Here is a 57,671-nt window from a genome sequence, read left to right on the forward strand (position 1 = left end):
GAAAAGAGCATAGGAAAAAGCATACTAGTCCGTTTGACATTTTAGGCATAGCTTATAAATAAGGCTTTAAAGACAGGGTTTTAAGAATGATTGAATTTGTATAGTGAAAGTTAAGGTTATGGTTGGATAAATATTGAAAAAGAGATCGGTCATAACTCTCTTTTCGCAACACTCATTGTTAGCTTGACGGTTATGCACCGTTTCCCTACGCCCCTTGCCATAATAGGAATTTCTCGAAATCACACTTATGAAAGCGACCATGATAATAGAAAGAAGACTTTGGTGCCTTTATATCGTTTATAAATGCGTCAACATGAAGGTTTCAGCTACATTCTCTCTCTTTTTGAAGTGTCCGTTTAGTACAACACTGGCTGGATGGACAGGGAAACGGCGAGACTCCCGCGGGAGAAGGAGCTAGGCGAGATCCCACAGGGCGCAGCCCGAGGAAGCTTGCCAGTTCCCCCGCAGGAAAGCGAGTCGTTTCCAAGACCATCCCATTACTTTTATGGTAATGAGTCCACTATCTCGAAGCTGAGTCTTCAGCAAAAGGGAGCTTTACTGTAAAATGAACAGTGAGATTTAAAAGAGCAAATAATTAAAAGATTTTCCTTTATATTTAAAGGTTTTCCTGCTCTTTGATTCCTATTCCAAACATTTTCGTCATAGCGAGATGTTTCTCCAATAGGCCCACATTAAATCACAATGCTATTTTATAAAAGTATCGATTAGAAGAAAAACTCAAAAAAAGAACCAAGCCTGAACCAGGCTTGATTTCCTTTTATGTTTCAACTATCAATAAAAATTTTCTAATGATTTAGCATTCATGGACTCAGGCTCATAAGGAGGAGAAACCACCATTACCCCCTTGATCACTTCATCCCCTTCAGAATCCTCGGCATGTATGGATATCGTTACTTTATGTTGGGCTATATCTTTTTCCACTACCTCTAAACGAAACGAGATATCGGCATAATGGTAGACCGGCCTTGGAAAATCAAGCTCCTGGCGAAGAATATGGCTGCCTGGCCCTGGCAGATGCATGGATATCATAGAGGAAACCATCCCCTGCAGCATGACGGTTGGAACTATTGGCCGCTTGAAAGGTGTTTGGGATGCATAATCATGTTGGATATAAAGAGGATTAGCATCATCTGACAAACCTAAATACATGAGAAGGTCACGATCTTCAATTGTCTTCTCAGCTGTATAATGATCGCCAGACTTCAGTTCATGGATTTTTTTCCCAAGCTTTCGTTTTTTCCCTATCATTTCATCGCCCCCTCTGATGTAAACGCTTTCTCGTATGGTGATAAAAGGGATTCGGGGTAGATCCCCGAATCCCCGTCACCCTTATCTTTTATTGTAATATATTCAGTACATTTTTAACAGATTCAGCTGACTTATCTAATTGAGCTTTTTCTTCTTCTGTCAAATCAAGTTCGATTACTTCTTCAATCCCATTTCCGCCCAGTATAGTCGGGACACCAAGGTAAATACCTTCGTAGCCATACTCACCTTCTAAGTAAGCAATGGAAGGAATAACGCGGCGCTGATCTTTCAGAATAGCCTCAGCCATTTGTACTAACGATGCTGCTGGCGCATAATAAGCACTTCCATTGCCAAGGAGGTTGACGATTTCACCACCGCCTTTTCGAGTACGTTCTACGATTGCATCCAGGCGATCTTTTGAGATTAACTTTTCAAGTGGGATACCGCCTGCAAAAGAGTAGCGGATTAAAGGAACCATATCATCACCGTGACCGCCTAGCACAAAACCAGTTATGTCTTTGACAGACAAATTCAGTTCTTGTGCTACGAAAGTACGGAAGCGTGCGGTATCAAGCACTCCAGATTGACCGATGACACGGTTTTTCGGGAATCCAGCTTCTTGGAATACTGAATAAGTCATCGCATCAACCGGGTTCGTCAGAACAACGATGAGGCAATCTGGTGAGAACTTGACGATTTCTTTTGTAACACTCTTCATGATTTTAGAGTTGGTACTTACCAGGTCGTCACGGCTCATACCAGGCTTACGCGCAATCCCGGCAGTGATAATGACTAAATCAGATTCTTTGGTATCTTCATAGTTGGCTGTGCCGATAATATTGGAGTCAAACCCTTGAACTGGACTAGCTTCAAGCATGTCCAACGCTTTTCCTTTCGTCGGGTCTTCCATGTCAGGAATATCCACTAATACGACATCTCCCAGTTCCTTCTGAGCTAACATCAGTGCTGTAGTAGCCCCTGTAAAACCACCGCCGATAACTGAGATCTTTTTACGCTTGATTCCCATAAAAATCCCCTTCCCTATCGCTTGATTAGTCCATATTTTTGATTAGTGCATCGCCGAATTCAGACGTCTTAACTTCTGTAGCACCTTCCATCATGCGTGCAAAATCATACGTTACTGTTTTATTACCGATGGTTTTATCCATGGATTTGGTAATCAAGTTAGCTGCTTCTCTCCATTCCAGATGTTCAAGCATCAGGACACCAGAAAGGATGACAGATGATGGGTTGACTTTATCTTGTCCAGCATACTTCGGCGCAGTACCATGTGTCGCTTCAAAGATTGCATGTCCAGTTTCCTGGTTGATGTTCGCCCCTGGAGCAATACCGATACCACCGACTTGTGCCGCTAGTGCATCGGAAATATAGTCCCCGTTCAAGTTCATAGTAGCTACAACATCAAACTCTTTTGGACGAGTCAGGATTTGCTGAAGGAATATGTCGGCAATCGCATCTTTGACGATAATCTTGCCTGCTTGCTCTGCTTCATCTTGTGCTTTGTTTGCAGCATCTTTACCATCTTTTTCTACAATTTCATCATATTGGCGCCATGTGAATACTTTATCGCCGAATTCTTGTTCCGCAACTTCATATCCCCATGATTTGAATGCACCTTCTGTGAACTTCATGATATTTCCTTTGTGTACCAAAGTCACATTCTTACGCCCTTCGTTCAGTGCATACTCAATAGCGGCACGGACGATACGCTTTGTACCTTCTTCTGAAACAGGCTTGACGCCGATACCAGATGTTTCAGGGAAACGGATATTATGTACACCCATTTCATTTTGAAGGAAGTCGATGACTTTCTTCACTTCCGGTGTACCTTTTTGCCATTCGATACCTGCATAAATATCTTCTGTGTTCTCACGGAAAATGACCATGTCTGTATCTTCCGGATGCTTAACAGGAGATGGGACACCTGTAAACCAACGTACTGGTCGAAGACACGTGAACAAGTCAAGTTCTTGACGTAGCGCAACGTTCAATGAGCGGATACCGCCCCCGATTGGTGTTGTCAAAGGACCTTTGATTGCAATTTTATAGTCACGGATTGTATCTAGAGTCTCAGAAGGAAGCCATTCGCCAGTCTTGTCAAAAGCCTTTTGACCAGCTAAAACTTCTTTCCATTCAATACTTTTTTCTCCATTATACGCTTTATCAACTGCTGCCTCGATTACACGACTTGCAGCTGCCCAGATATCAGGGCCAATTCCGTCACCTTCAATGAATGGGATTACCGGACGGTCTGGTACGTTTAGTACTCCGTTTTCTACTGTAATTTTTTCAGCTTGTGTCAATCTCATTACCTCCTAATGTGTTGTTGGTATGTGGATTACATAATTATCATACGATAAATAATGATTAATAAAAAGGACTAGCCATATGAATCCACTGGTAAAGGGAGTCTTCTCTTTATGACTCCCTTCCTGCTAAAAAATTATAACTTTCTAATTATCGCTGGTCCAGTGATTTATACGTTTGACCCTTCGGACCTACATATTCCGCACGTGGACGGATCAGGCGATTGTTGTCATATTGCTCAAGAATATGAGCCAGCCAGCCGGAAACACGACTCACTGCGAAGATAGGTGTGAATAGATCATGATCCACTCCCAGGCTGTGATAAACAGAAGCAGAATAGAAATCCACGTTGGCAGGCAGGCCTTTTTCTTCTTTGATGTAATCTTCGATTTTAATAGACATCTCATAATATTTGGAGTGCCCTGTCAATTTAGTCAATTCTTTGGACATCTCTTTCAAAAATTTTGCGCGCGGATCGCCTTTTTGATAAACACGGTGACCCATACCCATGATTTTTTCTTTGTTGGCTAGTTTTTCTTTAATATATGGAACAGCGTTGTCCACTTCACCGATTTCAGTAAGCATCTTCATTACACGTTCGTTTGCTCCGCCATGAAGAGGTCCTTTCAATGCCCCGATTGCAGCCGTAACTCCAGAGTACACATCAGATAATGTGGCCACACAGACACGTGCTGTAAAAGTAGAGGCGTTCAATTCGTGATCAGCATGAAGGACAAGCGCCTTATTAAATGCTTCTACCTCGATATCCTCCGGTTCTTTCCCGTTAAGCATGTAAAGGAAATTCGCTGCGAAGCTCAACTCTTTCTTCGGGCTGATAGGATCTTGTCCTTTACGAAGACGTGCAAATGCAGTAACGATTGTAGGAATTTTAGCCTGCAAACGTACAGCCTTACGTTTATTCGCCCCTTCTTCCATTTCATCAGCCTCTGAATCATAAAGGCCAAGCATGGATACTGCCGTACGAAGAGCTGCCATTGGATGGACAGTAGATAGATCATACGATTTCAGATGTTCGATAACTTCTTTAGGAAGCTCCATGTTGGAAGCAAGATCATCTTTGAATGATTTAAGTTCTTGTTCATTAGGTAACTTTTGATTCCATAATAAATAAATAACTTCCTCAAAACTCGAATTTTCTGCTAAATCATCAATATCATAGCCGACATATGTCAGTTGATCATCGATGATGGAACTGATTGATGATTGTGTTGCAATAATACCTTCTAGACCTTTAGTTGCTGTCATACCCATTCTCTCCTTTATTTTTGATGACGCTTTCTAAATATACATTTATTCGAGAAAACGCTTTACCAACAAGCTATTAATGTGAATAGGAAATCATCCCCACTGCCAATTATAAAACATTCTAAAAAATATGTGAATTGAAACCGGTTAAATTGAATAGATTTTATCATTTTTATGAGGTATTCAAGCGGAATTTTGACGAAATCCAGCGCTAAAACGGCGATGTTTATCTATGTATTATTTTGAATTTTCATACAAATACAAAGTAATAATCGACCTAATACATGACGATATATGTACTCCTAAAAAACCACAGATGGACTGATCATAAAATTCACCTATAATTTCACCGGATAAAAAGACTCTTATTATATCCTATCACAATTAAGAATAAGTATGGTAATAGACCCGGAAGAAAGCTTTATTTAAGGCTTATTATTAAAAGGAAGGATCGCAAATATGGACATGTCATTTCTGAATAGATTATTCCGCTTCTTCATCGTGTTGTCGATTATATTGTTCTCTCTCACGCTTACCTATTATGTATTTCAATATGCTTATCCATTTTTGATTGCTTTTGGTATCGCATTCCTTATGAACCCGATTGTCAATTTTCTTCATCAGCGACTCCATTTCCCAAGGGGACTGTCGGTATTTAGTGTAATCCTTATAATCGCTGGTATATTCATTGGAATACTGATTTTACTTGTGGTAGAAATTGCAAACGGAACTGCCTATCTGGCTGCAGAGGTACCGGAACATTACAAATCCCTTGTTAATTATATTCAACTTTTCATTTCATCTACTATTATTCCACTTTATCAACGGCTGCTCTCTTTAATCAGCACACTTGATCCCTCACAGCAGGACACCATTATCAGTAGTATTCAAGAACTTGGAGAAAAAATTGCATACCAGGGGGCTTTCCTACTACAAGACTTCCTTCAACGCATTCCATTGGTGCTCAAACAATTGCCCAACTATGTTTCTGTTTTGATTTTTTCACTGTTAGGTACATTTTTTATCAGTAAAGACTGGCACAAATTCTCGGACAAACTATCCAAAAGTTTGCCAACCAAAGTGGTATCTTCTTTCTCTGAAGTTCTGCAGGGATTAAAGCTGGCTTTATTTGGGTTCTTCAAAGCACAAGTGATTTTGATTTCTATTACTGGAATGACAGTATTAATCGGTTTACTTTTTTTAAAGGTTGAACATGCTCTCACCATTGCACTGCTGACTAGCGTCGTCGATTTAATGCCTTACCTTGGGACTGGACTTATTTTTGTTCCATGGATCATTTATATGTTTGTAGCCGGCAACCACTTTTTAACAATCAGCCTTTCTCTACTTTACATGCTGGTAATCATTCAACGTCAAATGATAGAACCGAAAATCCTTTCCACAAATATCGGTTTGGATCCGCTGATGACACTGATCGCATTGTTTGCCGGCTTTCAATTGTTCGGATTTTCAGGGCTGATTATCGGCCCTGTAACGCTTGTCATTCTCCATACGCTTTATCAGGCAGGTGTTTTCCAGGAAATTTGGCGATACATTAATGAACCTAAAGAAAGTCCCTGATTAATCTTAAAGCGAATACGCTGAGCTTGTTGCACTCGTTACTAGTGCTTAGCATATCAATCACTTAGGATATATCGTAATGGTCCCGCGATCCATCATCCGTTTGATTAATTTACGGATCAAACGTTTAATCGGTGCACGCGTTGGTGGTAATAATAAAAGGAAGCCGATAGCATCTGTGATAAACCCTGGTGTAAGCAGTACAGCCCCGCCTACCAGTATGCATGCCCCGTCCAGTAGTGTATCTTGAGGCACTTGGCCATTCGCCATAGATTGCCGGAAATTATTGATTGTTTCCAATCCTTGTTGTTTTGCAAGCCATGCCCCTATGACCCCAGTCAGTATGATTAATAGAACCACCCATAATGGCCCGATGATATTGCCGACCCACACGAGCAACCCGATTTCTAATGCCGGAACTACTAATATGAATAATAATAACCAACGAAACATTGGCATAATCCTTTCTTGTTCAGTCTTCTTCTCTATTATACGACAAGCCTGCTTCAAACTAAAAAGAAAAGGATGATACTGCTCACTTTCAGCAGTATCACCCTTTATGATATTTATAGGACACCAGCGTGTCCACTGTAAATATCACCACGTGAACTATCGATAGTCAGGTCGTCTCCGTCTATAATCAGAGCAAATGCCTCTTCAACACCAACAATCACTGGTATACCGAGACTCAAACCAACTACAGCAGCATGAGACGTCAATCCGCCTTCCTGCGTAATCAGCCCACCAGCTTTTTCTATTGCAGGCATCATATCTTTATCTGTGCCATAAGTGACTAAAATATCGCCTTCTTCTACTTTGTCCAATGCTTCCTGAGTGCTTTTAGCTACAACTGCTCTCCCGTAAGCAGAACTTTGACCAATACCCTGGCCCTTCGCTAGCACGTCACCAATTACATGAACTTTCATCAAGTTAGTTGTGCCACTTTCTCCTACTGGAACGCCAGCGGTAATGATGATACGGTCTCCACGCTTGACAACGCCAGAAGCAAGGCCGCGATCAATCGCTTCTCCCAACATATCATCTGTAGTAGCAGCTCTTTTACCTAGTACTCCATGTACACCCCATACCAGTGAAAGCAGGCGTAGCACGCGTTCATTGGAGGTAATTGCTACAATGGGAGCCTGCGGACGATATTTAGATATCATTCGGGCCGTATGTCCACTTTCCGTTGGTGCTACAACCGCATTAACAGATAAGTTAATTGCTGTATGGGTGACGGATTGGCTGATAGCATCTGTAATCGTCAAATCACTTGTTTTCGAACGTTCCTGGAGAATTGCTTTATAGTCAAGTCCTGTTTCTGTTTTCTTAGCAATATTATTCATCGTTTGCACAGCTTCAACCGGGTAATTACCTGCTGCAGTTTCACCAGATAACATAATAGCGTCAGTCCCATCAAATATAGCGTTAGCTACATCAGATGCTTCTGCTCTTGTCGGACGAGGGTTACGTTCCATTGAATCCAGCATTTGCGTCGCAGTAATGACCGGTTTGCCGACTTGATTGCATTTTCGAATCAATTTCTTTTGCACCAATGGGACATCTTCCGCTGGTATTTCTACACCAAGATCCCCACGGGCTACCATCAGTCCATCACTGGCAGCAAGAATTTCATCAATATTGTCTACCCCTTCTTGATTCTCAATTTTAGGGATGATTTGAATATGAGTAGCACCGTGTTTTTCAAGAAGCTCTCTGATTTCCAATACATCGGAAGCCCTGCGAACAAAAGATGCAGCAATGAAATCAACATCCTGTTCAATACCAAATTCGATATCTTTCGCGTCTTTTTCAGTAATACCTGGCAAGTTGACACTGACATTAGGTACGTTGACACCTTTTTTCGTTTTCAACAAGCCGGAATTCAAGACAGTTGTTTTGATTTCATTATTTTCTTTATTCACTTCTTCCACCTGGAGTTCAATTAAACCATCATCCAACAGGATCTTAGAACCTTGATGAACATCATCAATCAGGCCTGGATAGGTTACAGAAATGCGTTCGTTGGTACCTTCAATTTCATCCATACTGACGAAAAGGGTGTCCCCTTGTTCCAATTTCACGCCGCCACCTTGCATGACACCAGTACGAATTTCAGGACCTTTCGTATCCAAGAGGATCGCAATGTTTTTATTGGTCTTCTCTGCTGCCTCACGAATATTCTTAATCCGCTGGCCATGCTCTTCGAAATCCCCATGTGAAAAGTTAAGGCGAGCTACATTCAATCCAGCCTCAATCAGCTTGGTCAACGTTTCTACCTGTTCGGATGCCGGACCAATCGTTGATACGATTTTTGTCTTTCTAATCATGTTTTTCCTCCTCATAAAAAGCTTCTTTACATTGGTATTTGCGAACCATACTTTTCTTTATATAGATAGTTCTTGAGAAAGCTGATACATTTCCATGTCGATGGAGTGTTTTTGATTCAACGCTTCAATAATGTCATGGTCGACCAATCGATTATTTTGAATACCTACTATCCGGCCTGCTTTCCCAGAGAGCAGGATATCTACAGCTTTTGCACCTAACCTGCTTGCTAAAACACGGTCAGCAGCTGTAGGAGAACCTCCTCGCTGCGTATGCCCTAAGACAGTGACCCTTGTCTCCAGGTCTGTTGCTTCTTTGATACGTTGACCGAATTCAAAACCACTGCCGACTCCTTCAGCTACAAGTATGATACTGTGTTTCTTGCCACGTTCATGGCCTCGCTTCAAACGCTGGACTACATCGTCAAAATTCTCCTGACGTTCAGGAACAAGAATCGTCTCAGCACCATCAGCTAAGCCGGCCCACAATGCTAAATCGCCCGCGTCTCTTCCCATTACCTCAATCACGTATGTACGCTCGTGTGAGGTAGCCGTATCGCGAATTTTGTCAATAGCTTCAATAATCGTGTTTAGAGCCGTATCAAAACCGATGGTGAAATCCGTACCTGGAATATCATTATCAATCGTACCTGGCACCCCGATACATGGATACCCTTTTTCAGTGAGCTTCTTAGCCCCTCTGAAGGAACCATCTCCACCAATGACCACCAAACCATCAATTCCATGTTTCTTTAATTGGTCAATACCTTTCTGCTGTCCTTCTTCTGTTTTGAATTCTTCACAACGCGCAGAGTATAACTTGGTACCACCACGCTGGATGATATCACCGACCGATCCCAGTTCCATTTTTTCTATATTGCCATCAATCAGTCCTTGATAGCCATATTTGATACCATAAACCTCTAAGTCATTAAAAATTGCTTTTCTTACTACCGCTCGAATAGCTGCATTCATTCCTGGTGCATCTCCACCACTGGTCAAAACTCCGATTTTTTTCATATCCAATCACCTCTTTTATAGGTTCCATTGCTTCTTTTTTCCCTATCTCAAGATAAATCTAAACTTACCTAATAGCAACATCGTTTCTGTGACAATTTCATGTTTATGCAGCTTTCACAATTAAGCTTGACTGTTTGCGAAAAAGATTATACGTGATGCACAAGCGGTTGGCAAACAAGATGACGCTTAGAGAATTATGCCTGGTAAATGAAAGCGCTATCCACCCCTGAAGATACGAAAAGCCGCACATTTATACTAAAGTGCGACTTTTCCCCTATAAGGCAATCTAGTTCAATTATAATGGAAGATCTGTATAATCTCCAATTTTCTTGTATTTTTTCCATCGAGCTTCTAATAATTCTTCTTTACTCAACTTCTTTAAACTGTCTATAGACTTTTGGAGCTCCTTATCAATATTAGCTGCCTGAGCTTCGATATCCCGGTGAGCTCCTCCTCGAATTTCTGTAATGACTGTGTCGATAATCCCTAATTTTTTCAAATCATAGGAAGTGATTTTCATCGTCTCTGCTGCATGCTGTGCCAAGTTCGAATCTTTCCATAATAAGGCAGCCGCCCCTTCCGGAGAGATTACCGAATACGTGGAGTTTTCCAACATATGGATATGGTCACCTACACCAAGCGCCAGCGCACCACCGCTTCCACCTTCCCCGATAACAATACAAATGATTGGAACTTCAAGGCCGGCCATTTCCATTAAATTACGTGCGATTGCCTCGCTTTGCCCTCGTTCCTCTGCAGCTTTACCGGGATAAGCACCTTTCGTATCAATAAAGCAGATAATCGGGCGTTTAAATTTATTCGCTTGCTTCATCAGACGCAAGGCTTTGCGGTAACCTTCCGGATGGGGCATGCCGAAATTACGTCGGAGGTTTTCTTTTGTATCCTTCCCACGCTGATGTCCTACTACTGTTACGGGCATATCTTTATATTTAGCGATCCCTGCCACAATCGCTTCATCATCTCCATATAACCGGTCGCCATGCAATTCGATGAAATCCGTGAAAATAGCATGGATATAATCCAGGGTTGTCGGTCGTTCAGGGTGCCTTGCTAATTGGACGCGATTCCAAGGCGTCAATCGATCGTATACGTCCTCTTCAAGATTTTCCAGACGCTGTTCTAAGGTTTCGATCTCCTGACTAAGATCCATTTCACTTTCTTCAGTGAGCCTTTTCAATTCTTCAATTTTTCCTCTGAGTTCGACCACCGGTTTTTCAAAATCCAATACTTGTTTCACGAAATTTCACCTCCTGGCTGATGGATACTTAAAATTGTTTCCAACTTGTTTTTAAGTTCATGACGATGGATCACACCATCCAATTGACCGTGCTTCAATAAAAATTCTGCAGTTTGAAAATCATCGGGCAGTTTTTCACGTATGGTTTGCTCAATGATCCTTCTTCCTGCAAATCCGATCAAAGCCCCAGGTTCTGCGAAATTAAAGTCCCCAAGGGAAGCAAAACTGGCAGACACCCCTCCTGTGGTCGGGTGGGTCATAACTGAAATCATCAGACCGCCTTCAGCATGGAGCCTTTGAATAGCGACAGATGTCTTTGTCATTTGCATTAAACTCAGTACGCCCTCTTGCATTCTGGCCCCGCCTGATGCGGTGAAAATTATAAAGGGGATTTTTTCCTGACGTGCCTGTTCAATTGCATTGGCAATTTTTTCACCAACTACCGAACCCATGCTGCCCATACGAAACCTGGCATCCATAACTGCGATAGCCGTTTCACAATTTCCAAGCTTCCCTTTACCGGTTACCACCGCCTCATTCAAGCCGGACTTTTGGCGATCCTTTTCAAGCTTGGCTTCGTAGTCAGGAAAACCTAAAGGGTTGGTGGACACCATATACTTGTCCCATTCTTCGAAGGAATCCTTCTCAAAAAGACTTTCGATTCTTTCAAAGGCATTTTGCTGGTGATGATGATCGCAATGAGGGCAGACATTCAAATTTCTTTCTAATTCTTTTCGGTAATATATTTTGTTGCATTTTGGACATTTTTGCATCAACCCTTCAGGTACTTCCTGCTTGCCTTCCTGGCTTGGGATAGGTGCATACTTGCGTTTTTTGTTAAATATATCTTTCAGCATCAAGGCTATTCCTCCTTTGGGACAAAACTTCTTTCATATAATGTAGCGGAAAACGCTCAAAAAGATTGTCGTTCCCTGTCAATTTTCATTCGACAAATTAAGCTCTTTTTCATACCAGCTCCTCAAATCGGGGAGATCTTTCTTCTCCATACCCTCAATCACTTTATGATAGAAGGATGTCTGGAAATCGAACTCATGTACCGTATTGGCAAACCCATCAATCAACTGCCACATCCGATTCAATAATTCATTCCCTGATAACTGAAACAAATATTGAAAAAAAGCATGGTGCAGCATCCTCTTATTTTGCTGGTGATCATCTAAAATCTTATCCAGATCTTCTATATGAGCTTGTTCCAAGTCTGCCATCACCTGGTGGGTGACTTCAATTTCAAGCATCATCTTAGCCGTGGCTAATTCTGCTTTAGTCCTGGCCTCATGTAGTATAAAGGTCGATAGCAGTTCTACCATATGATACGGCCGGTAGGTACGCATAAAGGTACCTTCGCCCCTTCGGGTTTCAATCAACCCTAACAGTTCCAGAGCGCGAAAGGCTTCCCTGATAGAAGATCGGCCGACATTCAGAAGCTCACTTAATTCGCGTTCAGAGGGGAGTTTGTCTCCAGGTCCTAGCTGATGTTGTTCAATATACATTTTTATTTGGTGTAATACTTCTTCATATACCTTTACTGTTTGAGACCCGGACAATGTGATGCCACTCCTTTACTCCAACACCTAACTGTTATTATTCCCAAAATAGAGGAATAGGTTCATTTATGTAAGTGGGAGAAAGGCAGCATCCTCTCTCCCTTACCCTTAATTTTCTTCATCAATCATGGTAAGTTTTCTCGTTTTTTCAGCTACTTCTTCAGGATCTACGTGAAGACGTGCTACTCCGGATTCCATGGCAGCTTTCGCAACACTTGCCGCCACTTTCGGTGCCACACGTGCATCGAAAGGAGCTGGGATGACATAGTCTTCGTTCAATTCTTCAGCTGTTACAAGAGATGCAATCGCTTCAGCCGCCGCTATCTTCATTTTTTCATTAATCCGTGTCGCTCGTACATCAAGCGCACCACGAAAGATTCCTGGAAATGCAAGGACATTATTCACTTGGTTAGGAAAGTCGGATCTGCCTGTTCCAATCACACGTGCCCCGGCAGATTTTGCATCTTCCGGCATAATTTCCGGATCAGGATTGGCCATCGCAAAAATAATCGGGTCCTCATTCATGGACTCAACCATTTCTTTCGATAACAATCCACCGACAGACACACCGATGAATACGTCAGCGTCCGTCATTATTTCCTCCAGGGAGCCCTCTTGCTTATCCTTATTCGTGATTTTTGCAATTTCATCTTTTACATCGTTCATTCCATAATTACGTCCTTCAAAGATGGCCCCTTTAGAATCACACATAATTATGTCACGTACACCAAAATGATAAAGCAGCTTGATAATGGCGATACCCGCAGCTCCAGCCCCATTAGCTACTACTTTTATATCGGAAAACGACTTTCCGACGATTTTTAAAGCATTCATCAACCCCGCCACGGTTACAATGGCTGTCCCATGCTGATCATCGTGGAAGATTGGAATATTCGTTTCTTTTTTCAATTGTTCTTCAATAATGAAACAGTTTGGAGCTGCGATGTCTTCCAGATTGACGCCCCCGAATGTCGGTTCCATCAGTTTGACAGTATTTACGATTTCATCCACTTTATGTGTATCTAGACAGATTGGGAAAGCATCTACTCCGGCAAAACTTTTAAATAATGCAGCTTTCCCTTCCATGACGGGCAACGAAGCCTCGGGGCCGATGTTTCCTAACCCCAGTACAGCTGAACCATCACTTACAACAGCTACCATATTCCCTTTCATTGTATAATCATAAACTGATTCTTTATGGTCATAGATCTCTTTACATGGCTCTGCTACTCCCGGGGAATAAGCAAGGCTAAGATCTTTAGCGTTTTTAATAGGTACTTTTGAATGGGTTGCTAATTTTCCTTTATTGACACGATGGATGTGTAATGCCTCATCTCTTAAATTTGACACCTGAAACCGCTCCTTTATAAACAATAAATATGGATAATTCATAGATAAATTCGAGTGGTCTGACCACCATGGTTAGACTCCTTAATTATAACAGATGATATATAGGTGTAAAGCAACACCCTTTACATCGACTATTATTAACTTTAAAACCCAGCTTCCTTCCCCTGTGAAAGCTGATCTTACTTCTGTATTACGACCCTGCTGCAGCGAGAATTCAGGTAAAAACGAGCTCAGCATACCATAGCCTGGACGCTGAGCTTCATCAAGTTATTTAGTTGAAGCTGGAACAACAGATTCTTTACCAAAATAATCATGTAATGCCTGCAAACATTCCCTGGAAAGGTTTAGATAATAGTCACTGGATAGCCGATAGGTTTTTCCCTTATTTGCATTATGAACAATTACAGGCGTATTACCTGGGAAATGATCGGCAACTTGTCGAATCGCCTGTAAAGCGTCAAATTCTTCTTGGTCTGACAACCGGATGAACAGCTTTCTAGCCGTATCATCCCCATCTTCAATCATATTTTCAGAAAATGGCTCAATAACAGAAAGCAGCCACTGCAACTGGTTTTTCCTATTTTCAATATTCCCTTCAAAACAGATCAGCATCTCTTCTTGCAGCCATGGTCTTACTTTCCGGTATAATTCGGGAAAGATGACGGAATCCGCCTCTCCTTGCTCATCACTTATGGTCATGAAAGCCATTGGGTCGCCTCTCTTTGTTCTGATTTGTTTAATATGATCAACAACCCCACAGGATTTCAAATGCTTCTTCTGCTTTAACGATTCCATTTTGTTCAATGAAATAAAACCGTTGGCGCGGAGCTTAGTACGATAATCTTCCAAGGGATGGCTTGACATGTATGTTCCGAGAACTTCTTTTTCCATGGTTAGTTGTTTAAGCCGAGTAAAAGGTTCGGTTTCTACATAGTTATCATCCAATATCAGATCCTCCTGAAAAAAAGAAGGCTGATCATCAAACTCCTTGAACAACTCACCTTGTTCTATTGCCTGATCAATACTTGCAAGCAAACTGGCGCGGTTAGGATGAGTTTCATCAAAAGCACCTGCCATGATCAATGACTCAATCACTTGTCGATTAACAGCTTTTAAGGGAACTCTTAAACAAAAATCAAAAATATTTTTAAACGAAGCTTGCTTTCTTGCATCTATTATCTCTTGCACCGCTTGATACCCTACACCTTTAATCGATAACATCCCCATCTGGATGTTTCCATTTTTCACTCGGAACCCAGCATAGCTGTTATTGATGGATGGCGCTGTTACCTTTACATCAGACTCTTTTGCTTCCCGGATGTATGCTGCCAGTTTTTCGTGATTGCCTGCATTGGAATTCATTAGCTCTGCCAGGAAGTAGGCGGGATAATGAGCTTTCAAGTAAGCAAGCTGATAGGAAATCATACTGTAAGCTACAGCATGGCTGCGGTTGAATCCATAGTTAGAAAATTTAACGATCCACTGGTAAATTTCTTTAGCAACTTCATCCTGGTACCCCTTTTTCCTTGCTCCATCCAGAAAAGCAGCTTGCTGCTCAGCAATCAACTCCTGCTTCTTTTTACTGACAGCTCTTCTTAAAACATCGGCCTGTCCAAGCGAAAAACCTGCGATTTGATTGGCTACCTGCATAATTTGTTCTTGATAAACCAGTACACCAAAAGTTTTCTCTAAAATTGGCTCCACATCAGGGTGAGGATATTCCACAGTAGCTCTACCGTGCTTACGGTCGATATAGAGAGGAATATATTCCATGGGACCTGGTCGATACAAAGCGTTAACAGCTACAACATCTTCAAAACGATTAGGTTTTAATTTTTGAAGTACGCCCTTCATCCCTTGGGACTCTAATTGGAAAATTCCATTCGTCCTGCCTTCCCTCAATAATTGGTAAGTTGCCTCATCGTTGTAAGGAATAGAATCAAGAGAAAAATCACGCCGCAGAGAGCGGACTATATTGGCTTCAATTCGTTCTAAAAGAGTCAGGTTACGTAATCCTAAGAAGTCCATTTTTAACAAACCGATTGTTTCTAAATCTCCCATGGCATACTGAGTAAGAGGGACGCCTTCATGTCCAGCCATTAATGGAACATTCTCTGTAAGTGAAACTTCACTGATCACCACTCCAGCCGCGTGGGTCGATGTATGTCTTGGCAAACCTTCGAGCTTGGCGGCAATTTTGAATAACAATTGAAGCTTTGGCGATTGACGTATATACATAGCCAGTTCTTCCGATTGCTTGACAGTGCCTACTATTGTTTTGTCGCTGCTTACAGAAAACTCTTTCAATATAAAAGCTGCATCCTGTTGATCGATACCAATGGTTTTAAATAATTCACGCAACAGACTCCGGGCCGCAAACGTGCCAAATGTTATGATTTGCGCAACATGGTCCGGGCCATATTTTTGAGTGACGTACTGAATCACTTCATCTCTACGGTGATCGGAAAAGTCAATGTCGATGTCGGGCATCGATATGCGCTCCGGGTTAAGAAACCTCTCGAACAGCAAATCGTAATGCAGCGGATTGACTTCTGTAATTCCAAGTAAATAAGCAACCAATGAACCAGCGGCTGATCCACGTCCTGGCCCTACCTTGATATTTTGCTGCTTCGCATAAGTGACGAAGTCCCAAACAATCAGGAAGTAATCACTGAAGTTCATGGAAGTGATAATCTTCCATTCATATTCCAGACGCTTGACTGCCTGTGCTTTATCACTGTCATCTAATTGTTCAATTGCCCGATCACAGATTTCTTTTAAGTACTCATCCGCGGTCTTACCTTCAGGGACTGGAAAAGACGGGATTTGTTGCTCATTCAACGGTAATTCTACCTTGCATTGTTCAGCGAGTTGTTCGGTTTCTGTTAATATATCAGGCCACCATTCTGAAAATAACCGTTCCATTTCCTGGGCTGTTCGTAAATGCCGCTCTTTACTTTCCCCAGTACTTTCTCCAGGAGACCACCGTCGGCCTTCCCTCATTGCTGTTAAGCAATCAAAAGCCTGGGCATCTTCTGGTTGGAGATAACGCACATCCTGCAATGCGACAGCCTGAGCACCATGATCTGCTACGAACTGTTTCAATCTGTCATGCAGCTTGCGCTCCCGCTCCAAATTATGATCCTCAACCCCTAAATAAACACTTGAATTCTCAAAAGCAGCAGTCCATTTGGTCAGGAAATCATGAGCTCCGTTCTCATTTCCGACTTCTAAATAATGGGCTATTGGTGAATCTACAGCAGGTAAAATTGTAATTACACCGGCCGTATAGTTATGTAATGCCTCTACATCTACAGACTTACTTTCCCCTGATTGTATGTAGCTGCTCAATCTCAGCAAATTTTTGTAGCCCGAGAGATGCTTTGCTAATAATACGGCGGAAAAAGTCTGGTCATTTATTTCCACTTCGACTATCATACCAAGAATCGGTCTGATTCCTTCTTTTATACAAGCCTGGTAAAATTCTACGGCTCCGTGCATGACCCCCTCGTCTGTCAAAGCTAGAGAGGTGAATCCACTTTTTTTCGCCGTCTGAACTAATTTATTGATGGTTATACTGCTCTTCATCAAACTATAACCGCTGCGGACTTGCAAATGCGTAAACGACATTCTGATCACCTTTCTTCCTTATCTATTATTATAGCTGATTGTTAGAGGGGAATGAAACCACACCGCATACCTTGTCTTATGATTTCATATATTTAATAGAACTATATAAAAGGGCAGACCGGGCAGAATCGCAAGAGAGGGTTGGTAATTGTGGAAGAACGGTTGATTGTTTCCATGATTCATGTTTTTTTTATTGCTTTCGGAGTCATGGTCGGTGGTGCGTTTATTGGTAGTCTCGGCAGTCTTTTGACAGGTGAGGCACCATATACCTCGATGGTACGAATTTCAAAAGGTTTGAGGATTTGGGCGATAGTGGCGGCAATAGGCGGGACATTTGATACAATCGCACGCTTTGAAAGAGGAATTTTTGATGGGTCGACCTTTGATATATTTAAACAAATTATGGTCATTGTTGCTGCCATGGGTGGCGTAAAAGCTGCGCTGTTATTTTTTCAATGGATTTTGCAAGAGGATATCACATGATGCACATTCCCACATATTATAAGCGGAGAGGATGGCAGCGTTTTTTTGCAGGGTTAATTGTAGGAGCCATCATTGCTTATGGACTTTTACTATACGTAAGTGGCAGCTTGCTTGAACATTGGGTGGAGGAAAACATCCGATTAAGAGGAAAGTTGACTGAGCTTGAGTCTGCATATGAAGGCCTTTTAAACACCCAGGAAGAGGAAGAAAAACAATTCACCGTCCAACAAATAGAGATAGCTTTTACTAATGATAAGCGCCTGCAGTTGGACCGTTTGACGAAACATCAACTAGAAACATTATTAAAAGCTGAAATCGAGGGTGTGATTGGAAAGAATGTAGAGGAGATCGGTAAAAATCGCGATTTGCTTATCAAAGCAATTGAAAACAAACGGTTCCGAATTGATGATTTCACCTATCAGGTGGAAGTAGTCCAACTTATCATTTACACACAACTCAGCTTAGAATTAAGTATTTCTATTGATACTTGACCATGAAAAATTAAAATTATGACAAAATGATGAAATTTTCAGAAAAATGTAGCGAATCTCTGTTGAATTTTATACAATAGAGTTAGATAAATAGCAATTCAAATCAAAGGGGTGAGTGTTATGTTGATCATGGACCGTCATCGCCTGGTGGAGGAAAAGATTGCACAGCTCATGAACGGTTACACCGCATACGCAGAAACTGATGAACTCATCCGTCTAATGAAAAGAGATGTAGCCAGACGCCAGCTCAATGTCTTTTTCGACCGCACGGATACAGGCTGCTGGTTCATTCCAGTTGACCCAGTTAAGTCGAAACATTAAAGGTTGAACCCTCACGAACCTATATAGGCTCGGAGGGTTATTTTGTGTGAATTATCCCTTTTGATTTTCCTGCTTATACTGCCTGCATACTTCTTCGAGTTCAGCTGTTATCGCTTCTGTTTCTTCCCAGGAATGTGCAGAAGCACCAGCTGCCATTGGATGTCCCCCGCCATTATGATTTGCGGCCACACCATTGATGATTGGACCTCTTGAGCGTAATCGCACACGGATTACCTCGTCTTCTTCGACGTAAAATGCCCAGGAAAGAACACCTTCCACATCCCCAAGAATACCTACTAACTGGCTGGTTTCCAATACGGTCACCCCATACTCTTTCATGACATCTTTCGTAATACGGATAGTGCTCAACCCCGATGGTGATACCGTGAAGTGCTGGAGTATGTAACCCTTCAGCCGGACGACATTCATCTTGGTGTTATACATGCCCTCATATAAACCCGGACGGTCAAAAGGATAACGAACCAGATCAGCAGCATACTTCAATGTCTTTGTCGTTGTGCTTGGAAATAAAAACCTTCCAGTATCTCCTACAATTCCCGCATACAAAAGACGCGCACCCGCCTCTGTCAGCTTCAACCCTTGCTTTTCAAATTCCAGGTAAAATTCATAAATCAACTCACTCGCTGAGCTGGAATCTGTATCGACCCACTGGATATCCCCGTACTGATCGACATTCGGGTGATGGTCAATTTTAATTATTTCTTTTCCCTTGGTATAACGTTGATCGTCCACCCTTGCTTGATTAGCAGTATCGCATACAATAACCAGGGCTTGTTCATAATCCTGATCCGCCACTTCATCCATACCTATCAGGAAATTTAAAGAGGGATCTTCTTCCCCGGTTAGCAAGACTGCCTTCTCCGGAAAACTTGCCTGGATGATCTCCTTTAAGCCACCAGTAGAACCTAGTGCATCAGGATCCGGTCTTACATGCCTGTGAATGATGATTTTCTCGTATTCTGTTATCTTTTCCAATATCTTTGTTTTGCACATATAATTACTCCTTACCTCGCATGGTTACTTACTATTTAATCATAGAAATCCAATAACAGGTAGCATATTTGATTAAAACAAGCTACAATAGTATTGATTTCAGACAATATTAGGGAGTAGATTTCATGCTGATATTTTCCACTTTGATTCTTGTTTCACTTATTTTATATATTTATTATAAAGTAAATATAACCCGCACCCGAGACAGATTGACTCAGCTTTATTTCAATGGAAAAGCCAGGATTTGTCTTGGAAGCTTTGTTTTCTTCTTTGGTATCAATCAGTATCTCTTTTATGAAACAAAACTCTCGCTTTATATAGGCATCGTGTTCCTTGTACTAGGTGGCATGCAGATGTACTTCGGTTTCAAAAGCTCTCGCCATTATAAAAACGAGTACCAGAAACAAGAAACAGCTTCCAACTGACTAGGATAGGAAAGGCAGCGCATAGGAGCGCTGCCTTTTTTGCTGTCTCAACGGTCGATTAATTGTGCCATTAACAGGGCTTTTCCCACCAGTGTCTTTTCATGATAGAGCTCAACGTCTACCTTAGCAAATTTACGACCGACTTCCATGATTTCCGGTTTGATTTCAATGACACTCTCAATCTGAACAGGTTTAATAAAATAAACCGATAAGTTTTCTACCACCAGGTCGCCTTTTTTATATTTTCGAAGCAGCCGGCTGCTTGCTTCCGTCACTAGTGAAGTGAATACCCCGTAGGAAAGGCTTCCCAGTTGGTTGGTCATTTGCGGAGTGACAGCAACCTGGAATAGCATATTATTACCTTCTTCTCCGATTACTTCCACCTGTTTGCTTACCAGATCATCTATCGTTTCTCCAACCTGTGGCTGGCGCTGAATATGCTGCAAAGCTTTCAAAACATCCTGCCTGGAAATCAGCCCTTGCAGTTTATGGTGCTGGTCGACTACTGGCATGATTTCAATTCCTTCCCAAACCATCATATGAGCAGCATTGGCTAGAGATGTTTTGGTTTGAACTGTCATTGGATTTTTTGTCATTACTTTATCAATGACTATACTCCTGTCTTTTCCAATGACATCTTTCGAAGTTACCATCCCCACTACACGATTGTTACCATCGACGACTGGATACCTGCTGTGTGAAGTAGCTTCATTCAATTCATGCCAATTTTCAACGGTATCTGTCGTTTTCAAATAATAGGATTGCTCAAAAGAAGTATAGATATCCTCGACCAGCACGATTTCTTTTTTAATGAGCTGATCATAAATCGCCCGGTTGATCATAGCTGCTACAGTAAACGTATCATAACTCGTGGAAATGATCGGCAATTTCTTTTCATCAGCCAGTTTCTTGACACGATCTTCCGTATCAAATCCACCGGTAATCAAGACAGCCGCTCCTTCTTTCAATGCTAATTCATGAGCATTCGTCCGGTTACCTACTATCAGTAACGACCCCGCTTCTGTATAGCGCATCATCGCTTCCAGCTTCATCGCTCCGATAACAAATTTATTCAATGTTTTATATAAACCTTCTCTGCCTCCCAGCACCTGACCATCTACAATATTGATGATTTCCGCAAAGGTGAGGCGTTCAATGTTTTCTTTCTTCTTTTTTTCAATTCGAATTGTCCCGACACGTTCAATCGTACTTACCAGGCTTTGATTTTCAGCTTCTTTAATAGCTCTGTATGCGGTTCCTTCACTGACATTCAGTTCTTTTGCTATTTGGCGTACGGATATTTTATTGCCCACGGAAAGTGATTCAATAAATTGCAGGATCTGTTCATGTTTCGTAGCCATTGTCATTCACCATTCTTTCTAACTGTACTAGTGTTTATGTATCTAATTGTTATTATACAGATGATACAGTCTTCCTGCAATTTTTAACAGAAAATCCAACTTGCGGCTGCTTGCTTTTATTGGCTAAAATTTTATTATATTGGCTGCTTTACATTTTTATCAGCTGATTTTTGATGTATTGGCTACAAAGGGTATTAGGCGAATAGAGCCTATTCCCATAAAAAAAACCGTCACTTCCAAAAGTGACGGTTCGGCTAAACTATTACAATTCGATAGATTCGCCTACTTCTAAAGCTTTACCTGTCCCAGGGTTCACCTTTTCAGCGAAGGCTTTCCCATCCTGGTTGATCAGATCGAAGGTGTTATAGTGAATAGGTACTACCTGTTTAGCATCCAGCCATTTAGCAGCGACCAATGCGTCATCTGGTCCCATCGTGAAATTATCCCCAATCGGTATGAATGCCAAATCAATTTTATTCATTTCACCAATCATCTTCATATCACTGAATAACCCGGTATCGCCCGCGTGGAAAATGGTTTTGCCTTCAACCGTCAATAAAATGCCAGTCGGCATACCAGTGTAAACGGTAGTTCCATCTTCTTCGGTGTAAGAAGAACCGTGAAATGCCTGGGTAAACTTAACTTTACCAAAATCGAACTCATGTGAGCCGCCGATATACATCGGATGAGCATTCACGCCCTTATTCCCAAGGTATTCCGCCAATTCGAACGGAGCTACTACTAGCGAATCATTACGCTTAGCGATGTCGACTGTATCACCGACATGATCATTATGACCATGGGTCAACAGGATGACATCTGCTTTAACTTCATCGGCGTTGAGATCCGTATTTCCATTCCCGGAAATGAATGGATCGAATAAAATCGTTTTACCATTTGCTTCTACTTTTACGACGGAATGACCATGAAATGTTGCTTTCACACTATCCTCTCCTTCGCAGAAATTTTACAATATTCTCATTTAATAATTATCCCAAGCTTGCTCATATTTTTCAATTAAATGAGGATCAATCAATGTATTGGGTTTCAAAGGGACCTTATTCCCTTTCCGGTTGATTATTTCCCTGTCTTCATCTTTTCCAAACACCGTAAAAGCACGGAGAAGATCCTCGGTGAGGTAAGTTGTTTCAACAGAGATATCGAGATCTTTAAGTTCAATTTTTTCTCGCGACGCCATGACAAACCCCCAGTTACCGAAGCTCGGAATATCGAGATGGAAGTTTTCCGTTTCTAATCCTGTCGAGCGGATGGTTTCATCAATCGTCCAATAGACTTCCGTAGCAAAGACAGGGCTGGTCGCCTGAATCATTGCTGCTCCTCCTGGACGAAGATGGTTCCTAATAAGTGAATAAAATTCACGCGTATACAATTTATTCAGGCTTTCATTGTTCGGATCAGGAAGGTCGATAATGATAACATCGTAAAATTCATCATTCTTCTCCAGAAACTCGAAGGCATCCTCGTTGTATACTGTTACTTTCTCATCTTTCAAAGCACCTTCATTCAACTGGAGCAAATGATAATTAGTGTTAGCCAGCTCGGTAACAGCAGGATCCAAATCTACCAGTGTAATTTCTTTTAATTGTTTGTATTTCAATAATTCCCGAATTGCAAGGCCATCGCCGCCGCCGAGCACCAAAACATTTTTCACATCTTCAGCCTTTGACAACGGTGGATGGACGAGCGTCTCATGATAACGGTACTCATCAGAAGAACTGAATTGCAGGGAACCATCGAGGTACAAACGAGTGTCTCCTTGTTCTTTAGTGAGCACAATTTTCTGATAGGCACTATTTTCGTTAAAGATGATTGGATCTTTATATAACTTCTGTTCAAAGGAAAACGCCATTTCTTCCCCAAAAAACAGTCCTGCCAGCAAAAGCAGAGCAATGATAGCTCCGGATAGGATATGTACCTTTAACTTAGCAATTTCTTTACGGAATAAATAAAGTACAACCAAGGCTACTGATAAATTGATTAATCCCACGAAAAATGCACTTTTCACCATACCGAGCTGCGGGCGAAGTAAAAACACAAATAAAAGCCCGCCGATAAGCCCTCCTGCATAGTCTGAAAACAACACACGAGCCGTACTGCGATTCAATTCTACTCCGATTTCATTCGCTTTTCGAATAAGGAGAGGAAGTTCAAGTCCAGTCAACGTCCCGATAACCAATGTCACGGAATATAAAAACAACGCATCTGTGCCATCTGGCGCGAATGCAGTCATACCAAACATCATAAAGCTTGAAAAGCCACCAATTAAAGCTACCATGAACTCGATCCATATAAAAGCTATGATTAACCGCTTCAATACTTTTTCACTGATAGACGCACCAATCCCCATCCCTGTCAAGAACAGGCTGATGGTCAACGTATATTGTTTTACGCCATCACCCAGTATGTAAGAGCCCAAAGCACCAAATAGCACCTCAAAAATAATTCCACAAATTGAGACGATACCTGAAGCCCAGTAAATGAAATGACTCTTTTTAATAGCTTCTTGTTGCATAGTTGATCACTCCGATGAACAAATATAAAGAAAAAAGGGCCGTCTCCAAGGAGAGAGACACCCCCTTTCAGACGCTTGACTTACGTAATGGAAGCGCCGATTACAAAAGCTAAACCGATGGATACTCCGACTGAGATGATACCAACAGCAATATTGTTTTCTTTCAGCATCGTTTCCACTGAAAATTTCCTTGTGAACATTTCAAATAAGAAGTAGGCAAGCATTTGGAGGACTACCCCATAGGCTCCCCATATCAACGTGTCCCACAATGTCAAACTATGATAGATAGCAAAAGAAAGAATGATACAAATCCCGATTATTTTTCCGGCAATAGATAAAGCAACCGCAGTATTGCCCTGTCTAACTTCTTCCCAATCCTTATATTTCGTAGTTATCACTTCAAATACTGCCAGGCCGATCAATACGACTATGACAGCAATAACAAAATAAGCAAAAGTAGCAATGAATGGTCCCATACTATCAACCTCCTAATAGATTATTTTCCTGCACCAGGTCCTCCGCCTCGCCCTGCAGAGCCCCGGAATGTACCTGTATCTCCCGAACGATAACCCCCGTACATAGAGTATCCGCCATAGCAATCATTCGATGCCCGGCAACGGCCAGCCTGATTTTCAGCCCAATTACTTGAATTAAGCATTCTGTTCAATACAGCATAAGTTAATAGGCCATTAAAGAATCCAGGTGAATAATGATTGCGGACAAATTGATCATTCGACAGCTCAATGAAGACTACGCCAGGTTCTTCTTCACTTTCCTTCATAATTACAAAATGATCAGGATAAACAAGCACTTGTTTATTATTATTGTAATCACTTTTCTCATCCGGCTTTAGTGTTCCAGCTAACAAATCTGCCAGTTCTGGTATTTTGAATTCCCTTGTGACATAAACTCTCGAGATGCCTTCATCTGTACGAACCGTATCAATCAATGGAAAATGATTGCTTACAAGTTCTTCTGCATCAGAGGGCTCAGATTGCTGCAAAGATGAGATGATACTTTCTTTTGATGGTTCTTCGGGTAATTCGTCATATGTAAGCGCTGGATCTGAAGAGGAGCCTGAAATCCCTCTTGATCTGTCATCATTGCCGCCAAAAACATTCATGAACAGGACGATAATGATGATTCCAAAGCCAAATAATACAAGATAATCCTTCATATGGGTTCCTCCTTCCTGGAGAAAGTTTCTTGAACTCATGGATAAGGGTCTGACATTTAGTCAGACCCTCCCTCCATAGTTCAAATATCTCTTTTAACTATGATCAGCTGACAAGTTATTCTTTACCCATTTTTTTCTTCAATGCCGCCAACTCGTCGTCCACTCCGTTCTTTTCCAGAGCTTCGAATTCATCATCAAGGGATCGGCTGGCCTGCGACATGTCTTCGCTTGTTTCAGCTTCAGCTTCATGTTGAAGAACTTTTTCTTCCATACGCTCGAAACCTTTACGTGACTCATCGCCTCCAATACCGGACATCGTACGATTCATTTTTGTTCTTGTTTTTGCCGACTCTGCACGTGCCTTCAGAGAATCTTTCTTCAATTTCATTTGCTGGTACTCTTTTTTCATTTCATCTAACTTTTCACGTAGACTGTCTGCATCTGATTTTGCTTTTTCCCATGATGCCTGCAATTGCTCCGCTTGTTCCTGCTGGCTGTTTTTATCCTCAAGCGCACGACGGGCTAGGTCTTCGTTGCCTGCCTCTATCGCTTGCTCTGCCTGCTTCATTCGCTTGTCGACAAGTGCCTGGGCATCATCGAACTTACGCTTCAGCATTTTTTCATTGGCAATCTGCTTGGCGACAGCACTTTCTGCTTCACGAATATCATTTTCCATATCACGCATGAATTGATCCAGCATTTTCACCGGGTCTTCTGCTTTATCCAACATGGAATTCAACTCAGAATTCACTACTGTTTTTACGCGTTTAAAAAATTGGAACATATCTAATTTCCTCCTTAAAATTAATGGGAACCTGCTATGATCTTAATATCATAAGGTTCAATATCGTAACCATGACTAACTTCTGTATCACTTCCCCACGCTTCTAAACTAAGATAATCAGTTTCATCGTCAGCGATATAATCCGCATAGGAAATCATCTGGCCATTGACATTTGCGCTTCTTCCTTCGCCGACTACTCTTGCATCCCCTTCGCCATCTTTATGATAGGTTTTCCCTTCATATTCCAAGGTTTTGGGCAAAGGTTTAGATACTGGAAGCTTGATGGTACGGTATATTCCTAACTCTAACTCATCGTCCATCTCTGCTGAGAGCCAAATCGTCGAATGTCCTTCAAGCAATTGATAGCCGAACCATTCATAGGCATGTTCCCTGTAAGTAATTTTTCCCACTACCTCATAATCAACCAGGTCGTAGTTTACAATATCCCCTACTTGAATGTTCAACGGGGTACGTTCCTTCACTGCTGGCGCCTTTGCTTTTTTATTTGAAAATAAGCGTGAAAACAGTCCCAGGACCAGTCACCTCTCTTTCTTAATAACGCTGAGTTACTTTCTTATACGATATAACGAAAAGAAAGTTTCATTTTTCATTATTATTTTTTTAGATGCTATCAAAAATAGCGAGGAAAGCTCTAGCTCCCTCGCCATATCATTATCACTCATATTCTAGTAAGGTTTCAACATCTGAGTACTCAAGCTGGTGTGCTTCTGCGACAGCACGGTAAGTTACAAAACCATTCAAGGTGTTGATCCCTTTACGTAACGCTATATTATCCTTGCACGCCTGCTGGTAACCTTTGTTAGCAAGTTGCAGCGCGTAAGGAATCGTGACATTCGTCAAGCCGATGGTCGAGGTCCGTGGTACAGCGCCTGGCATGTTTGCAACGGCATAATGCACCACACCATGCTTTTCATACGTAGGATTATCATGTGTAGTAATCCGGTCGGTGGTTTCAAAAATTCCCCCTTGGTCTATTGCCACATCCACAATGACTGAACCTTTCATCATGGATTGTACCATCTCATCGGTCACAAGTTTCGGGGCTTTAGCTCCAGGAATTAAGACAGCTCCAATAACTAAGTCTGATTCTGCTAAAGCTTCCTGGATATTCAATGGGTTCGACATAAGGGTATTGATTTCTGAACCGAAGATATCGTCCAATTGACGTAATCTTTCCGGGTTCAAGTCTATGATCGTGACATCGGCCCCGAGACCCATCGCTATTTTCGCCGCATTGGTTCCGACAACCCCACCGCCGATGACGGTAACTCTACCACGTCGCACCCCAGGAATTCCTCCCAGCAGGATACCTTTTCCTCCATGAAGTTTCTCTAAGAATTGCGCACCTATTTGTGTAGCCATCCGGCCGGCAACCTCACTCATCGGTGTCAATAAAGGAAGCGATCCATTATCCAATTGGACTGTTTCATAAGCAATGCTGACTACTTTACGGTCAATCAATGCTTTTGTAAGCTCAGGCTCTGGCGCCAGATGGAGATACGTAAATAAAATAAGTCCTTCATAAAAATAATCATACTCGTCAGGAAGTGGTTCTTTTACTTTCATGACCATTTCCTGTCTCCACGCCTCTTGAGCTGTGTCTACGATAGTAGCACCTGCTTCCATGTATTGTGAATCCGTAAAATTCGAACCTACTCCTGCATTGGTTTCCACATACACCTCATGACCCGCATTGGTCAAAGAAATCACACCAGCCGGAGTCATAGCCACACGGTTTTCATTATTTTTTATTTCTCTAGGTACTCCAATTCTCATATCCATATACCTCCCAATCCAATGTACTAGGACGCTTGTCCTTCCCTTCTCACAAACACTATACCATTATTTTTGAAAAGGGGATAGCTAACACAAATGTAAGCCTTTACATTGTAACAAAAAACTCGCTTTTTTCACATTTAATTCCGACAAAAAATTTACGAATCACCGGTGACGATGAATGACATCCAGACCGCCTGTGACTTCGTAAACTGCTCCAGTGATCATGTCGCTCTCTTCGCCACATAAGAATTCGATTGTGCGCGCAATATCTTCTCCAGTACCTGACCTTCCAATGGGTGTATGTTCATCCCTGATTTTTCTACTTTCCGCAATGGTCGCTTCCTTCATCTCTCCAATAATATTTCCAGGACAAACCATGTTTGAGGTTATTCCATTCTCAGCTTCCTCAAATGCAATTGTTTTCGTCAGCGAAACAAGCCCTACTTTGGCGGCCGCAAAAGCAGATCGGTAGATCCATCCGGAAGCTGCCCCTGCCCCCTGGAAGCCGTAATTGATAATACGCCCGAATTTCTGCTTTCTCATATAAGGAGCTACCAGCTGGAATAAATGAAAAGATGCATCCAGATTACCGCGTATCATGGCATCCCATTCTTCCTGAGTATAATCTAATAATTTTTTTCTTTTAAAAATATAAGGGCCGGCATTATTGATCAAGTAATCAATTCTCCCGAAGCGGTCTATGGTCTGCTGAACAAGCTCTATCAGATCCTTCTTTTTAGTGACGTCTACCTGGATGATTTGAATACGATCGTGATGATCGAGCCAATCTTCCAATAGTTGTTCCGCTTTATCTCGGTCCGTTCGATACGTAACGGTGACAGAATGCCCCATTTCCAAGAAGCGGGTGGTCACCATTTTACCTAGCCCTTTAGTTCCTGCGGTAATGAGGGCATGTCGCATAGGTATTCCTCCTTCAGTTTTTACCATTGTAATTATTTTATGTAACGATTCTCTTCTTGTAGCGGTAAAGCTTTGCACTTTATCTCTACTTTACTACAGATCATGATTTCGGTTCACACCTAATGCTTTTTCCGTCGCTAACTTCTGCCTTGGTTTGGGTCTTTAAGAACCATGGAAAGATAGTGAAGTCTCTCACTCTCATAGCAGATTGTTTAATCTTAGCTTCTGTTAACCTTTGATATTTACTTCATTAGAGCCTTATTTTTATTATTAGGCCGAAAAGTCGAAGACTTGATTTCAAGATATTGTAAGAGGGGAAGGTGCGTAGGGGAACGAGCCTAACTATGAAATCAACAGGGAGAGTTAACAGTACGTATACTTAAAGGCAGCAAGGAGAAACCTTTTCCTTGCTGCCTTCCCAATGAGGAAATAAAGTACCTTATTCTTCCTTTTTATTCTTTTTCTCTTTTATTCGCGGAAATTCTACACTCCCTGACTGATAACTTTCATTGATTCCTTCCAGAGAGTTTTCCTCATCTTTGGAACTTTTCTTGATGTCTTTTTTCATGTCGGCACCTCCCTTTATAATGTTCACAAAAATGTATGTTTTCATGTTTGACAACGTTTACATTAATAACATTCCGCATGTTATAATAGAAGTATAAATAAGGAAGGGAGCGTTCCATATGTCATTCGAATATAGTCATATTGTAGTGGCAATCGATGGTTCTAACGCTGCTGAATTCGCTTTTAAAAAAGCAATCGATATTGCTAAACGAAATGATGCCCAATTAATTCTATCCCATGTCGTGGATACCCGTGCGTTTGCTACAGTTGAAGCTTATGACAGATCTCTCGCTATCCGTGCGGAGGGCTATGCTAAGGAGTTATTGGATGAATACCAGGAGAAAGCGAAGGCAGCTGGAGTAGACAATGTTATTATTGACATTGAATACGGCTCACCTAAAATTAAAATCGCAAAGGATGTAGCCCCTAAGTACAAGGCAGACTTGATTATCTGTGGGGCGACCGGCCTCAATACGATGGAACGTTTCTTTATCGGCAGTGTTTCTGAACACATTACCAGATATGCTAAGTGCGACGTACTTGTAGTGCGTATGCCAGAACAAAAATAACAAGCTGCTGGAGGTTTTATGGAACAACATTTTACTTATGACCCAAGGCTTCAACTTTCTATCCCGGATCTTCCCCGTCCTTTTTATACCTTTTCTCAAAGGGAACAAGCTTTGATTATAGCAGAGTGGGAAAATCACCGTGGGGAAATTCCTGATAAAGTCAAGGAGCTGGAAAAAGAAATAGAAAAATGCCTGGTCCGACTCAATAATGAAGATGACTTCGAAGCGTCCTGCCAGTTGAACGACCGGATCAGCCAGCTTGCTTCGATGATCAACGACTTATGGATCTGGTACCGGACAAATCCTGTCATAACTGCTAAAACCAGTTAAAAAGACCCTGCCGCTTAAGTAAAAGAGGCAGGGTTTGTTTATTTTAAATATCTTTTTGTATTTCCCGAATGACGTGGCTGAGCTCCGGAAGAATCAATTTATTCATCGCAAGTTTCACAGCCCCACTTGAACCAGGCGTAGAGAAAATAGCCGTATTTCTACTAACACCGGCAATCGCCCTGGATAAAATTGCTGCAGAGCCGATGTCTTCCGTGTAACTAATCATTCGGAAAATTTCCCCGAAGCCCGTTATTTCTTTATCAAATAATGAAGCCACCGTTTCAATGGTCACATCCCGTTTCGCAATTCCCGTCCCTCCATTGGTCAGGATCGCTTCTACCTCCGAGTTATTACATCCAGCTTCTACCGCTTCCTGGATTGCCTGCTCTTCGTCTTTCACGATACGATGGTCGACGATGTGATGACCATTTGAATTTAAGAATTCAATCATCAACTTCCCGCTTTTATCCGTTTCTTTTGTTCTCGTATCACTCACAGTAATAATCATGCACGCTATTGATTTTTTTGCTTCTTGTTTATGCTCCTCAACGGACATCTTCTCCCTCCTGTTCCTTCGCTAGTAAATATCGGTATTGGTAAAATCTTAACGCAAATTCTGATACCCGGCGTGTCAAACGGTAATTGACAGTGGCTCCAACTGTCATGCTGACTAAGGGCAATCCTTGGATCAGCTTTTTACGAAACATTACGATAAACAGTGATTTGAGAATTTGCTTAAGAGGCTGCTCCAGCCAGGATTCATCAGTAAGGTCATCCGCCCCCTCAAAAACATAGGGGTGATTGTCATTCCTTACTTCCTCCACCAGCTCTTCCCATGCTTCTTCTTGCATCCTTTTGGGCAAAGTAGCTGCGTGGAAGACACGTAACGAGAGCATCATCTCATAAGGATGATTCATTTCGTGACCGAATGACAAACCGATCATTTGAACTGCACGCAAATTCATTCCCATCATCAATGGAAAGTCCAAGCCGAACAGAAGCAGGCCGCCGGTTCCAGTCAACCCTCCCTGGGCAAAAGAATACAGCCTGATCCGCGATATTTGCTGCTGGGCGATATATGTACGTCGGTCAATAGATAAAGCCTTTAAATCAGAAATATTTTCAATTTGATTATCAAACACCCTGCCGACCGTGATGATACGTTCCCTTGCTTCATTTTGAAAAGAAGTACCTTGAATAAAAGCATGAGTATGAAATAAGTAATTATCTAAATTACGGAAAAAGAGCTGTTTCCATTTAGAATCGATGCCATCAAACATTTGATTGATCCAGGCATCATACATACGCTCAAAATCATTGGGCTGGTAATCAGTATGGTTCCTTCTCCATTGCTGGATATCCCTGCTCACTTTATTTCCATCGCTCATCTTATTGCCTCCCATTCTCCTCTTATGCCTATTCTTATTCTAGCTCTAATAGGAGAAAAAATAAAATCCATGAGCAAACAAAAAACCAAGCGTCCCGTTCTTTTATAAACGGAACACTTGGTTTTATCATCAACTGGATAGACGTACCGTATCTCGTGCGATCATGACTTCCTCGTTAGTTGGAATGATCATGACTTTAACCGGAGAATGCGGATAGTTTACAAATGCTTCTTTCCCGCGCACCTGATTTAATGATGGATCCCAGTATACCCCCATGAACTCTAAGCCTTTCAAAACTCGTTCACGAATAGATGTACTGTTCTCTCCGACACCCGCGGTAAAAACAATGGCGTCTACACCGTGCATACGCGAAGCGTAAGAACCAATGTACTTATGAATACGTGCTGCAAATACTTCCAAGGCCAGCTCCGCACGTTCTTCTCCTTCTGAAGCTTTTTCTTCGATATCCCGAAGGTCACTGGAGAAACCGGAAAGTGCCAGCATACCACTTTCTTTGTTCAACACATTCATAACTTCCGAAGCAGACTTCCCTGTTTTATCCATGATGTAAGGTATCAAAGCAGGGTCGATATTACCGGAACGTGTACCCATCGTTACACCGGCCAATGGCGTGAAGCCCATAGATGTGTCGATCGATTTTCCTCCTTCAATAGCTGCGATGCTTGCTCCATTACCAAGGTGGCAGGAAATAAGACGCAGCTGTTCAACGGGAAGACCTAACATTTCAGAGGCGCGTTCAGATACATACTTGTGAGAAGTACCATGGAAACCATACTTACGAATTCCATACTTCTCATAGTATTCATACGGCAGACTATATAAATAAGATTGTTCTGGCATCGTTTGATGGAACGCAGTATCAAACACAGCAACAGATGGCACCTCAGGAAGTACTTGCTTGAATGCCCGGATACCTGTCAGGTTGGCTGGATTATGCAAAGGAGCCAATTCTGAAACTTCTTCAATTTCCTGAATGACTTCTTCAGTGATCAAAACAGAGTCACTAAAACGTTCCCCTCCATGAACGACACGATGTCCTACGCCATCAATCTCATCTAAGGACTCAATGATGCCTGTGGCAGTTAATTTATCCAACAGCATTTTAACTGCTTCCGCATGATCAGGAATATCTTGTGTGGTCTTAACTTTTTCTCCGCCCACTTCTATCGTGAAAATAGAATCGTTGATACCGATTCTTTCTACTAAACCTTTAGTTATTACTGTTTCTTCCGGCATTTCAATCAGCTGAAATTTCAAAGAAGAACTGCCGGCATTGATTGCTATGATTTTGCTCAAGGTATTTCATCCCCTTAAATTAGGCTCTCTAGTATCATTCCATTACCATTTAATCACCCGGCGTTGACATTTTCAAGGTGCAAGAGTAAATGGTAACGTTTACGCATTAAAATCTTTATTTTCTCATAATTACGAAGAATGATTTTTTTCGAACCACTGGTTGATTTGTGCAAGAATATCAGCCATAGCATTATGATTTTTGAATGATGGAAGCTTGGCCAGTAACGCTTCTTTCGGTGCTTCAGTACCTTTTCCTTTCTTTTGCAGGACCAGAATACTTTTAGCATGTTTTTCTTCTTTAAATAGAGCCTCTGGCAACTGCAACATTCCTACAATATGTGCATGTTCTCTCAAGAAGGCATTCAGCTGGGTAGCCTGATCACTCTCAAATAAAAAGTTAGGGATGACAAACATTAAATAGCCCCCCTGCTTTGTATAACGTAAGCTTTGTTCAATGAATAGATGATGGGCGTACGAATGTCCATCTTCTGCTTTCAACTTATATTCTTCGGCCTGAACATCATCTGGGTAGTAGCCGACTGGTAAATCAGCTAAAACAAAGTCTACCGGCTCTAATAAAAATGGCCGTAAGCTGTCCTGATGGAAGAATTCGATTTCTGTTTTTTGCAAATTTGCATTAGCCAGAGCTAGTTTCATCAACGTTTCATCTACATCACTACCATACGCAGCAACCTGTTTGTCTAACTGATTAAGTACAGCTGTCAAGAGGTTGGCTGTACCACAGGCAGGGTCGAATATCCGTAACTCTTGTGCATTTTTGAATAATCGTTGGGTAAGATACCCCATAAACATGGCCACCGTATCAGGAGTAATAAGGTGCTGTTGCTGGGTAGCACCCTTCATTCCTTTTAAAATAGCCAGCTGTGTCGCTTTTCGGATTTCTTCTTTTTCAAATTTGTTCAAATCAATTTCTTTCAGGTGTTTTTCCAATTGCTGTTTCAGCAGATCAGCCATATCATCAAATGGTGCATAGTGGTATAAAACATCCAAAGCATCTGCCACAGATTCTAAGTATGTTGTATTCTCCTGATATTCTATTGCAGTAGCAGCTTCGTCAATCCATTCAAATAATTCTTCTACATGTGTTTGTTGCATCAATCTGATCCTCCTTACGGTTCCCCTGTCCGTCTCTGTGATTCAAAGTATAAAAACAAGCAAATGGCGCATTCAATTTAAGAAATGCGCCATGTTGGTCTCTACGATATCTTATTTCCTATCCGATCATACAATTTAGCTGTAAGCCAGTCAACTTACTTGGCTTGTTCTACTGCAGCGATCGCTGACTCATAATCCGGATGGTTCGTCGCTTCACTGACATATTCAACATAAGTGACCTTATTTTCTGAATCGACAACGAACACGGAACGCGCCAATAGACGAAGTTCTTCAATCAACACACCATATGCTTTTCCGAAGGAAGCATCACGATGATCAGACAATGTGTCTACATTTTCAATACCTTCAGCACCACACCAGCGCTTTTGCGCAAATGGGAGGTCCATACTGATAGTCAAAACTTTGACATTACCCAGCTTTGTTGCTTCTTCATTGAAACGACGTGTCTGCTCGGCACAAACGCCAGTGTCAAGAGAAGGAACTACACTGATCAATTTGACGCTGTCTTTGTAGTCATCAAGGGTCACTTCACTAAGATCATTGGCAAGCACCTTGAAATCTGGAGCTTTGTCCCCTACCTTAATTTCTTCCCCTACTAGTGTCACTGGATTTTCCTTAAAAGTGATTGAAGCCATTTCCTCGTCCTCCTTGCTTTATATTTAAAATTATCGCAAAAAAAAACTGCCTATCTTTATTATGAAGGCAGTTTTCAAACTTGTCTAACGTTAACCTATAAAAGGTCGGAAGAAGAACGTCTGGATTGTTGTTGACCTCCGCTTTTGCCACCCTTTTGCAGCAGTTCTTGAATTTTTTCTATTACAGGCGGTGCTAAATCCAACATTCTCTCGTAAAGGTGGGTTTGTTCGTTCAAATGGATCATCTGGACTCCCTGTTTTCTCACGATTAAAAAGGCGATTGGAGTAATGGAAACCCCGCCACCGCTGCCGCCACCAAATGGCAATTCTTCTTCTGTTTGATCCTGACTTTGTCCATCTTGCCCTTGTTGTCCACCGCTTTTTGCTTTGAATTCGCTGCCGCCGGCGGCAAAGCCGAACCCAACTCGGGAAACCGGGATGATAATACTGCCATCAGGCGATTCAACCGGCTCTCCGACAATTGTATTGACATCAATCATTTCTTTCAGACTATCCATTGCTGTGGTCATCAGACCTTGAATCGGATGCTCATTCATGCTATTACCTCCTGCTAATCATCTGGCTTTTTCAGGCTATCTGTTCACGTATCGTAACCACACATATATAGCCTTACCAAGCCGGAAAGAAAATATACCATCTGCAAGCACATGAAAGCATGGCACTTGAAAGGAAGGCTCAACCCGGAAATGTGCAGGTTTCTTTATGATGAACAAATGGTTGATCAATTGTTCCAGGAGGGAAGCAACCGCAATCAATCCACCCGCAATGGAACCAGTCGACGAAGCATTTCCTGTACCTACACGCATGACACTATTCATTTTATGTACCGTGACCGCTCTCCCCATTTGCAACAACTGATGCACGTCTAAATTCCTTTTCTTATCGTCTGTTGATTTTTGTTTCCATAACTCTTCTGCTTTTTTCTCTACTTTTGCCAACTCCGCTTCACTCTCTACCATATGGTTGAAATCGATGTGCTTGCGATATACAGGCAGAAAACCCAAATAAGCGACTAAAGTAAGCCGCTTGTCGATAGGCAGGATTTCTAATTGAAACCGGAGCGATATTTTGATGAATAGCAACCCCACCAGTGTGATTATCAACAATAATAAGGCAATCCAAATCCATTCCATGAGGCCTCACCTGCTTACTAGTATCAGCATTAGCACAAACGAATAAACATAATTCAGCAATAATTTTCATACAATGGGTGGCTTCCTGTCATTTCCCCTTACAAGCTGGAGATGATAAAATAAAGAGTACCAAATAGAGGGAGGCATACATATGTCGAATAACAGACAAAACCTTTTTTTCTATTATCCACCAAACGAAGAGCTTGATATAAAGCTACAGCCATTATTTGAGCTTGCTGAAAAAAATGGTTTTACCATATTGGATGATGCGAAAGATGCAAATATCATAATTAGTGTCGGAGGAGACGGAACATTCCTTCAAGCTGTCAGAAAAACAGGCTTCCGCCAGGACTGCCTATACGTAGGTATCCGAAGAGAAGACGAAGCCGGCCTATACTGTGATTTTAATATTGATGACTTTGACACCATGGTCGACTCCATGGTCAATGCCGACTTGGAAGTCAGAAGATTTCCTGTTATTGAAGCGACCGTCAATAATGAATCGACCATGCTCTGTTTAAATGAATGCAGTCTGCGTTCCACATTAATAAAAACAATTGTAGTGGACGTTCTTATCGACGATCGTCCATTCGAGACATTCCGTGGTGATGGTTTAGTGGTAGCGACACCAACTGGAAGCACCGGTTACAACAAATCAACCAAAGGTGCGGTGATTGATCCGAAGCTGCCATGTTTTCAGGTGAGTGAAATCGCATCACTAAATAATAATCGTTACCGTACACTTGGCTCCCCATTTGTATTAAGTGGAGAAAGAACATTGAAGTTAAATGTGCAACAGGATGGTAATGATTATCCAATCATCGGTATGGATAATGAAGCGTACTCTATCCGTAACATTAAAGAATTGTCCATAAATCTTAGTGACCGTGTCATCAAGACTGTCAAAATGAAAGATAATACTTTCTGGGATCGCGTTCAGCGAACCTTCTTATAAAATAATAAAGGCCTGGCACTAACTAAATGTGCCAGGCCTTTATTATTTGCTCGTTATACGTTGTTGATTTTTCATAAGAGCTTATTCAACAAAAGCGCCGAAAAGTCGAAGACTTGATTTCGAGATGTTTGAAGGAGTTTAGGTCGTTGGGGAAGGATTCGCTTTCCTGCGGGGGACCTGGCGAGCTTCCTCGGGCTATCGCCCTGTGGGATCTCACCTAGATCCTTCTCCCGCGGGAGTCTCACCCTTCCCCCACGCCCTTTACCGTATAAGACACTCGAAATCGTGCTTGAAAAGTTCAGCCTTATTTTGTGAAGAGAATCCTATTAACTCGTAGTTTCTGTCCAAAAGCATACTATTCTTAAGAGAAGTTTCGAGATTCTAACCATTGTATGGTGGAGGGGAAAACGGTGAGACTCCTGTGGGAGGAACATGATCGGTGAGATCCCGCAAGGCGAAGCCTGAGGAAGCTCACCACATGCCCACGGAAAGCGATCCGTTTTCCCCTCCACCATAATCGCTACCTAAAGTCTCGAAACTGAGTCTTCAGCAAAAGGAAGCTTATCTGTAAAATCAACTTTGAAATTTACCAGAGCATTATTAAGTTCTTTGATATACAACTTCTCCATCTACTACCGTCATGGACACATTCGTATCGACAATTTCATGGGCTGCAAGCGTAAATAAGTCTCGATCTAATACAGTAAAGTCCGCAGTGTAACCCTCTTTTATTTTGCCTCGGTCGTGTTCATGTTTGATTGCAAATGCACTTCCGCTCGTATACAGCGATATCGCTTCATACATAGACAGCTGCTGGGAAGGATTATAGACTTTCTGATCATAGCTTGCCCGCCGTTCGACTGCGGCTCGAATACCCAACAAAGGATTGATCTCTTCGATCGGTGCATCTGAGCCTCCTGCACAAGGAATACCTTTATCTAATAAGGTTTTCCATGCATAAGCATGTTTCAGACGATGCTCACCGATTCGGTCGATTACCCAAGGGAAATCTGAAGCGACAAAAGTTGGCTGTAAATCCAATATGACATTCAAGCCGGTCAATTTCTCATATAATTCTTCGCGCATTATTTGTGCATGAATAATACGGTCTCTTTCGCCAGTAGATAAAGGATTTTCTTGAAGAATATCTGCGATTGTCTCAACTGCCTGGTCCCCAATTGCATGTATTGCTACAGGCATTTGTTTGTCCCTGGCCTGATGGATAAGTTTTTCTAAAGATTTCTTATCATGGATAGCTACACCACGATTCAGCGGGTCATCTGCATAAGCTTCTGATAACCAGGCTGTCCTTCCGCCAAGGGCCCCATCGGAAAATATTTTCATGGCACCTAATTCAACAAAATCCGTACCACTTTTAAACTTATACCCATTTTCATGCATATCTTCCACGACTTCATGATGTACCAATAAATGAGCCCGAAACTTCAATCGCTTCTCATCGATCACTGCCCGAAAAGCATCAAATGTTTTTTGAAAACCACCATAGTAATTCAAGTCTTCACTATGGCCGCCAACCAAACCATTCATGTGCATATCATTTACGGCCAGTTTTAACGCCCGTTCCAGGTATTGTGGGGTCACTTCCGGCATCGCTTGTTTGACAAGCTCCTGTGCTTGATCATGAAAGTAGCCAAGCGGTTCCCCTAGTTCAGAGCGAACAATCAGTCCGCCTTGAGGATCCGGTGTAGCAGCCGTTACTCCCCCGAGCTCCATTGCCTTTGAGTTGGCAAGCAGTGCATGTCGGCAAATCCTTGTCAGCATCATGGGATGGTCGGTGGTAATTTCATCGAGTTCATCTTTATAAATGATCCGCTGGTCTTCCCATTGATTTTCATTCCACCCCTCACCAATGATCCATTCCCCTTTAGGGATCTGCTCGGCATGCTGCCTCAAAGCCCATTTCACTTCCTCAGCAGATTTCATAAAAGACAAATCCAGCCGTTGAAGACGCTCGCCATGTCCAATAATATGTAAGTGGCTATCCACAAATCCCGGATACATGACGTGACCCATCAAGTTATATTCTTTCGTCAACTGTTTTTCATGCTTTTGATACAGCTGCTGGGTATTTCCTACTGCAATAATTTTTCCCTTATCTGTAACTACTGCTTCTACCCATTCCCCTTCTTTCTCCATTGTATAAATTTTGCCACCATACCATAATTCCGGCATAATACCTTCTCCCTTCTTAATAAAAATAATGCATTTTTGCTTTTCCGGTCTATTTAAGAGTAAACAACATAACCGTTTTACAGAACTTAATAGTTAATAACACCATACATTTATCATAAAGAAAAGCCTTGCTGAAGAACAGCAAGACTTTAGCCATACATATAATTTTTTAGTTATTGTTGTCCACCAAATTGTTGCTCAGCTTGTTGAACCAAGCGTTTAGTGATTTCACCACCAACAGAACCGTTGGCACGGGAAGTTGAATCTGGACCAAGTTGAACACCGAACTCTTGAGCGATTTCAGTTTTCATTTGGTTCAAAGCTTGTTGTACACCAGGTACTACTAATTGGTTTGAGCTGTTGTTGTTCGCCATGTTGTTTCACCTCCTCGTTACTTCTATCATGCGTAACGAGGATTTTTTTCATTCAAATCTTACACTGGTATTTGTTTCTAGTAGACTGAATGTTGTCATAGCGCATTTTTAGAATAAATCTTCAAATTCATTTTCTGATTTCGTCTCTGTTTGAAGTTTAAGCTCGATTATTTCTCTTTGCTCTACTGCCTGTTTGATATCTTCAGAAAAATCAACTGCCGCTTCATAATACTGGGCTTTTTCTTTACTTGGTCTGGTTTTAGGAGATTTTGGCACAAAAACTGTACAACAATCTTCATAAGGCCGGATAGAAACATCATACGTACCTATTTGTTGAGAAATCGATATGATATCAAGTTTATCCATGGCAACCAACGGACGGATAACTGGATAGTTGGTCACATCGTTGATAGCGCTCATACTCTCCATCGTTTGACTTGCAACCTGGCCCAGAGATTCCCCAGTGGTCATGGATAGAATCTCTTGTTCTTTTGCCACAGCTTCACTGATACGAAGCATCATCCTTCTCATTATGGTCATACTGTAGCCTTCCGGCATTTCCTGATGGATTTTTTGCTGAATATTGGTAAAAGGAACAATATGCACTTTGAGTTTAATACCATAGCGTGTCATTTCCTGTGCTAAATCCATCACTTTCTGTTTTGCCCGCTCACTCGTGTAGGGTGGTGAATGGAAATGAATTGCTTCAACTTCGACACCACGCTTCATGGCGAGGTAGCCGGCAACCGGACTATCAATCCCTCCGGATAAAAGTAACAAAGTTTTGCCAGTAGTACCTACTGGCAAACCACCTGCACCAGGATACTTTTTAGAAGTAATATAAACTGCGTCCTGGCGGATTTCTACAGTAATCTCAACATCGGGATTGTGGACATCAACCGTTACATCTTCTGTATTTTTTAGAATATGAGCACCCAATCGCTGATTCATTTCCTGCGATCCCACCGGGAAGGTTTTATCCGTGCGCTTGGCGGATATTTTGAAGGTCTTTGCGTTGTCTGCATCGTTAAAAGCAAACAGCACTGCTTCTTTGATTTTGTCTTCATCTTGTTCAGTCCGGACCGCAAAGCTTAAACTCTGAATACCAAACACTTCCTGACATGTTTCCATGACTTTATATGGATCTTCGCCATTCAACATGACATACATGCGATCTCTTGTTTTCTTGAGCTTAGTAGCCGGATATCGTTTCAACTTATGTGTAAGATTACTTTGCAGCTTTTGTTCAAACTTATGACGATTTTTCCCTTTTAGCGCCATTTCACCATAACGCACCATGATTTGATCGAATTGCATATTATATCTACCCCATCACTTTGTTTAATTCCATTAGCACTTTTTTCAATTCACTTACAAATGTATCAATTTCTTCTTGAGTATTTTGAAAAGACATACTGACTCTTAATGCACTTGTGGTCCTGTCTTCTCTCAGTTGGCAAGCAGCCAAAACAGCACTCTCATCTGATCGCTTGGAAGAGCATGCAGACATAGTTGAAATGTATATATCTTTTTCCCCGAGAGCATGAATAACAACTTCCGGCTTAAAGCCAGGGACAGAAATATTAACAATATGGGCTGCCGCATCTGCAGGTGAATTAATGATAACAAAAGGAATTGCAGCCAATCCTTTTCTCAATTGCTCATTCAAAGTTTCAAGCTTTTTCACTGCTGTTTGTTTTTGTTCCATAATCATACGCAATGCTTTTACAAAAGAAACGTTGCCAGCCAGATTTTCTGTGCCTGCCCGGTAAGCCCCTTCCTGGCCGCCACCGTGATGAAGAGGAAAGAGTGTCGTCCCCCTTTTTACAAATAAAGCTCCAGTACCATTCAAGCCATGTATCTTATGACCAGACATGGTACATAAATCGATCCCACAGTCATAAAAGTCGATATCTATTTTTCCAAGGCCCTGCACATGATCGACATGAAAAAATGTTTTCGGATATTGAGTAACGAGTTGACCGATTTCACGAATCGGCTGGACAGTCCCCAGCTCATTATTCACAGACATGATACTGATTAATATCGTATCCTGCCGTATATTTGCCTTTATATCGTCCACCCTCACGGAACCAGTCTCCGTCACAGGCAGATACGTAACTTCAAATCCTAACGATTCCAAAGCCCCACATGCTTGTAAAACAGAAGGATGTTCAATTTGGGTGGTAATAATATGCTTCCCTCGATTTTGATGTTCTAATGCAATCCCTTTGATCGCAATGTTGTTCCCTTCTGTTCCTCCAGATGTGAAAATCACCTCTTCTGGAGATACCTTAAGAAGCTGAGCCGCCTGTTTTTTTGATTGTAGTAATAAACGCTCCGCTTCACTTCCAAAACGGTGAATGGAAGAGGGGTTGGCATAATATTGTTCTGCTACTTTTTGAAAGCTCTGCACTACTTCCGGATACGGTTTCGTCGTCGCACTATTATCTAAATAAATCATCGGGATGTCCCCTTCGGCGTTATTTTGCAATCTCATATATTATCATAACTTATGTTAAAAATAAACAATACAGGAACTGTCACTAAAGTCATGACGGTTCCTGTATCCACACCATTTCTATTCTGTTGGTTCCTGGGCAACTTCTAATGATGTCAATAACGTATCAATCGAAAGACGTCCGTCTTCTGCAACGTCATCTATCCACGCTTCTGTAATTGCCATTTTACCTATAATAGTGTCACCTGCTGCTGTCTCTTTACTATCTACTTCCGATTCCAGTCTTGGAATAGGATGAACGCTGCGTTCCAGGGTGACTGCAGTATCCTTGACACTATGCGGCCGTGCTGTATATAACTCACCTTGCATCCGGGTGACTGCAATGAAGATAACTATTGCCCATAGGATAATGGTCAACAGGCCTAACAAAGCAACTAACCATTTTCTCATTGGTACCCACCCTAAACTAAAACGTTTTGTTGTGTTTCTAACCGGCTTAATACATCCGGGTCAATCTCTTGAATAGCTGCCGTGGCTTGTTCAAGCGCTGTGTCATAGTGGTAAGACCGGAATTCCCGTTCTGCTTCTGATAGCCTGGCAGCAATCAATGGATATTGGCTTCGATAACGATTTCCGTATTGAATTACGTATTCTGCAAGCTGTGCTTGATCCATAGTGTTACTGGCAGCTTCTGTTACATCACTGATTTTTGCTGAAGCATCATCCAGGGCAGCATTCACTTTTGTCATTTCCAGTGGCTGCTGCTCTAAAGTCATAAAGACCTTATTCAACTCCTCGTGCGCTTGTTTCAATTCAACCGCCAGTTCCTCAGGAATTCCAGGCATATTACTTTTATTTAATTTCCTATTGATATCCAATAAAGATTGTTGCATAGTGACTAGCTTTTCCTTTGCCTCATTTTCATCTTTGCGTAAGGCTCTGATTCTGTCACTGAAATCTTTATGTTCCACTTGCAGTTCTTCTAATTGTTGTTGGCAATCCTCAAGCTTTGCTTGTAAATCGGTGTATGAAGTTGTATCATCTTCCAATTTTTTCTGAAAATCGAGAAACTGCTTCTTGATTTTAATCATCCATTTTTCCAACAGTTGTTGTTTTTCCACATCTTCATCTTCAAAGTGATAGGTCCGCTGTAATTCTTTCACTTCTTCTTTCGTTGCAAGCAGAATTTGTTCTGATTCTTCCAGCACTCTCTGATAAGGTTCGTATTGTTTTTCGATATTGTTTCGAGCAATTGCTTCTTTTTCAAGCAACTGATATATCTCTTGAATACGTTCCTCGATTTCGCTAATTGAATCTTCCACACCATCCAGGCTGCTTTGTTCCATTACAGTTAGACAGTCAGCAAGGGTTTCCCTGTGATTATGTATTTCTTTCTCAAACCCAAGATGGTTCAGGCGATAACCTTCTTCTTTCATCTCTGCCATACCAGCAAGGATTTCATCTAACTGCATCGGTACTTCCTGCCGGCACTTTTTATATAATAACGGGAATGCAGCGATCCGATGTTGAAGCTCCTCCAGACTAATTTTTAGCTGGTGGACCAGCTGTTTCGCTTCCATATAATCGCCTTGCTCTACCAACTGCTGATAATCGTCAAGCATTTGCTGAATCCCATTTACTTCCTCATCAAACCCACGATATGCTTTACCATATTTATGGCGGTTTTGAATCAGTTCTTTTTTCAGCTCTTTTATTACAGGCTCAATTTGTTCGACTTCCTGGCGGCTTGACTCTTCTGATTCTAATAATTGTTCAAGTTCGTTGAATATTTTTTCTATGTCCGTTTCCGTGTTTTCCAGCTTCTTTTCTACCAGCTGAATTTTTTGCTTCGCTTTCCGGAACCGGTAACGGTCTGCCGCTTCTTCCACATCGAATAAATCTTCTTCCAGATTCGGGAGTTCTTGCGTTAAAATACTGTCCCAACGTTCCCGCCATGTTTCAAACTTCTCATGTGTTTCTCCTGATAAATTCAGATTCTTCACTTTTGACAGTTCTTCTGTCACTTTTCGGTTCATGATGTCCATTTTCCAATTTTCCAGTCGATCGACCTCATCATATATCTTTTTACGAGCAATCAAACCATATATGATGACCCCGATAACCACTAAAATTATCCCGATCAAATACTCCATAAACAGCCTCCTAACAGATGACACCTTTCGATAGAGGAGAATAGGCTCCAAAATGATAAATTGTTGTAATTATGATACCATGATAACGATCATTTTGGCTAAAATATTTCAAAATAATTAACAATATGACATTTTTTTCTACACTACAGGGGGAGTTTGATGATAATCGACGGTCACGTCCATACACCTTATTGTCCACACGGTTCTTCCGATTCATTTAAAGCCTATGTGGAACAAGCGCTGAAACAGGGTTATCAAACAATCACATTCACAGAACATGCACCTTTACCAGAATCGTTCCATGACCCTGTGCCTGATAAAGATAGTGGAATGAAACGTTCATTAATGGAACGTTATATCAGAGATATCCAGGAAATAAAAAAAGAATATCAAGAGGATATTGACATTCTTCTCGGACTTGAAGTCGACTATATCGAAGGGTATCAGCAGCAAACCTCCCGTTTTCTCTCCGATTATGGCGATGTCCTGGATGACAGTGTCCTTTCCGTTCATTTTTTAAAGGGACCGAGCGACAGGTACCATTGCATTGACTTCAGTGAGTCAGCGTTTCAAAAAGCAGTCGAAGATTTCGGTGCGATAGATAGGGTTTATCAAAGTTATTTTGCTACATTAGAACAGTCTATCCAGGCTGATCTAGGTCCTAATAAACCCACCAGAATCGGGCACATGACATTGATCAGGAAATTTCATCACCGTTTCCCTTCTCCATCAGGGTGGGATAAGCCAATCCCCGAGCTGTTAAAAAAAATCAAACAGAAAAGTTATCAACTTGACTATAACGGGGCCGGCTATTATAAGCCCGCCTGCCAGGAAAGCTATCCACCTCACACGATTGCCAAAAAAGCTTATAGGGCAGGTATTCCACTTGTTTATGGGTCCGATGCTCATACCAGCTCTGCTATTGGCCAGGGGCTTGACCAAATCGATCAGACACTGATCACTGGCTGAGCACAAAGCATTTCCACCCACTTTTTCACTGTGCGGCTGTACTGTTGAGCAAAGTAGCTGTGTGATTGATCGAAAGTCACGAAATCCTTCCAATCATGTGGCATTGCATAAGGCGCCTGCAGCATGCCTTTGAATTGCAGAAACAGAAATTTCGTATCTCTTTTCTCTTTCACCACTGGTGCCACAACCTGTTGAAACAAAGCATATAGTAAATGGTTTTCTTTGGACAGGTAAGTGACGAGCATTTCACGGACAAATTGGTTATCAAGAGAAAGTTCCCGTTGGATAAGACAGGTAAGTTGATGACGGTCCTGTTTATAATGTAAAATTACTTCAATCAGACGACACAGGCGGTCAATTGGTTTTAATTCATCCAGAGCTTCCGTCTGTTGTTCAATCAAATCGATATAATCTTCATAATAATCGATAATCAACGTTTCCAAAAGCCCTTGCTTGTTGGTGAAATAGTAACTGATCAATGAGACATTTACAGCTGCCTCGCCTGCAATATCCCTGACCGAGGTACCATGGTACCCCTTGAGGAAGAATTGCCGGCAAGCGACATCCATCACTTTTTGTCTGGTCGTGGTCTTTTTCATCAGGACATCAGCTCCTCTCTGTATTGATAAGAATTTCGCCGCAAATAAGCAAGAATCCTGTTAAAAACGTTCGTCAATTCCTGCGCTGGCAGGCTCGAAAAATATCGAATTAAGAAACTGGAGGGGTATCAGATGTTCCAAACCATCCACTATAATGGAACCCGAGAAGAAAACTATCAACTATTAATCAAGCAGCTGGCCGCCTTGCTCGAAGGGGAAACTGATCAAATAGCTAACCTTTCCAATGCTTCTGCTTTACTGAATCATTTTTTGGCGGATGTCAATTGGGTAGGGTTTTATATTTGGAAACAGGAAGAAAATGAATTGGTACTAGGCCCATTCCAGGGACTCCCAGCCTGTGTTCGTATTCCGTCGGGCAAAGGAGTATGCGGAACAGCAGTTTCAGATAAACAAACACAACTTGTCTCAGATGTACAAGCCTTTCCCGGACATATCGCTTGTGATGCCGCAAGTCAGTCTGAAATTGTTGTGCCCTTGCATAAAGGTGGAGAGATATTTGGAGTCTTGGATATAGACAGCCCATCTAAAAATCGTTTCGATGAAAAAGATAAAGAGTACCTTGAGGAATTCGCCCGTACACTGGAAAGCCACCTTTAATTATAACTGGTAAATCTCAATTCTCCCTTGACTTCTCTATCTGTAGAGCCTATAATAGCCTTTGTGTAAAATAAATGGCAGCCTATGTGAACCTGCGTTGTCATCATTTTGTTCCTCTAAGATGAGGTGCATCGTGTAACTCTCTGCTGCTGGAGCGATGGTGCATGAAAACAAAATGAGCATCGTGTGTGGGACACACTGTTTTTATTTTATGCAAATAAAATAAAAAGGAGGAAATACCTATGGCACGCTATACAGGTCCGACTTGGAAAAAGTCACGTCGCCTTGGCATTTCTTTAAGCGGAACAGGTAAGGAGCTTGACAAGCGCCCTTACGCTCCAGGACAACATGGTCCAAACCAACGTAAAAAACTTTCAGAATACGGTCTTCAACTACAAGAGAAGCAGAAGCTTCGCTTTATGTATGGACTAACGGAACGTCAATTCCGTCGCCTATTCGAAGAAGCTGGTAACATGAAAGGGATCCACGGTGAAAACTTCATGACTTTACTAGAATCCCGTTTGGATAACCTTGTTTACCGCTTAGGCTTGGCTCGTACTCGTCGTCAAGCTCGTCAATTGGTAAACCACGGTCACGTGACTGTTGATGGTGGACGTGTTGACATTCCATCTTACCGCGTGAAGCCTGGTCAAGTTATTGGCCTACGCGAAAAATCCCAAAATCTTGACTCTATCAAAGAAGCGGTAGAAGTGAACAATTTCGTTCCTGAATACCTTACTTTTGATGAAGAGAAAATGGAAGGTACTTACAGCCGTCTTCCAGAACGCGCTGAGCTTCCTTCTGAAATCAACGAAGCACTTATCGTTGAGTTCTACTCTCGTTAATATGCTTCAACTAAAAGCCATCCGCTGCGCGGATGGCTTTTTAATTACCCCCAAACTATACAAATGAAAAACTAAAGGATAGAAAAAAAGACTGCCGAGACTTTCTCGACAGTCTAAATCCTGTGGGAACCCCACAATTTTTTACTTTTAATGAAAACGAATCATGAAATATTTCTTCTTACCACGGCGGATGATCGTGAATTTTCCTTCGATACGATCTTCCTCCTCCAATGTATGGCCAACCTCCTGCTGACGCTCATCATTGATGTAAATCGCACCGTTCTTAATATCTTCACGAGCCTGCCGTTTGGAAGAGGAAATACCCGCTTCTACCAGCAGCTCGACCAAACCGATTTCTTGATTGTCTACGGTATGGGTCGGAACATCTTTGAAGCCCTGTTCGATTTCTTCTCCGGTCAATGACTTGATATCCCCACTGAACAAAGCTTCTGTAATACGCTGTGCTTGCTCTAATGCTCCCTTTCCATGAACCATCTCGGTCATTTCTTCAGCCAGCCGGCGCTGAGCCGCGCGTTTTTCCGGCTGTTCTTGTAAATCTTTTTCCAATTCAGCGATTTCTTTAATCTCCAGGAACGTAAAAGATTTCAAGAACTTGATGACATCACGGTCATCGGTATTGATCCAGAACTGGTAAAACTCGTATGGAGAGGTCTTTTTCTCATCAAGCCAAATCGCTCCACCAGCTGTTTTACCGAACTTGCTGCCATCTGCCTTTGTCACCAGCGGGACAGTAAGTCCGTATGCTTTCACTTCTTCTTCTCCACCAGTACGTCTCCGGATGAATTCAAGTCCGGCAGTAATATTCCCCCACTGGTCGCTTCCTCCGATTTGTAAGGTACAATTCTCTTTTTGGTACAAGTTGTAGAAGTCGAGCGATTGCAGAATCATGTAACTGAATTCTGTGTAAGAAATCCCCTGTTCAATACGGGACTCGACAGAATCTTTGGCAAGCATGTAGTTGATTCCAAAATGCTTTCCGGTGTCACGCAGGAACTCAATGATATTTATGGAAGAAAGCCACTCAAAGTTATTGCGTGCGACTGCCGCATTCTTCCCCTTATCAAAATCCAACAGCTTGGCAAGCTGTTTCTTGATACTTTCGCTAAATCCTTCTACTACATGGGCTTCATTTAATTGCCGCTCTGTGGAACGTCCGCTTGGATCTCCGATCATCCCTGTACCTCCGCCTACTAAGGCTATTGGACGATGCCCTGCACGCTGGAATCTTTTCAACATCAAGATTGGCAGCAGATGTCCAATATGTAAGCTATCGGCAGTTGGGTCAAACCCACAATATAATGTCACCTGGTTCTCCTCCAGATGCTTCTTCAATCCTTCTTCATCTGTGATTTGATTAATTAAGCCTCTCTGTTCTAAATCCTGTAAAATATCCATGCTTTCACTCCTCCATTTAATACAGTTGAACCAACAGCCAAATGGTAATTTTATCCATAAAAAGACAAATAAAAAACCCGTCCTTAAAAAAAGGGACGAGATTGTCGCGGTACCACCCTTGTTGCATGTAAAACATGCCACTTGTATCGATAACGGCTTGGTTCAAACCGTCTTCTGTACATACAGAAGAAAGCTCCGGACCGTAATTCGCAAGATAAATGTGTACCGCCTCGCAGCAGCCGGCGGCTCTCTGGAACAGGGATTCTCTTGCTACTTCAATCGTTCATTGCTTTTGCTATTTAACTTAATAATATTTTTAACATAGTCATTTCAAAAAAGCAATCTTAAATTAAATTCGTCCATACCTGAGCCTGGCAGAATGTGTTATAATATAGACTGGAATTTTAGGAGGTCTTATTATGTCTAATAACCCATTAAAAGGTATAAATAAAGAGAAAATCAAAGAATTTTGGCAGAGTGGCAAACTGCAAAAGTCCAGCCGCATCACCTATGATGTTGCCTGGAACATCATTTTGTTCTTTATTATCCTTGGTGTCATCGGACTGTTTTTTGCCGGTGGTGCAGGCGCAGGATATTTCGCATCACTTGTCAAAGACGAAACAGTCAGAAGCAAGGAGGAAATGAGTAAGGATATCTATGATTATTCCTCTACATCAGAACTTTATTTTGCAGATAACAAATACTTAGGAAAGATACGCTCCGACTTGCACCGTGAGGAAATCACCCTCGAAGAGGTAGCTCCATACTTAAAACATGCAATCATCGCTACAGAGGATGCTAATTTCAATGAACACGATGGCGTAGTACCTAAAGCAATTATGCGGGCTGTCGCACAGGAAGTAACCAACGCTTCTGTCAAAACCGGTGGAAGTACGCTCACACAACAATTAATAAAAAACCAGATCTTGACTAATGAAGTATCTTTTGAACGTAAAGCTAAAGAAATTCTTCTTGCCCTTCGCTTGGAGCGTTTCTTTGAAAAAGATGAAATATTAGAGGCATATTTGAACATCGTACCATTCGGTCGAGATGCAAACGGCCGCAATATTGCTGGTATTCAAACAGCAGCCCAGGGAATTTTCAATGTGGATGCAAAAGATCTATCCCTCCCTCAAGCTGCATTCATAGCAGGACTCCCTCAAAGTCCAACCTATTACTCTCCTTTTACTAATGGAGGAAAGCAAAAAGAAAACATCGAACCGGGTCTTAGCAGAATGCGTGAGGTTTTGTCCCGGATGTTGGAGGCCGGGTATATTACCCAGCAGGAATACGACAAAGCGATCAACTATGACGTGAAAGCGAACCTGGCAAAGCCGGAACCTTCTTCAGTCAATGAATACCCTTGGCTGACCTTCGAAGTGGAAGACCGGGCAAAAGAGATTCTAACTAGGAATCTAGCAAAACAGGCCGGGTATACTTTGGAAGATTTAAAGAATAATGAAGATTTGAGAAAAGAATTCCAGCAAAATGCCGAACGTGCACTTCGTTCTGGTGGTTACAAAGTGCATACGACAATCAATAAAGATATGTATGATGTCGTCCAAAAAGTGAAAAATGAATATACCAATTATGGCCGCGATAAGACTACTCAATTGGAAGATGCTGATGGCAACATGGTAGATGTCACACTGCCTGTACAGGTAGGAAGTGTGATCATGGAAAACAAAACCGGCAAAGTGCTTGCCTTTATCGGGGGCCGTGACTTCTTTAATAAAGGTGAATTGAATCACGCTACTCAGGCACGTCGTTCAGCTGGTAGTACTATGAAACCAATTCTGGCTTACGCGCCGGGTATTGAAGAAGGCGTGCTTCACCCTGGGTCTGTATTTGCCGATGTTCCTTACAAATATGAGAATTCCAATACAACATTGAGCAACTATACTGGAAGATACCATGGGTTCACTTCGGTACGATACGCTTTGGCGAAATCTTATAACGTCCCTGCCGTCAAAGCTTATACTGAAGCAAAAAAGAGTGTAGATATGAAAAAATACGGAAAAGGCATGGGTTTCACTACTATTTCTGACGATGGTTATTCATGGCAGACTACCGCTATTGGTACCCATGAAGTGACAATTGAGGAAAACACCAATGCTTTCGCAACATTGGGGAATAACGGAAAGTTTGTCGATGCCTACATGATTGAGAAGATTGTCGACAAAAATGGCGATACAATTTACGAGCATGAAAGCAAAGCTGAAAAAGTCTTCAGTCCTCAAACCTCTTATTTGACGCTGGATATGATGAGAGATGTCCTTAAATACGGAACAGCCGCTGGCATTAAAGGACAGCTTACCAACCCTGGCGTAGATTGGGCTGGTAAAACGGGTACCTCCAATGATTATAAAGATACGTGGTTTATTGCTACGAATCCGAATATCACTGTAAGCATGTGGATGGGTTATGATTACAAACTAAAACTTGATAGTAATGGTTATAGCAGCCGTAACACCACCCTGTGGGCACGTGTTGTCAATGCTATTTCTGAGGTCAATCCTGAAGTCGCTGTTCCTAACAAGAGCTTCCAACGCCCAGAAGGTATTGTCCAGCGATCTTATTGCGCTACATCGGGGCTATTACCATCAGACTTATGTTCGAAAGCAGGGCTCGTAGAAACAGACATCTATAACGCTAAGTTCGCACCATCCAAGAAAGATGACAGCTTGATCAATGGCGGTAATTTCGTGAGAGTAAAAGATAAAACTGTGGTGGCAGGACCTAATACACCACGCGAATTTGTCAACGAAAGCTCAAACGGAGTCATGTTGAATCCTGAATTCTTAAAAGAAAACAATCTGAATACCGCAGAAAAGCTTCGTCATCTGATACCTTCTTCCGGAAAATGGAGCAATGTCGCTTTACCAAGTGGAACTGCCTCCAACGTTTCCGAAGGTATTGACAATGACGGCCAAAACCCAGCCGCACCTGGTGGAATTTCCGCAAGTGGATCCGCTATCAGCTGGTCTGCTTCATCCAGTAATGATGTGGTTGGTTATCGTGTATATCGTGCTTCTTCTAAAGGCGGTCCGTTTAGCCTGATTGGCAGTACGACAAACACGAAGTATGGATTTTCTGGATCTGCCGGTTTCTATGCAGTTCGTGCTGTCGATTACTTTGGAATGGAATCTTCCTTGTCTTCTTCAACCAAGGTAGGATCTCCTGGACAGCCTAGCGAACCGGATGAACCAGCTGATACTCCTCCAGAAGAGCCTCAAGAGGAACCAGAAGAAGATCCGGAGGAGCAGCCTGAGGAACCACCAGCTGGTGAGGAATCTGATGAACCGACAAACACGGATGGTTCTGACACTAGTGACAGCAGTGAAAACAATTCAGGCAACGAAGATGGAAATACGAATGAAAACACGGAAGAAGAGACTACTGATTCCACTAATCAAAGCAATAACGGATGATATATTGTCAACTCCCCCTCTGCCTTAGTCAGAGCGGGGAGTTTTTTATTACTTGGGGTTCATGCCAGTTGATAGATTCAATTTAGGTAGATTTCATGTATAATGGAAAACAACAGTGATAATAACCTTTATAGCAGGTGGTGTATCGATGAAGCATGTAAAAACGTATCATTCCAAGGAACTGGATACGGAAAATGGACCTTTGGTCATTGAAGGCCCGCTTACCTCTGAAGAACTCTCCAACTATGAATTTCACCCAGATTTGAATGCCTTTCGTCCAGGTCCAAAGCAATTCGAAGCAATCAAGAGTATTGCTGACTTTGAAGAAGGCCGAATTATCATTGCAAGACATGAAAATACCATAGCCGGCTATGTAACTTATCTGCATCCAGATCCGCTGGAGCGGTGGTCAGAGTTTCAAATGGAAGACTTGATTGAACTTGGAGCCATTGAAGTCATCCCGGATTTTCGAGGTGCCCGGGTTGGTTCTCATTTACTGCAAGTAGCGATGATGGACGAATTTATGGAGAATTATATTATCATTTCTACCGAGTACTATTGGCATTGGGATTTGAAAGGTACTGGGCTTAGCATATGGAATTACCGAAAAGTGATGGAAAAAATGATGGCGGCAGGCGGACTGAAACCTGCTCCGACAGATGACCCTGAAATCGTATCTCATCCCGCAAACTGTTTGATGGTACGTCTCGGCAAGCATGTTCCCGAGTCATCCATAGAAAAGTTTGATCAATTGAGATTTTTGAACCGTCACAGACAAGGAAAACAAGGGAGGTAATCCAATGCTTGTAGAAGAAATCATGAAAACTGAAGTAATCACTATGGCACCTACAGAAACTATCGGCAAAGCACTCCGGCTGTTGAATGACCATCATATCCGGCATTTACCGATTGTTGATAGTGAAAATCAGGTGCTCGGTATTGTTTCCGATCGTGATGTCCGGGATGCCAGCCCATCAATTTTTGATGATTCGGAACCGGATGAGTTTGAAAATGAAATACAAACCATCATGTCCAATCCTGTCATCACTGTCCACCCGCTCGATTTTGTCGAAGAAGTGGCAAGCATATTTTATGAACACGAAATAGCTTGTGTACCAGTGACGAAAGAAGATAAACTGGTAGGGATCATCACAGAAAAAGACATGCTATATACGTTAATACAATTGACAGGAACCAATGTACAAAGTTCTCAAATTGAAATCAAAGTTAAAAATATACCTGGCATCCTTCCGAAAGTGACACAGGTATTCGGGAAAAGAAAAGTCAATATCAGTTCTGTTTTAATTTATCCATACAAACCTGATTCTCGCTACAAAATACTTGTCTTCCGTATTCAAACCATGAATCCGATGCCTACGATCGAGGACTTGAAAGAAGCGGGATATGAAGTGTTATGGCCAAACATGCCGGGGATGTCATTATGAATTGTAAGGCCGGATTCGTTTATTCCGATGCTTTCATCAAATATCATTTTCGAGATGATCATCCCTTCAATCAATTACGTGTACAGATGACCAAGGAATTACTCGAATCTGAAAAAGTATTGGAATCTGAACATTTTCTCTCTCCCCGGTTAGCTACGGAAGAGGAGTTGGCGCTGGTACATAGTCCTACCTATATAGAGGCTGTTAAAAAGGCAAGCAAAGGAGCACTGACCGAAGAGGAAGGTATGGAGTTTGGCATCGGTACCGAAGACACTCCTATGTTTACTGGCATGCATGAGGCTTCTTCCCTTTTAGTCGGTAGTACATTGACTGCAATTGATGCTGTATTAGAAGGCAACTGTGAACATGCTTTGAACCTTGGCGGCGGCCTGCATCATGGATTTGAACGAAAAGCTTCCGGATTTTGCATCTATAATGACGGGGCGGTTGGTATAGAATATATTAGAAAAAAATATAACTATAAGGTGTTGTATGTGGATACGGATGCCCATCATGGAGACGGCGTCCAATGGTTATTCTACGACGACCCTAATGTCTGCACACTCTCTATTCATGAGACTGGACGCTACTTATTTCCAGGCACAGGCAATGTGACGGAGCGGGGACTTAAAGAAGGATATGGCTATTCCTTCAACCTTCCTATCGACGCTTTTACAGAAGACGAATCCTTTCTTGACTTATATGAATCCGCTCTCAAAGAAATAGTGGAATATTTCCAGCCTGATGTTATTTTGACCCAGAACGGAGCAGATGCTCACTACTTTGATCCATTGACTCATTTATGTTCTACTATGAAAACATACGAACGGATACCTCAACTCGCTCATGAATTAGCCCATCAACATTGTGAAGGACGTTGGATTGCGCTTGGCGGCGGGGGATATGATATGTGGCGGGTAGTACCGAGAGCATGGGCTCAAATTTGGAAGACAATGATATCTGGTCAACCTTTTCAAGGAAAATTACCGGAGGATTGGAGAAATAAATGGCAAAAGCAAGCCCCTGTTGAACTTCCGACCACCTGGCATGATCCTGAAGGTCTTTATAAACCTATTCCGCGAAAAGCGGAAATTACAGAAAAAAATAAAAAAGTGTTAGCTAATGCGTTACAATTTATCCATAATCAAAAAAAATACAACCATTTATCCCCATAAAAACAAAAGCGCAAGCGCCTTACTAGTAATGATGTTCGACTAAAAACGGCACGTCCTGTGCCAACGTCGAACTGACCTGCATCCTCGAAAAAGGAAACCACTTTTTCTTCGTGCGATGTAGTTCTAAGAAGCATTCCTTGTCCTGCAGGCCCCCGACAAGCTTAAGCCAAGCCTTGCCGTGACGTTTTTTGTACTTTCAGTCAAATCAAGTTTAATAAAGGTTTAAAGTATAAGTAAAACTAAGGCTTTCGCCATATACCCTCGGCGATAAGCCAAGTTTTTCTAATCACAGAGAGGATTGACTTAAGACCTCGAGGGGGTAGGCGCTGGCCGATGAAAACGCCACGTCCTGTGGCGACATCGGCACTAGCACGTCCTGGGCGTCGGAGCTGGATGCAGCCCGTTGCAAAATGCTTTATACCCAAATGACTCAATTTAATTATTTCCTAGACGATAAAAAACCACCTGTATGCTGGTATCCCAGCGCAATCAGGTGGTTTTTTAATGGTTAAGAGGAAGTTTTTTCACGGCTGTATGCAGGATCTAAAATAACTATTTCTACTCGCCTGTTTTTCCCCCAATTTTCAGGAGAATCATTAGGTGCAGCTGGACGTGTATCTCCATAGGCTACTGCAGAAAAACGTTCCCTATCCAGACTGGTTTCTCCTACAATATAGCGAATAACACTGCTCGCCCTGGCACCGGATAGCTCCCAGTTAGATGGATAACGGAACGTCGAGATGGGACGATCATCGGTATGTCCCTCTACAGTAATATCGTTCGGAATATTCTTCAGCAATGTTCCGACCTTACTGAGGAATGGTTTTCCTGATTCTAATACTTCTGCTTCAGCTGACTCAAATAATAATTGCTCTTGAAGTACCAGTACCACTCCACGATCTGTGCGATTAGCAGATATCACATCATTCAGCTGATTATTATTTAAAAAAGTTTCCACTTCTTCAACTAATTGATCAAGTTCGTGTTCTTTTTGAGAATGATCATCTTCAGCGTCGTGTTCCGTGGTATTGACTTCGTTGGTTGGATTTTCAAATTCATTCGATTGTTCCCCATTCTCCTCCGGGTCTGTCTTTTCTGTCGGGTTATCCATTTCCACAGGGGAAGGGTAAAAATCGAAGATCATCCTGTTACGGAAAGATTCAGAGATTGCTTCAAACTTAACTAGATCGATTTGTGACATCGAAAATAATAAGATGAAGAAAACAAGGATCAGAGTCATCAGATCAGAGTATGTAACCATCCAGCGTGGGGCACCTTTTTCTTCCCGCTTTTTTATGCGATTCCTACGCCTCATTGGCTGCTTCCCCCACAAAGGCTTCTTCTTCCTGACTCTCTTGTTTTTCTTCCTCTGAAAGGAAGGCACTTAATTTCTCTTCCAGGATTTTAGGGTTTTGTCCTGATTGTACCCCAATGACTCCTTCGATGATGATTTGTTTTATAAATATCTCTTGTTCCGTCTTATTTTCAAGCTTACCTGCCATTGGAATAAATACCAGGTTAGCCATTACTGTGCCATAAAAAGTGGTTAAAAGAGCAACAGCCATTTTCGGACCTAAAGTTGTAGGATCTGTCAGACTGTTCAGCATAAGCACAAGACCGATCAACGTCCCAATCATCCCCCATGCTGGAGCATATTCTCCTGCTTTTTCAATAATCGACCTTCCTCTTTGATGCCTTTCTTCTAAAGCGGCAATCTCTGCATCCATAATATCCTGAATAACATCAGGCTCAATACCGTCCACAGCTAACAAGATCCCTTTTCTGATAAAAGGATCCTCGACCTCCTCCAGCTCTGATTCCAAGGCTAGCAAGCCTTCTCGTCTGGCTCTCTCTGATAGCCGTATAAATAGCGTGATCAGTTCACGAAGATTCAAATCATTTTGATGAAATGATTCTTTGAACACTCGAAAAGTAAGCTTGATCTCGCTTATATTAAAATTAATAATAAGTGCTGCCATTAATCCCCCTAGGACAATCACGATCGATGAGACTTGAATGAAGGATTGGACTCCGGAGGTCCCACCACTGGAAAGAATCCCGAACATGATCATAATCGCACCTAAAGTAATGCCGACAGGAGTTAAAATATCACGCTTTTTCATACTCTCTCTCCCTAACTAACACGTATATATTCTACTCCTAATATCGACACCATTTTTACTTTGTTGAGTTTCTTTCAATAATTCGATGCGGAAGTACTACGTTTTGTTCCGTTACTTCTTCTTTGTTCATATATTTTGTCAATAAACGCATAGCTACTGCTCCTATATCATACATTGGCTGAACGACAGTAGATAACGTCGGTCGTACCATTGTGGCAAGACGTGTGTTATCAAACCCGAACACTTCAATATCTTCCGGCACCTTCAAACCAGAATCCTGAGCCCCGTGAATGACTCCCAGTGCCATTTCATCAGAAGCGACAAAAATTGCAGTAGGGACCTGTCCCCCGGTATTCAACTGTTCAAAGGCTTCAATGCCAGAGTCATAGGAATAATCGCCAGTTACAATTAAATCTTCAGAGACTTCTCGTCCTGCCTCTTTTAAGGCGCGTTTATATCCATCCAGCTTCTGGTTATTTATTTCTGTATTTTCGGGTCCAGAAACAAAAGCTATCCGCTCATTATTATGTGAAATTAATAGTTCTGTCGCTTCAAAGGCAGCTTCTTCATAATTGATATTCACGGATGGTGTACTTTCCGTTTCATCGATGGTAGCAGCCAAAGCTACTGGAACAGAAGCGTTATTGAATTCACGGATATGGTCATCGGTTATTTTCCCGCCCATGAACACAAGACCATCCACTTGCTTTCCTAACATCGTATTGATTAAATGTATTTCCTTTTCTTTATTTTGGTCCGAGTTGCTTAAGATGATATTATAATTGTACATCGTAGCAATATCTTCAATACCTCTGGCTAGTTCTGCAAAAAAGATACTGGAAATATCCGGGATGATGACACCTACCGTTGTTGTCTTTTTACTTGCCAAACCTCTAGCTACGGCGTTTGGACG

General features: G+C 41.9%; 56 protein-coding genes and 1 other annotated feature (1 of these 57 running past the window's edge). Of the genes, 15 read left to right on the forward strand and 41 right to left on the reverse strand.

Annotated elements, in window-relative coordinates; genetic code table 11:
• Positions 1-792: 792 nt before the first annotated feature.
• From ACGTN9_RS15700 to citZ, 4 genes are all read right to left on the reverse strand, one after another.
• Entirely contained in the window at positions 793-1,269 is a 477-nt protein-coding gene (locus ACGTN9_RS15700; protein ID WP_499594338.1) for a MaoC/PaaZ C-terminal domain-containing protein, read from the reverse strand.
• 88 nt (positions 1,270-1,357) lie between these two features.
• Entirely contained in the window at positions 1,358-2,296 is a 939-nt protein-coding gene (mdh, locus tag ACGTN9_RS15705) for a malate dehydrogenase (RefSeq protein ID WP_499594340.1), read from the reverse strand.
• Between the two features lie 25 nt (positions 2,297-2,321).
• A complete protein-coding gene (gene icd / locus ACGTN9_RS15710; protein ID WP_499594342.1) occupies positions 2,322-3,593 on the reverse strand; it encodes an NADP-dependent isocitrate dehydrogenase in 1,272 nt (423 codons plus the stop codon).
• Between the two features lie 154 nt (positions 3,594-3,747).
• Positions 3,748-4,863 carry a citrate synthase gene (gene citZ / locus ACGTN9_RS15715; protein ID WP_499594344.1) on the reverse strand — a complete coding sequence of 372 codons (1,116 nt, stop codon included), beginning with the start codon at positions 4,861-4,863 and terminating at the stop codon, positions 3,748-3,750.
• Positions 4,864-5,322: 459 nt separating this feature from the next.
• Here citZ and ytvI point away from each other — a divergent pair, with 459 nt between their 5' ends.
• Entirely contained in the window at positions 5,323-6,444 is a 1,122-nt protein-coding gene (ytvI, locus tag ACGTN9_RS15720; protein ID WP_499594346.1) for a sporulation integral membrane protein YtvI, read from the forward strand.
• A 60-nt stretch (positions 6,445-6,504) separates the two neighbouring features.
• Here the strand turns inward: ytvI and ACGTN9_RS15725 are convergent, their stop codons facing one another.
• The 8 genes from ACGTN9_RS15725 to dnaE all read right to left on the reverse strand — a co-directional run bounded on the left by ACGTN9_RS15725 (position 6,505) and on the right by dnaE (position 17,594).
• Complete coding sequence (locus tag ACGTN9_RS15725) at positions 6,505-6,897, reverse strand: FxsA family protein (RefSeq protein WP_499594348.1); 393 nt, start codon at positions 6,895-6,897, stop codon at positions 6,505-6,507.
• Positions 6,898-7,010: 113 nt separating this feature from the next.
• Positions 7,011-8,774, reverse strand: a complete 1,764-nt coding sequence (gene pyk / locus ACGTN9_RS15730; RefSeq protein ID WP_499594350.1) for a pyruvate kinase — start codon at positions 8,772-8,774, stop codon at positions 7,011-7,013.
• A 57-nt stretch (positions 8,775-8,831) separates the two neighbouring features.
• Positions 8,832-9,791 (reverse strand): 6-phosphofructokinase, encoded by a 960-nt coding sequence (gene pfkA, locus ACGTN9_RS15735; RefSeq protein WP_499594352.1) that lies wholly within the window; start codon positions 9,789-9,791, stop codon positions 8,832-8,834.
• A 295-nt stretch (positions 9,792-10,086) separates the two neighbouring features.
• On the reverse strand, positions 10,087-11,049 hold the full coding sequence (gene accA, locus ACGTN9_RS15740; RefSeq protein WP_499594354.1) for an acetyl-CoA carboxylase carboxyl transferase subunit alpha: 963 nt from the start codon (positions 11,047-11,049) through the stop codon (positions 10,087-10,089).
• Positions 11,046-11,906 (reverse strand): acetyl-CoA carboxylase, carboxyltransferase subunit beta, encoded by an 861-nt coding sequence (gene accD, locus ACGTN9_RS15745; protein WP_499594356.1) that lies wholly within the window; start codon positions 11,904-11,906, stop codon positions 11,046-11,048. The genes accA and accD overlap by 4 nt, the downstream gene beginning before the upstream one ends.
• Before the next feature lie 78 nt (positions 11,907-11,984).
• Complete coding sequence (locus ACGTN9_RS15750) at positions 11,985-12,614, reverse strand: FadR/GntR family transcriptional regulator (RefSeq protein WP_499594358.1); 630 nt, start codon at positions 12,612-12,614, stop codon at positions 11,985-11,987.
• Between the two features lie 108 nt (positions 12,615-12,722).
• Positions 12,723-13,964, reverse strand: coding sequence for an NADP-dependent malic enzyme (ystJ, locus tag ACGTN9_RS15755; RefSeq protein WP_499594360.1), 1,242 nt, complete (start codon positions 13,962-13,964; stop codon positions 12,723-12,725).
• A 267-nt stretch (positions 13,965-14,231) separates the two neighbouring features.
• Entirely contained in the window at positions 14,232-17,594 is a 3,363-nt protein-coding gene (gene dnaE, locus ACGTN9_RS15760) for a DNA polymerase III subunit alpha (protein WP_499594362.1), read from the reverse strand.
• 150 nt (positions 17,595-17,744) lie between these two features.
• Here dnaE and ACGTN9_RS15765 point away from each other — a divergent pair, with 150 nt between their 5' ends.
• The 3 genes from ACGTN9_RS15765 (at position 17,745) to ACGTN9_RS15775 (ending at position 18,889) form a co-directional block, all read left to right on the forward strand.
• The gene (locus ACGTN9_RS15765; protein ID WP_499594364.1) at positions 17,745-18,077 is read left to right on the forward strand and encodes a YtrH family sporulation protein; all 333 of its coding nucleotides are present in this window, start codon (positions 17,745-17,747) and stop codon (positions 18,075-18,077) included.
• Entirely contained in the window at positions 18,074-18,568 is a 495-nt protein-coding gene (ytrI, locus tag ACGTN9_RS15770) for a sporulation membrane protein YtrI (RefSeq protein WP_499594366.1), read from the forward strand. The genes ACGTN9_RS15765 and ytrI overlap by 4 nt, the downstream gene beginning before the upstream one ends.
• A 120-nt stretch (positions 18,569-18,688) precedes the next feature.
• A complete protein-coding gene (locus ACGTN9_RS15775; RefSeq protein WP_499594368.1) occupies positions 18,689-18,889 on the forward strand; it encodes a YtzJ family protein in 201 nt (66 codons plus the stop codon).
• A 51-nt stretch (positions 18,890-18,940) separates the two neighbouring features.
• Here ACGTN9_RS15775 and ACGTN9_RS15780 read toward each other — a convergent pair whose 3' ends face one another.
• Entirely contained in the window at positions 18,941-19,903 is a 963-nt protein-coding gene (locus ACGTN9_RS15780) for a DHH family phosphoesterase (RefSeq protein ID WP_499594370.1), read from the reverse strand.
• Positions 19,904-20,028: 125 nt separating this feature from the next.
• Between ACGTN9_RS15780 and ACGTN9_RS15785 the strand changes: the two genes are divergently transcribed.
• Entirely contained in the window at positions 20,029-20,328 is a 300-nt protein-coding gene (locus tag ACGTN9_RS15785; protein WP_499594372.1) for a YtpI family protein, read from the forward strand.
• A 47-nt stretch (positions 20,329-20,375) separates the two neighbouring features.
• Here ACGTN9_RS15785 and ACGTN9_RS15790 read toward each other — a convergent pair whose 3' ends face one another.
• The 10 genes from ACGTN9_RS15790 to ACGTN9_RS15835 all read right to left on the reverse strand — a co-directional run bounded on the left by ACGTN9_RS15790 (position 20,376) and on the right by ACGTN9_RS15835 (position 29,472).
• Positions 20,376-21,689 (reverse strand): DRTGG domain-containing protein, encoded by a 1,314-nt coding sequence (locus ACGTN9_RS15790; RefSeq protein WP_499594374.1) that lies wholly within the window; start codon positions 21,687-21,689, stop codon positions 20,376-20,378.
• 262 nt (positions 21,690-21,951) lie between these two features.
• Positions 21,952-22,632, reverse strand: coding sequence for a metal-dependent hydrolase (locus tag ACGTN9_RS15795; protein ID WP_499594376.1), 681 nt, complete (start codon positions 22,630-22,632; stop codon positions 21,952-21,954).
• Between the two features lie 39 nt (positions 22,633-22,671).
• Entirely contained in the window at positions 22,672-24,222 is a 1,551-nt protein-coding gene (locus tag ACGTN9_RS15800) for a polyamine aminopropyltransferase (protein WP_499594378.1), read from the reverse strand.
• Between the two features lie 80 nt (positions 24,223-24,302).
• Positions 24,303-24,698, reverse strand: coding sequence for a DUF350 domain-containing protein (locus ACGTN9_RS15805; protein ID WP_499594380.1), 396 nt, complete (start codon positions 24,696-24,698; stop codon positions 24,303-24,305).
• A gap of 20 nt (positions 24,699-24,718) precedes the next feature.
• Positions 24,719-25,399 (reverse strand): DUF4247 domain-containing protein, encoded by a 681-nt coding sequence (locus tag ACGTN9_RS15810; RefSeq protein WP_499594382.1) that lies wholly within the window; start codon positions 25,397-25,399, stop codon positions 24,719-24,721.
• A gap of 115 nt (positions 25,400-25,514) precedes the next feature.
• On the reverse strand, positions 25,515-26,183 hold the full coding sequence (locus ACGTN9_RS15815) for a PspA/IM30 family protein (RefSeq protein ID WP_499594384.1): 669 nt from the start codon (positions 26,181-26,183) through the stop codon (positions 25,515-25,517).
• A 20-nt stretch (positions 26,184-26,203) separates the two neighbouring features.
• Positions 26,204-26,716, reverse strand: coding sequence for a DUF4178 domain-containing protein (locus tag ACGTN9_RS15820; protein WP_499594534.1), 513 nt, complete (start codon positions 26,714-26,716; stop codon positions 26,204-26,206).
• Positions 26,717-26,858: 142 nt separating this feature from the next.
• Positions 26,859-27,980: an alanine dehydrogenase gene (gene ald / locus ACGTN9_RS15825; RefSeq protein WP_499594386.1), complete on the reverse strand. Its 1,122-nt coding sequence runs from the start codon at positions 27,978-27,980 to the stop codon at positions 26,859-26,861.
• Between the two features lie 165 nt (positions 27,981-28,145).
• Positions 28,146-28,904: an SDR family oxidoreductase gene (locus ACGTN9_RS15830; protein WP_499594388.1), complete on the reverse strand. Its 759-nt coding sequence runs from the start codon at positions 28,902-28,904 to the stop codon at positions 28,146-28,148.
• A 439-nt stretch (positions 28,905-29,343) separates the two neighbouring features.
• The gene (locus tag ACGTN9_RS15835; RefSeq protein ID WP_499594390.1) at positions 29,344-29,472 is read right to left on the reverse strand and encodes a hypothetical protein; all 129 of its coding nucleotides are present in this window, start codon (positions 29,470-29,472) and stop codon (positions 29,344-29,346) included.
• A 118-nt stretch (positions 29,473-29,590) separates the two neighbouring features.
• Here ACGTN9_RS15835 and ACGTN9_RS15840 point away from each other — a divergent pair, with 118 nt between their 5' ends.
• Positions 29,591-30,040, forward strand: a complete 450-nt coding sequence (locus ACGTN9_RS15840; RefSeq protein WP_499594392.1) for a universal stress protein — start codon at positions 29,591-29,593, stop codon at positions 30,038-30,040.
• 18 nt (positions 30,041-30,058) lie between these two features.
• Positions 30,059-30,370, forward strand: coding sequence for a hypothetical protein (locus ACGTN9_RS15845; RefSeq protein WP_499594394.1), 312 nt, complete (start codon positions 30,059-30,061; stop codon positions 30,368-30,370).
• A 43-nt stretch (positions 30,371-30,413) separates the two neighbouring features.
• On the opposite strand, the gene ACGTN9_RS15850 is transcribed toward ACGTN9_RS15845, so the two are convergent.
• The 7 genes from ACGTN9_RS15850 to ACGTN9_RS15880 form a co-directional block, all read right to left on the reverse strand.
• Positions 30,414-30,926 (reverse strand): MogA/MoaB family molybdenum cofactor biosynthesis protein, encoded by a 513-nt coding sequence (locus ACGTN9_RS15850; protein ID WP_499594396.1) that lies wholly within the window; start codon positions 30,924-30,926, stop codon positions 30,414-30,416.
• A complete protein-coding gene (locus tag ACGTN9_RS15855; RefSeq protein ID WP_499594398.1) occupies positions 30,916-31,758 on the reverse strand; it encodes an EcsC family protein in 843 nt (280 codons plus the stop codon). The genes ACGTN9_RS15850 and ACGTN9_RS15855 overlap by 11 nt, the downstream gene beginning before the upstream one ends.
• A 129-nt stretch (positions 31,759-31,887) precedes the next feature.
• The gene (locus ACGTN9_RS15860) at positions 31,888-33,075 is read right to left on the reverse strand and encodes an acetate kinase (RefSeq protein WP_499594400.1); all 1,188 of its coding nucleotides are present in this window, start codon (positions 33,073-33,075) and stop codon (positions 31,888-31,890) included.
• 129 nt (positions 33,076-33,204) lie between these two features.
• The gene (locus ACGTN9_RS15865) at positions 33,205-34,191 is read right to left on the reverse strand and encodes a class I SAM-dependent methyltransferase (RefSeq protein WP_499594402.1); all 987 of its coding nucleotides are present in this window, start codon (positions 34,189-34,191) and stop codon (positions 33,205-33,207) included.
• A 155-nt stretch (positions 34,192-34,346) separates the two neighbouring features.
• A complete protein-coding gene (gene tpx, locus ACGTN9_RS15870; protein WP_499594404.1) occupies positions 34,347-34,847 on the reverse strand; it encodes a thiol peroxidase in 501 nt (166 codons plus the stop codon).
• Between the two features lie 95 nt (positions 34,848-34,942).
• Entirely contained in the window at positions 34,943-35,404 is a 462-nt protein-coding gene (ytfJ, locus tag ACGTN9_RS15875; RefSeq protein WP_499594406.1) for a GerW family sporulation protein, read from the reverse strand.
• A 36-nt stretch (positions 35,405-35,440) separates the two neighbouring features.
• On the reverse strand, positions 35,441-36,001 hold the full coding sequence (locus ACGTN9_RS15880) for a DUF2953 domain-containing protein (RefSeq protein ID WP_499594408.1): 561 nt from the start codon (positions 35,999-36,001) through the stop codon (positions 35,441-35,443).
• A gap of 151 nt (positions 36,002-36,152) precedes the next feature.
• On the opposite strand from ACGTN9_RS15880, the gene ACGTN9_RS15885 reads away from it, so the two are divergent.
• A complete protein-coding gene (locus ACGTN9_RS15885; protein ID WP_499594410.1) occupies positions 36,153-36,956 on the forward strand; it encodes an NAD kinase in 804 nt (267 codons plus the stop codon).
• Positions 36,957-37,556: 600 nt separating this feature from the next.
• Here the strand turns inward: ACGTN9_RS15885 and ACGTN9_RS15890 are convergent.
• From ACGTN9_RS15890 to ezrA, 6 genes are all read right to left on the reverse strand, one after another.
• The gene (locus ACGTN9_RS15890) at positions 37,557-39,149 is read right to left on the reverse strand and encodes an amidohydrolase (protein ID WP_499594412.1); all 1,593 of its coding nucleotides are present in this window, start codon (positions 39,147-39,149) and stop codon (positions 37,557-37,559) included.
• A 173-nt stretch (positions 39,150-39,322) separates the two neighbouring features.
• Positions 39,323-39,523 carry an alpha/beta-type small acid-soluble spore protein gene (locus ACGTN9_RS15895; RefSeq protein ID WP_499594414.1) on the reverse strand — a complete coding sequence of 67 codons (201 nt, stop codon included), beginning with the start codon at positions 39,521-39,523 and terminating at the stop codon, positions 39,323-39,325.
• A gap of 108 nt (positions 39,524-39,631) precedes the next feature.
• A complete protein-coding gene (thiI, locus tag ACGTN9_RS15900; RefSeq protein WP_499594416.1) occupies positions 39,632-40,840 on the reverse strand; it encodes a tRNA uracil 4-sulfurtransferase ThiI in 1,209 nt (402 codons plus the stop codon).
• Positions 40,841-40,847: 7 nt separating this feature from the next.
• Positions 40,848-41,987 (reverse strand): cysteine desulfurase family protein, encoded by a 1,140-nt coding sequence (locus ACGTN9_RS15905; protein ID WP_499594418.1) that lies wholly within the window; start codon positions 41,985-41,987, stop codon positions 40,848-40,850.
• Positions 41,988-42,104: 117 nt separating this feature from the next.
• On the reverse strand, positions 42,105-42,434 hold the full coding sequence (locus ACGTN9_RS15910; protein WP_499594420.1) for a hypothetical protein: 330 nt from the start codon (positions 42,432-42,434) through the stop codon (positions 42,105-42,107).
• Positions 42,435-42,445: 11 nt separating this feature from the next.
• Entirely contained in the window at positions 42,446-44,137 is a 1,692-nt protein-coding gene (gene ezrA, locus ACGTN9_RS15915) for a septation ring formation regulator EzrA (protein WP_499594422.1), read from the reverse strand.
• A 159-nt stretch (positions 44,138-44,296) separates the two neighbouring features.
• Here ezrA and hisJ point away from each other — a divergent pair, with 159 nt between their 5' ends.
• Positions 44,297-45,106, forward strand: a complete 810-nt coding sequence (gene hisJ / locus ACGTN9_RS15920) for a histidinol-phosphatase HisJ (RefSeq protein ID WP_499594424.1) — start codon at positions 44,297-44,299, stop codon at positions 45,104-45,106.
• Here the strand turns inward: hisJ and refZ are convergent.
• A complete protein-coding gene (gene refZ, locus ACGTN9_RS15925) occupies positions 45,085-45,705 on the reverse strand; it encodes a forespore capture DNA-binding protein RefZ (RefSeq protein ID WP_499594426.1) in 621 nt (206 codons plus the stop codon). The two genes, hisJ and refZ, sit on opposite strands and share 22 nt — an antisense overlap.
• 132 nt (positions 45,706-45,837) lie before the next feature.
• Between refZ and ACGTN9_RS15930 the strand changes: the two genes are divergently transcribed.
• Complete coding sequence (locus ACGTN9_RS15930) at positions 45,838-46,323, forward strand: GAF domain-containing protein (protein ID WP_499594428.1); 486 nt, start codon at positions 45,838-45,840, stop codon at positions 46,321-46,323.
• Between the two features lie 242 nt (positions 46,324-46,565).
• The gene (gene rpsD / locus ACGTN9_RS15935; protein WP_028783475.1) at positions 46,566-47,168 is read left to right on the forward strand and encodes a 30S ribosomal protein S4; all 603 of its coding nucleotides are present in this window, start codon (positions 46,566-46,568) and stop codon (positions 47,166-47,168) included.
• Positions 47,169-47,315: 147 nt separating this feature from the next.
• Here rpsD and tyrS read toward each other — a convergent pair whose 3' ends face one another.
• The gene (gene tyrS, locus ACGTN9_RS15940; protein ID WP_499594430.1) at positions 47,316-48,584 is read right to left on the reverse strand and encodes a tyrosine--tRNA ligase; all 1,269 of its coding nucleotides are present in this window, start codon (positions 48,582-48,584) and stop codon (positions 47,316-47,318) included.
• Positions 48,585-48,672: 88 nt separating this feature from the next.
• Positions 48,673-48,880: a binding site (T-box leader), on the reverse strand.
• 123 nt (positions 48,881-49,003) lie between these two features.
• Between tyrS and ACGTN9_RS15945 the strand changes: the two genes are divergently transcribed.
• The 4 genes from ACGTN9_RS15945 to ACGTN9_RS15960 all read left to right on the forward strand — a co-directional run bounded on the left by ACGTN9_RS15945 (position 49,004) and on the right by ACGTN9_RS15960 (position 54,635).
• On the forward strand, positions 49,004-52,015 hold the full coding sequence (locus ACGTN9_RS15945) for a transglycosylase domain-containing protein (protein WP_499594432.1): 3,012 nt from the start codon (positions 49,004-49,006) through the stop codon (positions 52,013-52,015).
• A 148-nt stretch (positions 52,016-52,163) separates the two neighbouring features.
• A complete protein-coding gene (locus tag ACGTN9_RS15950) occupies positions 52,164-52,811 on the forward strand; it encodes a GNAT family N-acetyltransferase (RefSeq protein WP_499594434.1) in 648 nt (215 codons plus the stop codon).
• 4 nt (positions 52,812-52,815) lie between these two features.
• Positions 52,816-53,460: an acetoin utilization AcuB family protein gene (locus ACGTN9_RS15955; RefSeq protein ID WP_499594436.1), complete on the forward strand. Its 645-nt coding sequence runs from the start codon at positions 52,816-52,818 to the stop codon at positions 53,458-53,460.
• Positions 53,430-54,635, forward strand: a complete 1,206-nt coding sequence (locus tag ACGTN9_RS15960) for an acetoin utilization protein AcuC (protein WP_499594439.1) — start codon at positions 53,430-53,432, stop codon at positions 54,633-54,635. The genes ACGTN9_RS15955 and ACGTN9_RS15960 overlap by 31 nt, the downstream gene beginning before the upstream one ends.
• Positions 54,636-55,143: 508 nt before the next feature.
• Here the strand turns inward: ACGTN9_RS15960 and motS are convergent.
• The 3 genes in view from motS to ccpA are tightly spaced (at most 55 nt apart) and all read right to left on the reverse strand, a layout consistent with a single transcriptional unit that may run on beyond the window.
• On the reverse strand, positions 55,144-55,950 hold the full coding sequence (gene motS / locus ACGTN9_RS15965; protein WP_499594442.1) for a flagellar motor protein MotS: 807 nt from the start codon (positions 55,948-55,950) through the stop codon (positions 55,144-55,146).
• Positions 55,940-56,758 (reverse strand): flagellar motor protein MotP, encoded by an 819-nt coding sequence (gene motP, locus ACGTN9_RS15970; protein ID WP_499594444.1) that lies wholly within the window; start codon positions 56,756-56,758, stop codon positions 55,940-55,942. The genes motS and motP overlap by 11 nt, the downstream gene beginning before the upstream one ends.
• A 55-nt stretch (positions 56,759-56,813) precedes the next feature.
• On the reverse strand, positions 56,814-57,671 hold the 3' portion of the coding sequence (ccpA, locus tag ACGTN9_RS15975; protein WP_499594447.1) for a catabolite control protein A. Its footprint extends 138 nt past the window's final position; the window shows 858 of its 996 coding nt (coding positions 139-996); the start codon falls outside the window, past its right edge — the gene reads right to left on this strand; its stop codon occupies positions 56,814-56,816.

This window comes from Halobacillus sp. B23F22_5, assembly GCF_043497085.1.
Classification (GTDB): Bacteria; Bacillota; Bacilli; order Bacillales; family Halobacillaceae; genus Thalassobacillus.

Coding starts and splice junctions, on each gene's coding strand:
- ACGTN9_RS15960 (WP_499594439.1), top strand. CDS start 53,430: ATGGCCAAACATGCCGGGGATGTCATTATGAATTGTAAGGCCGGATTC.
- tyrS (WP_499594430.1), bottom strand. CDS start 48,584: ATGGATATTTTACAGGATTTAGAACAGAGAGGCTTAATTAATCAAATC.
- ACGTN9_RS15815 (WP_499594384.1), bottom strand. CDS start 26,183: ATGTTCCAATTTTTTAAACGCGTAAAAACAGTAGTGAATTCTGAGTTG.
- motS (WP_499594442.1), bottom strand. CDS start 55,950: ATGAGGCGTAGGAATCGCATAAAAAAGCGGGAAGAAAAAGGTGCCCCA.
- ACGTN9_RS15780 (WP_499594370.1), bottom strand. CDS start 19,903: ATGTGCAAAACAAAGATATTGGAAAAGATAACAGAATACGAGAAAATC.
- ACGTN9_RS15835 (WP_499594390.1), bottom strand. CDS start 29,472: ATGAAAAAAGACATCAAGAAAAGTTCCAAAGATGAGGAAAACTCTCTG.
- ACGTN9_RS15790 (WP_499594374.1), bottom strand. CDS start 21,689: ATGGCTACGAAACATGAACAGATCCTGCAATTTATTGAATCACTTTCC.
- ACGTN9_RS15885 (WP_499594410.1), top strand. CDS start 36,153: ATGTCGAATAACAGACAAAACCTTTTTTTCTATTATCCACCAAACGAA.
- citZ (WP_499594344.1), bottom strand. CDS start 4,863: ATGACAGCAACTAAAGGTCTAGAAGGTATTATTGCAACACAATCATCA.
- pyk (WP_499594350.1), bottom strand. CDS start 8,774: ATGATTAGAAAGACAAAAATCGTATCAACGATTGGTCCGGCATCCGAA.
- thiI (WP_499594416.1), bottom strand. CDS start 40,840: ATGCAATTCGATCAAATCATGGTGCGTTATGGTGAAATGGCGCTAAAA.
- ACGTN9_RS15865 (WP_499594402.1), bottom strand. CDS start 34,191: ATGCAACAAACACATGTAGAAGAATTATTTGAATGGATTGACGAAGCT.
- ald (WP_499594386.1), bottom strand. CDS start 27,980: ATGAGAATTGGAGTACCTAGAGAAATAAAAAATAATGAAAACCGTGTG.
- ACGTN9_RS15725 (WP_499594348.1), bottom strand. CDS start 6,897: ATGTTTCGTTGGTTATTATTATTCATATTAGTAGTTCCGGCATTAGAA.
- dnaE (WP_499594362.1), bottom strand. CDS start 17,594: ATGTCGTTTACGCATTTGCAAGTCCGCAGCGGTTATAGTTTGATGAAG.
- ACGTN9_RS15880 (WP_499594408.1), bottom strand. CDS start 36,001: ATGGAATGGATTTGGATTGCCTTATTATTGTTGATAATCACACTGGTG.
- ezrA (WP_499594422.1), bottom strand. CDS start 44,137: ATGGAGTATTTGATCGGGATAATTTTAGTGGTTATCGGGGTCATCATA.
- hisJ (WP_499594424.1), top strand. CDS start 44,297: ATGATAATCGACGGTCACGTCCATACACCTTATTGTCCACACGGTTCT.
- ACGTN9_RS15840 (WP_499594392.1), top strand. CDS start 29,591: ATGTCATTCGAATATAGTCATATTGTAGTGGCAATCGATGGTTCTAAC.
- ACGTN9_RS15830 (WP_499594388.1), bottom strand. CDS start 28,904: ATGCGACATGCCCTCATTACCGCAGGAACTAAAGGGCTAGGTAAAATG.
- refZ (WP_499594426.1), bottom strand. CDS start 45,705: ATGAAAAAGACCACGACCAGACAAAAAGTGATGGATGTCGCTTGCCGG.
- ytrI (WP_499594366.1), top strand. CDS start 18,074: ATGATGCACATTCCCACATATTATAAGCGGAGAGGATGGCAGCGTTTT.
- ACGTN9_RS15775 (WP_499594368.1), top strand. CDS start 18,689: ATGTTGATCATGGACCGTCATCGCCTGGTGGAGGAAAAGATTGCACAG.
- ACGTN9_RS15950 (WP_499594434.1), top strand. CDS start 52,164: ATGAAGCATGTAAAAACGTATCATTCCAAGGAACTGGATACGGAAAAT.
- ACGTN9_RS15890 (WP_499594412.1), bottom strand. CDS start 39,149: ATGCCGGAATTATGGTATGGTGGCAAAATTTATACAATGGAGAAAGAA.
- accD (WP_499594356.1), bottom strand. CDS start 11,906: ATGCTGAAAGATATATTTAACAAAAAACGCAAGTATGCACCTATCCCA.
- mdh (WP_499594340.1), bottom strand. CDS start 2,296: ATGGGAATCAAGCGTAAAAAGATCTCAGTTATCGGCGGTGGTTTTACA.
- ACGTN9_RS15905 (WP_499594418.1), bottom strand. CDS start 41,987: ATGATTTATTTAGATAATAGTGCGACGACGAAACCGTATCCGGAAGTA.
- ACGTN9_RS15850 (WP_499594396.1), bottom strand. CDS start 30,926: ATGTCCGTTGAGGAGCATAAACAAGAAGCAAAAAAATCAATAGCGTGC.
- ytfJ (WP_499594406.1), bottom strand. CDS start 35,404: ATGAATGAGCATCCGATTCAAGGTCTGATGACCACAGCAATGGATAGT.
- ACGTN9_RS15800 (WP_499594378.1), bottom strand. CDS start 24,222: ATGCAACAAGAAGCTATTAAAAAGAGTCATTTCATTTACTGGGCTTCA.
- ACGTN9_RS15855 (WP_499594398.1), bottom strand. CDS start 31,758: ATGAGCGATGGAAATAAAGTGAGCAGGGATATCCAGCAATGGAGAAGG.
- ACGTN9_RS15930 (WP_499594428.1), top strand. CDS start 45,838: ATGTTCCAAACCATCCACTATAATGGAACCCGAGAAGAAAACTATCAA.
- ACGTN9_RS15895 (WP_499594414.1), bottom strand. CDS start 39,523: ATGGCGAACAACAACAGCTCAAACCAATTAGTAGTACCTGGTGTACAA.
- tpx (WP_499594404.1), bottom strand. CDS start 34,847: ATGGCTTCAATCACTTTTAAGGAAAATCCAGTGACACTAGTAGGGGAA.
- pfkA (WP_499594352.1), bottom strand. CDS start 9,791: ATGAAAAAAATCGGAGTTTTGACCAGTGGTGGAGATGCACCAGGAATG.
- ytvI (WP_499594346.1), top strand. CDS start 5,323: ATGGACATGTCATTTCTGAATAGATTATTCCGCTTCTTCATCGTGTTG.
- ACGTN9_RS15700 (WP_499594338.1), bottom strand. CDS start 1,269: ATGATAGGGAAAAAACGAAAGCTTGGGAAAAAAATCCATGAACTGAAG.
- ACGTN9_RS15910 (WP_499594420.1), bottom strand. CDS start 42,434: ATGAGAAAATGGTTAGTTGCTTTGTTAGGCCTGTTGACCATTATCCTA.
- ACGTN9_RS15805 (WP_499594380.1), bottom strand. CDS start 24,698: ATGGGACCATTCATTGCTACTTTTGCTTATTTTGTTATTGCTGTCATA.
- ACGTN9_RS15955 (WP_499594436.1), top strand. CDS start 52,816: ATGCTTGTAGAAGAAATCATGAAAACTGAAGTAATCACTATGGCACCT.
- ACGTN9_RS15845 (WP_499594394.1), top strand. CDS start 30,059: ATGGAACAACATTTTACTTATGACCCAAGGCTTCAACTTTCTATCCCG.
- ACGTN9_RS15810 (WP_499594382.1), bottom strand. CDS start 25,399: ATGAAGGATTATCTTGTATTATTTGGCTTTGGAATCATCATTATCGTC.
- motP (WP_499594444.1), bottom strand. CDS start 56,758: ATGAAAAAGCGTGATATTTTAACTCCTGTCGGCATTACTTTAGGTGCG.
- ACGTN9_RS15785 (WP_499594372.1), top strand. CDS start 20,029: ATGCTGATATTTTCCACTTTGATTCTTGTTTCACTTATTTTATATATT.
- rpsD (WP_028783475.1), top strand. CDS start 46,566: ATGGCACGCTATACAGGTCCGACTTGGAAAAAGTCACGTCGCCTTGGC.
- ACGTN9_RS15945 (WP_499594432.1), top strand. CDS start 49,004: ATGTCTAATAACCCATTAAAAGGTATAAATAAAGAGAAAATCAAAGAA.